The sequence below is a fragment of the Vibrio sp. AND4 genome (assembly GCF_000171815.1).
Taxonomy (GTDB): Bacteria; Pseudomonadota; Gammaproteobacteria; order Enterobacterales; family Vibrionaceae; genus Vibrio.
Genome location: NZ_ABGR01000001.1, coordinates 573,340 through 628,893, shown reverse-complemented (window position 1 = coordinate 628,893; position 55,554 = coordinate 573,340). Strand labels below are relative to the sequence as shown.

55 protein-coding genes (1 of these 55 only partly in view) are annotated in these 55,554 nt (G+C 45.1%); 21 read left to right on the top strand and 34 right to left on the bottom strand.

Annotation, left to right across the window (positions count from 1 at the left end; genetic code table 11):
- Positions 1–284 precede the first annotated feature (284 nt).
- The 9 genes from AND4_RS02780 to AND4_RS02740 all read right to left on the bottom strand — a co-directional run bounded on the left by AND4_RS02780 (position 285) and on the right by AND4_RS02740 (position 6,203).
- Positions 285–533 (bottom strand): hypothetical protein, encoded by a 249-nt coding sequence (locus tag AND4_RS02780; protein ID WP_043991397.1) that lies wholly within the window; start codon positions 531–533, stop codon positions 285–287.
- 100 nt (positions 534–633) lie between these two features.
- Positions 634–2,019, bottom strand: a complete 1,386-nt coding sequence (locus AND4_RS02775; protein ID WP_009841376.1) for a zonular occludens toxin domain-containing protein — start codon at positions 2,017–2,019, stop codon at positions 634–636.
- Positions 2,020–2,023: 4 nt separating this feature from the next.
- Positions 2,024–2,368, bottom strand: coding sequence for a DUF2523 family protein (locus AND4_RS02770; RefSeq protein WP_009841375.1), 345 nt, complete (start codon positions 2,366–2,368; stop codon positions 2,024–2,026).
- A 1-nt stretch (position 2,369) separates the two neighbouring features.
- Complete coding sequence (locus AND4_RS02765; protein WP_009841374.1) at positions 2,370–3,833, bottom strand: hypothetical protein; 1,464 nt, start codon at positions 3,831–3,833, stop codon at positions 2,370–2,372.
- 170 nt (positions 3,834–4,003) lie between these two features.
- A complete protein-coding gene (locus AND4_RS02760; protein ID WP_009841372.1) occupies positions 4,004–4,252 on the bottom strand; it encodes a hypothetical protein in 249 nt (82 codons plus the stop codon).
- Between the two features lie 5 nt (positions 4,253–4,257).
- Complete coding sequence (locus tag AND4_RS02755) at positions 4,258–4,488, bottom strand: hypothetical protein (protein WP_009841371.1); 231 nt, start codon at positions 4,486–4,488, stop codon at positions 4,258–4,260.
- A 7-nt stretch (positions 4,489–4,495) separates the two neighbouring features.
- The gene (locus AND4_RS02750; protein WP_009841370.1) at positions 4,496–4,855 is read right to left on the bottom strand and encodes a DUF1293 family protein; all 360 of its coding nucleotides are present in this window, start codon (positions 4,853–4,855) and stop codon (positions 4,496–4,498) included.
- Between the two features lie 3 nt (positions 4,856–4,858).
- On the bottom strand, positions 4,859–6,004 hold the full coding sequence (locus AND4_RS02745; protein WP_009841369.1) for a replication initiation factor domain-containing protein: 1,146 nt from the start codon (positions 6,002–6,004) through the stop codon (positions 4,859–4,861).
- Positions 5,988–6,203 carry a hypothetical protein gene (locus AND4_RS02740; protein ID WP_009841368.1) on the bottom strand — a complete coding sequence of 72 codons (216 nt, stop codon included), beginning with the start codon at positions 6,201–6,203 and terminating at the stop codon, positions 5,988–5,990. The genes AND4_RS02745 and AND4_RS02740 overlap by 17 nt, the downstream gene beginning before the upstream one ends.
- A 284-nt stretch (positions 6,204–6,487) precedes the next feature.
- Here AND4_RS02740 and AND4_RS02735 point away from each other — a divergent pair, with 284 nt between their 5' ends.
- The gene (locus AND4_RS02735) at positions 6,488–6,856 is read left to right on the top strand and encodes a DUF3693 domain-containing protein (protein ID WP_009841367.1); all 369 of its coding nucleotides are present in this window, start codon (positions 6,488–6,490) and stop codon (positions 6,854–6,856) included.
- 305 nt (positions 6,857–7,161) lie between these two features.
- Here the strand turns inward: AND4_RS02735 and yciH are convergent, their stop codons facing one another.
- The 4 genes from yciH to AND4_RS02715 form a co-directional block, all read right to left on the bottom strand.
- A complete protein-coding gene (yciH, locus tag AND4_RS02730) occupies positions 7,162–7,473 on the bottom strand; it encodes a stress response translation initiation inhibitor YciH (RefSeq protein ID WP_009841366.1) in 312 nt (103 codons plus the stop codon).
- Positions 7,474–7,477: 4 nt separating this feature from the next.
- A complete protein-coding gene (locus AND4_RS02725; RefSeq protein WP_009841365.1) occupies positions 7,478–7,861 on the bottom strand; it encodes a DUF3319 domain-containing protein in 384 nt (127 codons plus the stop codon).
- Positions 7,862–7,991: 130 nt separating this feature from the next.
- Positions 7,992–8,981: a D-alanine--D-alanine ligase gene (locus AND4_RS02720; RefSeq protein ID WP_009841364.1), complete on the bottom strand. Its 990-nt coding sequence runs from the start codon at positions 8,979–8,981 to the stop codon at positions 7,992–7,994.
- A gap of 149 nt (positions 8,982–9,130) precedes the next feature.
- Positions 9,131–9,676 carry an SPOR domain-containing protein gene (locus AND4_RS02715; protein ID WP_009841363.1) on the bottom strand — a complete coding sequence of 182 codons (546 nt, stop codon included), beginning with the start codon at positions 9,674–9,676 and terminating at the stop codon, positions 9,131–9,133.
- A 236-nt stretch (positions 9,677–9,912) separates the two neighbouring features.
- Between AND4_RS02715 and AND4_RS02710 the strand changes: the two genes are divergently transcribed.
- Entirely contained in the window at positions 9,913–12,546 is a 2,634-nt protein-coding gene (locus AND4_RS02710; protein WP_009841362.1) for a bifunctional acetate--CoA ligase family protein/GNAT family N-acetyltransferase, read from the top strand.
- 139 nt (positions 12,547–12,685) lie between these two features.
- On the opposite strand, the gene AND4_RS02705 is transcribed toward AND4_RS02710, so the two are convergent.
- On the bottom strand, positions 12,686–13,573 hold the full coding sequence (locus AND4_RS02705; RefSeq protein ID WP_009841361.1) for a LysR family transcriptional regulator: 888 nt from the start codon (positions 13,571–13,573) through the stop codon (positions 12,686–12,688).
- Between the two features lie 233 nt (positions 13,574–13,806).
- Here AND4_RS02705 and AND4_RS02700 point away from each other — a divergent pair, with 233 nt between their 5' ends.
- Positions 13,807–15,978, top strand: coding sequence for a TonB-dependent hemoglobin/transferrin/lactoferrin family receptor (locus AND4_RS02700; RefSeq protein ID WP_009841360.1), 2,172 nt, complete (start codon positions 13,807–13,809; stop codon positions 15,976–15,978).
- Between the two features lie 501 nt (positions 15,979–16,479).
- On the opposite strand, the gene galE is transcribed toward AND4_RS02700, so the two are convergent.
- A complete protein-coding gene (gene galE / locus AND4_RS02695; RefSeq protein ID WP_009841358.1) occupies positions 16,480–17,496 on the bottom strand; it encodes a UDP-glucose 4-epimerase GalE in 1,017 nt (338 codons plus the stop codon).
- 54 nt (positions 17,497–17,550) lie between these two features.
- Positions 17,551–19,512 carry a diguanylate cyclase gene (locus AND4_RS02690; protein WP_009841357.1) on the bottom strand — a complete coding sequence of 654 codons (1,962 nt, stop codon included), beginning with the start codon at positions 19,510–19,512 and terminating at the stop codon, positions 17,551–17,553.
- Positions 19,513–19,799: 287 nt separating this feature from the next.
- Here AND4_RS02690 and AND4_RS02685 point away from each other — a divergent pair, with 287 nt between their 5' ends.
- From AND4_RS02685 to AND4_RS02675, 3 genes are read left to right on the top strand one after another with little or no spacing between them, the layout of a single operon-like run.
- Positions 19,800–20,555 carry a 5-oxoprolinase subunit PxpA gene (locus AND4_RS02685; RefSeq protein WP_009841356.1) on the top strand — a complete coding sequence of 252 codons (756 nt, stop codon included), beginning with the start codon at positions 19,800–19,802 and terminating at the stop codon, positions 20,553–20,555.
- The gene (locus AND4_RS02680) at positions 20,555–21,238 is read left to right on the top strand and encodes a carboxyltransferase domain-containing protein (RefSeq protein WP_009841355.1); all 684 of its coding nucleotides are present in this window, start codon (positions 20,555–20,557) and stop codon (positions 21,236–21,238) included. Before AND4_RS02685 ends, AND4_RS02680 begins: the two co-directional genes overlap by 1 nt.
- Positions 21,235–22,170 carry a biotin-dependent carboxyltransferase family protein gene (locus AND4_RS02675; RefSeq protein WP_009841354.1) on the top strand — a complete coding sequence of 312 codons (936 nt, stop codon included), beginning with the start codon at positions 21,235–21,237 and terminating at the stop codon, positions 22,168–22,170. Before AND4_RS02680 ends, AND4_RS02675 begins: the two co-directional genes overlap by 4 nt.
- A 94-nt stretch (positions 22,171–22,264) precedes the next feature.
- On the opposite strand, the gene AND4_RS02670 is transcribed toward AND4_RS02675, so the two are convergent.
- The 3 genes from AND4_RS02670 to AND4_RS02660 form a co-directional block, all read right to left on the bottom strand.
- Entirely contained in the window at positions 22,265–23,698 is a 1,434-nt protein-coding gene (locus AND4_RS02670; RefSeq protein ID WP_009841353.1) for an FAD-dependent oxidoreductase, read from the bottom strand.
- A 339-nt stretch (positions 23,699–24,037) separates the two neighbouring features.
- On the bottom strand, positions 24,038–26,494 hold the full coding sequence (locus AND4_RS02665) for an FtsX-like permease family protein (RefSeq protein ID WP_009841352.1): 2,457 nt from the start codon (positions 26,492–26,494) through the stop codon (positions 24,038–24,040).
- The gene (locus AND4_RS02660; protein WP_009841351.1) at positions 26,485–27,186 is read right to left on the bottom strand and encodes an ABC transporter ATP-binding protein; all 702 of its coding nucleotides are present in this window, start codon (positions 27,184–27,186) and stop codon (positions 26,485–26,487) included. Before AND4_RS02660 ends, AND4_RS02665 begins: the two co-directional genes overlap by 10 nt.
- On the opposite strand from AND4_RS02660, the gene tesA reads away from it, so the two are divergent.
- From tesA to AND4_RS02640, 4 genes are all read left to right on the top strand, one after another.
- The gene (gene tesA, locus AND4_RS02655) at positions 27,185–27,793 is read left to right on the top strand and encodes a multifunctional acyl-CoA thioesterase I/protease I/lysophospholipase L1 (RefSeq protein ID WP_009841350.1); all 609 of its coding nucleotides are present in this window, start codon (positions 27,185–27,187) and stop codon (positions 27,791–27,793) included. The genes AND4_RS02660 and tesA overlap by 2 nt on opposite strands.
- Positions 27,794–27,865: 72 nt before the next feature.
- Positions 27,866–29,065 (top strand): enoyl-ACP reductase FabV, encoded by a 1,200-nt coding sequence (gene fabV / locus AND4_RS02650; RefSeq protein WP_009841349.1) that lies wholly within the window; start codon positions 27,866–27,868, stop codon positions 29,063–29,065.
- 203 nt (positions 29,066–29,268) lie between these two features.
- Positions 29,269–31,179: an EAL domain-containing protein gene (locus AND4_RS02645; RefSeq protein WP_009841348.1), complete on the top strand. Its 1,911-nt coding sequence runs from the start codon at positions 29,269–29,271 to the stop codon at positions 31,177–31,179.
- A gap of 72 nt (positions 31,180–31,251) precedes the next feature.
- Positions 31,252–32,907 carry an ABC-ATPase domain-containing protein gene (locus AND4_RS02640; RefSeq protein ID WP_009841347.1) on the top strand — a complete coding sequence of 552 codons (1,656 nt, stop codon included), beginning with the start codon at positions 31,252–31,254 and terminating at the stop codon, positions 32,905–32,907.
- 188 nt (positions 32,908–33,095) lie between these two features.
- Here AND4_RS02640 and AND4_RS02635 read toward each other — a convergent pair whose 3' ends face one another.
- Positions 33,096–33,716, bottom strand: coding sequence for a DNA-J related domain-containing protein (locus AND4_RS02635; protein WP_009841346.1), 621 nt, complete (start codon positions 33,714–33,716; stop codon positions 33,096–33,098).
- Between the two features lie 208 nt (positions 33,717–33,924).
- A complete protein-coding gene (locus tag AND4_RS02630) occupies positions 33,925–34,764 on the bottom strand; it encodes a 2OG-Fe(II) oxygenase family protein (protein WP_009841345.1) in 840 nt (279 codons plus the stop codon).
- A 222-nt stretch (positions 34,765–34,986) separates the two neighbouring features.
- Here AND4_RS02630 and AND4_RS02625 point away from each other — a divergent pair, with 222 nt between their 5' ends.
- Positions 34,987–35,583, top strand: a complete 597-nt coding sequence (locus tag AND4_RS02625; RefSeq protein ID WP_009841344.1) for a DUF2238 domain-containing protein — start codon at positions 34,987–34,989, stop codon at positions 35,581–35,583.
- On the opposite strand, the gene cutA is transcribed toward AND4_RS02625, so the two are convergent.
- From cutA to AND4_RS02600, 5 genes are all read right to left on the bottom strand, one after another.
- A complete protein-coding gene (gene cutA / locus AND4_RS02620) occupies positions 35,545–35,877 on the bottom strand; it encodes a divalent-cation tolerance protein CutA (protein WP_043991396.1) in 333 nt (110 codons plus the stop codon). The two genes, AND4_RS02625 and cutA, sit on opposite strands and share 39 nt — an antisense overlap.
- A 9-nt stretch (positions 35,878–35,886) precedes the next feature.
- Positions 35,887–36,138, bottom strand: coding sequence for a hypothetical protein (locus AND4_RS02615; protein WP_009841342.1), 252 nt, complete (start codon positions 36,136–36,138; stop codon positions 35,887–35,889).
- A complete protein-coding gene (locus AND4_RS02610) occupies positions 36,122–37,828 on the bottom strand; it encodes an SgrR family transcriptional regulator (protein ID WP_009841341.1) in 1,707 nt (568 codons plus the stop codon). The genes AND4_RS02615 and AND4_RS02610 overlap by 17 nt, the downstream gene beginning before the upstream one ends.
- A 93-nt stretch (positions 37,829–37,921) precedes the next feature.
- Positions 37,922–38,155, bottom strand: a complete 234-nt coding sequence (locus tag AND4_RS02605; RefSeq protein WP_009841340.1) for a DUF3389 domain-containing protein — start codon at positions 38,153–38,155, stop codon at positions 37,922–37,924.
- Position 38,156: 1 nt separating this feature from the next.
- The gene (locus AND4_RS02600) at positions 38,157–38,606 is read right to left on the bottom strand and encodes a hotdog fold thioesterase (RefSeq protein WP_009841339.1); all 450 of its coding nucleotides are present in this window, start codon (positions 38,604–38,606) and stop codon (positions 38,157–38,159) included.
- 191 nt (positions 38,607–38,797) lie between these two features.
- Between AND4_RS02600 and AND4_RS02595 the strand changes: the two genes are divergently transcribed.
- Positions 38,798–39,583 (top strand): M48 family metallopeptidase, encoded by a 786-nt coding sequence (locus tag AND4_RS02595; RefSeq protein WP_086026773.1) that lies wholly within the window; start codon positions 38,798–38,800, stop codon positions 39,581–39,583.
- A 71-nt stretch (positions 39,584–39,654) separates the two neighbouring features.
- Here AND4_RS02595 and AND4_RS02590 read toward each other — a convergent pair whose 3' ends face one another.
- Positions 39,655–40,683: a site-2 protease family protein gene (locus AND4_RS02590; RefSeq protein WP_009841336.1), complete on the bottom strand. Its 1,029-nt coding sequence runs from the start codon at positions 40,681–40,683 to the stop codon at positions 39,655–39,657.
- A gap of 410 nt (positions 40,684–41,093) precedes the next feature.
- Here AND4_RS02590 and AND4_RS02585 point away from each other — a divergent pair, with 410 nt between their 5' ends.
- The 9 genes from AND4_RS02585 (at position 41,094) to AND4_RS02545 (ending at position 48,821) form a co-directional block, all read left to right on the top strand.
- On the top strand, positions 41,094–42,347 hold the full coding sequence (locus AND4_RS02585) for an outer membrane protein transport protein (protein WP_009841335.1): 1,254 nt from the start codon (positions 41,094–41,096) through the stop codon (positions 42,345–42,347).
- A 22-nt stretch (positions 42,348–42,369) separates the two neighbouring features.
- On the top strand, positions 42,370–44,778 hold the full coding sequence (locus AND4_RS02580; protein WP_009841334.1) for a VolA/Pla-1 family phospholipase: 2,409 nt from the start codon (positions 42,370–42,372) through the stop codon (positions 44,776–44,778).
- Positions 44,779–44,911: 133 nt separating this feature from the next.
- Positions 44,912–45,121, top strand: a complete 210-nt coding sequence (locus AND4_RS02575; RefSeq protein WP_009841333.1) for a YgdI/YgdR family lipoprotein — start codon at positions 44,912–44,914, stop codon at positions 45,119–45,121.
- Positions 45,122–45,398: 277 nt separating this feature from the next.
- The gene (locus AND4_RS02570) at positions 45,399–45,956 is read left to right on the top strand and encodes an alkylphosphonate utilization protein (RefSeq protein WP_009841332.1); all 558 of its coding nucleotides are present in this window, start codon (positions 45,399–45,401) and stop codon (positions 45,954–45,956) included.
- 542 nt (positions 45,957–46,498) lie between these two features.
- Positions 46,499–46,825, top strand: coding sequence for a hypothetical protein (locus AND4_RS02565; RefSeq protein WP_009841331.1), 327 nt, complete (start codon positions 46,499–46,501; stop codon positions 46,823–46,825).
- Between the two features lie 131 nt (positions 46,826–46,956).
- The gene (locus tag AND4_RS02560; RefSeq protein ID WP_009841330.1) at positions 46,957–47,430 is read left to right on the top strand and encodes a hypothetical protein; all 474 of its coding nucleotides are present in this window, start codon (positions 46,957–46,959) and stop codon (positions 47,428–47,430) included.
- Between the two features lie 79 nt (positions 47,431–47,509).
- Complete coding sequence (locus AND4_RS02555) at positions 47,510–47,854, top strand: hypothetical protein (protein WP_009841329.1); 345 nt, start codon at positions 47,510–47,512, stop codon at positions 47,852–47,854.
- 148 nt (positions 47,855–48,002) lie between these two features.
- Positions 48,003–48,320, top strand: coding sequence for a hypothetical protein (locus AND4_RS02550; RefSeq protein ID WP_009841328.1), 318 nt, complete (start codon positions 48,003–48,005; stop codon positions 48,318–48,320).
- Positions 48,321–48,494: 174 nt separating this feature from the next.
- Positions 48,495–48,821, top strand: a complete 327-nt coding sequence (locus tag AND4_RS02545; RefSeq protein ID WP_009841327.1) for a hypothetical protein — start codon at positions 48,495–48,497, stop codon at positions 48,819–48,821.
- Positions 48,822–49,108: 287 nt separating this feature from the next.
- Here the strand turns inward: AND4_RS02545 and AND4_RS02535 are convergent, their stop codons facing one another.
- The 7 genes from AND4_RS02535 to AND4_RS02505 form a co-directional block, all read right to left on the bottom strand.
- Positions 49,109–49,432 carry a winged helix-turn-helix transcriptional regulator gene (locus tag AND4_RS02535; protein WP_009841326.1) on the bottom strand — a complete coding sequence of 108 codons (324 nt, stop codon included), beginning with the start codon at positions 49,430–49,432 and terminating at the stop codon, positions 49,109–49,111.
- Positions 49,433–49,512: 80 nt separating this feature from the next.
- Complete coding sequence (locus AND4_RS02530; RefSeq protein ID WP_009841325.1) at positions 49,513–50,745, bottom strand: tyrosine-type recombinase/integrase; 1,233 nt, start codon at positions 50,743–50,745, stop codon at positions 49,513–49,515.
- Between the two features lies 1 nt (position 50,746).
- Positions 50,747–51,721, bottom strand: coding sequence for a hypothetical protein (locus AND4_RS02525; protein ID WP_009841324.1), 975 nt, complete (start codon positions 51,719–51,721; stop codon positions 50,747–50,749).
- Entirely contained in the window at positions 51,721–51,924 is a 204-nt protein-coding gene (locus AND4_RS02520; RefSeq protein ID WP_009841323.1) for a hypothetical protein, read from the bottom strand. The genes AND4_RS02525 and AND4_RS02520 overlap by 1 nt, the downstream gene beginning before the upstream one ends.
- Positions 51,921–52,262 (bottom strand): phage tail protein, encoded by a 342-nt coding sequence (locus tag AND4_RS02515; protein ID WP_241210231.1) that lies wholly within the window; start codon positions 52,260–52,262, stop codon positions 51,921–51,923. Before AND4_RS02515 ends, AND4_RS02520 begins: the two co-directional genes overlap by 4 nt.
- Before the next feature lie 29 nt (positions 52,263–52,291).
- Complete coding sequence (locus tag AND4_RS02510) at positions 52,292–55,000, bottom strand: phage tail tape measure protein (RefSeq protein ID WP_009841321.1); 2,709 nt, start codon at positions 54,998–55,000, stop codon at positions 52,292–52,294.
- 111 nt (positions 55,001–55,111) lie between these two features.
- Positions 55,112–55,554, bottom strand: partial view of a hypothetical protein gene (locus tag AND4_RS02505; protein ID WP_009841320.1) — the 3' portion only. 121 nt of this gene lie beyond the right edge of the window; the window shows 443 of its 564 coding nt (coding positions 122–564); its start codon lies off the right edge, out of view; its stop codon occupies positions 55,112–55,114.

The following is a 55,554-nucleotide window of genomic DNA, read 5'->3' as shown; positions in this document are numbered from 1 at the left end:
AAAACAATAGACATAGGAAAGCCTTGCTCGGCTCTCGCAAAGCTTTGTTGTTGAACGTTCTGGTGCGTTCCAGTTGGTTTACGTGCCTTTGGTGTGGTGATGCTCTGCGAGGCTTATTCTGGCAGGAAGAGGGGTGTTTATTTCCAATTTGGGCTTGGGCAGTTAGTGACACTCGCCAGTCTAGGCAAGTGCCACGGATAACCTATGATGGGTGGCTCGGTGCTTCGTCGTCGCTTCGCAACTCCTTATATCTCGGTGACTCCCTTCGGTCGGGGCGATGCCCATCACGATCGCTTTAGGTTTCTCAATCCATCTAGTGCATTAACGTAGTCGCTTATTGCTTCAGAATGGTTGTATAGCTCGTCTTGAAGCTTCTCGTTTTTCTCACACTCTGCTAGATACAGTTTTTTGTATCTCAGTGCATCATAACCACCTTTGAGCAAGGCTTTGCTCATTGTTGCCGTGCTTGTTTGCTCTTTGAGTTGTGAGAGCATTGTTTCATGTTCTTGAGTATCTCTGATTGTAATTGCCATCATTTTACCTTTTGCCGGTGTCTTTCCTGGTTGAGTTTTGATTGCAGAATTGAATAGTTAATCCTGGTACCGGTTCGTGTTTTGATTGCGTATTCATTCGTTAGCCCTCATCGTCGCCAAATAGGCCACCCATAGGTTTGAGTTCGATATCTTGCTCTTGCACCTGCGCGTATTGCTCATAAGGGGAGCAGGTCACGTAGAAATTAGAGTCCCCGCTAGACAGCTGCACTAGGCAATCGTCTAGATAGTTCATTTGAATACCAAGTTTCTTTAGAAACGAGTCATTGAGGTAGGTAACGCCTCTCGGTGTTACAACCTCAAAATGGACTCTCAAGCGAATTGAGTGTTGTCTATGCCAGCGTTCCACAGCAGATACATAGATGGTTTCGGAGTTGGCCAGAGGAAACCATTCGGGAACCGTGCCTATGTCATGATAAGCCCTAGACCCGCAATCAGTGCCCGAACAATCAAAACCACCAGAACCCACGCCAGAATGAGACGCAGAGCCTTGGTTATAGCGCGCTTGACTGTGTGAAGACGATACCGAATTTTGCTGCGTAGTTTGATTAGGCTGCGTTCCTGCCTCAGTTGACGCCTCAGAACCAGAAACCATATTAATAAGTGCATAGATGATGTACCCCAATGAAAGCACGACCAGTGCCATAGCTGCTAAGAATTTAGGATTAAGGAAGACGTTTTTCCCAAGGCCAGCCTTGGTGATTTGGCCCGTAACGGTGGAGGCGTAGAGCAAGTGAACATCAAGCGGCACCTTAAGGTTATAAACTACATCGTCTTTGCTGGGTTTGGTGACGGTTCGCGTTGGGTCATGTTCTAAGATTCGAGGCTTACGATTGGAGAAAAAGACCCCGTCTTTACCTTTGTGCTGTTTGGCCAACTCGGCAACACCTTTTAACTCTTTGGGAACTTGGGCGAAGTCGGGCGTTAATAAGACGATGTCCCAGTTGTAATGCCGGTGCTCCATAAATGCATTGTTGAAGTTCTCAGGGTAGATAATCCGCCCTTGCTCATCAAAGCGTGTGCGTTGGCAATCGTCTATTTCACCGTTATCAAGCGATGAAGTGTCCACGGTCAGCCAACGAGAATGAAACAGCTCAGAGAAGCCCTCCGGTAGATGGGATTCAAAGTCACTGAAAGGGCGCTTATGGATGTTGGCCATCTTAAACCCTGCATTGACAGAGAAGATTTGCTGACACTCATCAATCAGGATAAAGGCACCAATCGGAGCCCAGCAGAAGAAGTATTTCCAAAGCTCAAAGCCTTCAGGATTGCGCGAACTAATGCGAATGAGACGAGCACTATCAGGAAATTTTTCCCCTAATCGTTTCTCTATCACTTTTAACGGCTGCATGCCGTGAATATTAGTAATGCACACTCGGCCTTCACGAAGGGCGGGCAATAAGTCGAACCAAACTGCACACGCTGATTTGTAAGAGCCGCCGTGGCCATATCGAAATGAAGTAGCCATAAGATCACCAGTTCATGAAACGCATGACTAAGGACGTAGCAAACGCATCAAAGATAATGCGCAGTCCTGTCGTGAGGCTGTATTTCGTGAGGATGTAACGGACATCAGACGGAAGGGCGTTGAAATTAGATTCAATCAGCGTGTAAACACCATAATCAGATAACAATGTTTGCGCGATGCTGAGCGCCATTTGTATCGATGCAATTTTAAAATCAAGCCATAAAGACATGCACCAGATGACCCCGAACTCAAAACAATTTTTGATCCATTCCGGTATGGATTGGATAAAGTAGATCAAGGTTTCCGCAGCATTGGCAATAAAATCAAGTGCTGAATAGATGAATTCCATGTTATTTACTCCTATGGCCAAACAAGATGAATAGAGCGATGAGGGAACAGATAAAGAGAATGACAGGGCGAACGTAAGGCGTGACGTCATCAAAACGTTGGAGGCCAGATTCCACTTTGGACCCTTTGATGGTGAATGACCTATCGGTTAGCGAGCCGTTACTAAAATTGGTCCCGATAGACACAAGGCCTTTGATGTCGTTCACGTAGCCTTCAATCGTGCGCTTTTTTTCTGCGATGCCTTCATTGACTCTGATGAAGTCAGAAGAGGCGAAGATGAGATGGTTAACATCATCACCGCCAGGCGAAATAAAACCGGACCGACTAAGCAAACGTTCGATACCATCAAGACTGTCACCGAACCCTTCTAACTCTTCGGCTAAGCCTTGGGTGTCACCGTTGCCATTGCCGTTGTTGTTGTTTATCGCTTTAGTGATATCGTCAGCGGCTTGTTGGATAAGCGCTTTTGTGTTGTTGTAAATCTTGTTGTCATTGATTTGCTGCTCTTGAACCGCTTGCGTGTTGTCAACGATGGAGCCTTTAACGTTGATGATCTCAGCGGCTATGGAGGCTTGAGACTCATTGATATCAACGTTCAGGTCATGAAGTGCCGAGTTAATGTCCTTATTGAGATTGGTGACTGCGCTAACCACTGCCGAGTCTGTTGAATCATCTGTGACAGGTTTTTCAACCTCGGCTTCTGGGTCAACCTCGTTAGGCATAGGTGTGTTGGTTGAATCATCGGGCAGGACGCTTGGATCTTCAATGTCACTGATTGGGGTGTCGGGCTTATCTGTTGGTTTATCCGTCGGTGGCGGAATGATAGGAACATCCGGCCCCTGAGCGCCCCAAAACTCAGTGCCACCGCCGCACTGTTTACCCGTATACTCAAATTTACCGTGACAAAGGGTGTTTTGCGTAAACTCACCAGAATTAACATCGGTGCAAAGAGTGCTATCGTGTGGAATGCGGGATAGTTCGCATCGAGTGGCACCATAGGAGCCATAACAAGCGCCTGTCACTTGCTCACCGTAAATATAGCCACTCCACTGAAGATATTTTTGATCGTCTATGGATTTCTTGAACTGGCAAACGTCCATACAGGTGCCGTCATCATTGAAGCCATACTCACATTCGGAGCTGCACTGAAGCGTATTAGGGTCGAACAGGCTGTTTGTGGGGCAACGAACTTGGGAATAACTGAGCACACTGGTGCCAGATGAACCATAGTGACAACTCGTTCTATATGGATACATAGGTTTTGCGCCACGTGATTTCTTGAAGCTACAGTGTGTGTAATACCCCTGTTCAATAAAACACTCGTTCATCTTGTAAGGATCAACCCATTGACCCTTATAGGCGCAGCCTTGCCATGAAATATCACCCACACGAGCTTCTAGGGAATAGGCATCATTACTGATGAGAAGAATAATGAATAGCGTAATAAAACGCAGATAATGAATCATGTTATTCAACCAATAAAAAAGGGAGCCGAAGCCCCCTTATCTAATGATTAGTGAGTATTGATGCCACTCACAAAGCCGTGGAGAAATGCCCCCGCAAAGGAAATACCAAGTCCAATAGCAAGAACATCACCAAGTAGATTACCAGATAGAGGAGGCATTAAGACTTACCGTTAACGACGTAAGAAGCCAACAACCATGGTCACACCAAAGCCAAGTGCAGCCATACCAATCAGACCTGCGACCACAAGTGACACATTACTTTGACCACCACTCACTGCGGCAGTGATAGCGCCTGTGATGTCCGGTGCAGCAGCAAAGGCCGGAGAGGTTGAGCCAAGCATAAGAGCAGTACCGACCGCTGTTTTTTTATTTACAAGTGCGTGTTTTGTGTTTTTTACAACAAGTTCTAGTTTTTCCATTTGAATTACCTTTTATTCATAAGGCGAACAACACGACCTACCCAATGACCAACAAGCATGTTAATCAAGAGCACGCCACTGACATACAGGAACAAGTCACTATTGAATAGGACAGGTTCCTTATATTGCTGATACTCCGCCGCTGAAATAAGCACATAACCATCGCAATTATCGATATGAGATTGAGTTGCTTTTATAGTGCCGCGCTTACTGCCAACGGTGACGCATACAGACATATTCTTTTTAACCTTGAACCGCTTTCATTGAAGCTTCGAAGTGCTTCTTAATTTCTGGGTCGACAGGAATTAGCTCTGTCACGATGGCACCCGCTAATGGGTCCTCTGGATTGATTTCAAGTTGCAACTGGTACTCACGACGAGGAACCAGAGCACCAGTACGCTCAAGGAGCAGGGCATAACTGTGTTCAATCATCAACGGTTGGTCCCATTGTGGGTTCACATCACCAGATTCACCGATGGTGCGACGCTTAAATTTTTCCGAGTTAATGCTGCGTAGCGGGCGTGAGATATTGAGTTGAGCACTGTCACCACGCGCTGAGTTCCAAGTGATGTCCATGCCAAGAACAAAAACAGATTTAGCCATTTGTTAGGTCTCCAATATGTGAGTCACCAACTTGCCGTAGGTATCGGGGAAGGTGAATTTGGTTCCATCACGGACGAGTGAGCCGACAACGGTTTCAATGTCGCCCTTATGGAATTCGATTAAAGAGTTAAGGGTTTTCCCGTACTGGCGGCGCATCCAGTAAGCCGAGGCCAACAGGTCTAAGGCCGCGCGTTTAGTCGGGACAGGTTTGGTATTGAATTTTTTAGCAGTAGAAATCGATGCTGAGAAATCGTTGATGGCCGCGAACGCGCCAGCAGGATCTAACAAAACATCGATGTTCCATTTTTTGAGTTCGACTTCTGAGCGATACCAAACAAGGCCAGTGTTTGCGAGCTTTTGCTCAAGAGCCTTGTTGTAGATACGCCAGTAGACGCGAGAAGTACGAGAGCCGACAGAGTATTGCTCTTTGGTGTAGTTCGGTTTGCCATTGGTCATACTGGCAATGGTCATATCTTCATGCAGTACCGGACCACGGCCACGGTCAGCCGTTCGGAACGCATCATCATTCCAAGCTTTACGAGCATAGTCACAATCAAAGATACCGTCGTAATCATCGTAAGCGAGATCGACACGCGCGAGTGATTGAACACCAAGAACGTTAGTCAGCCAATCATGCAGCGACCAAGGCGCACGACGAGCAAACACATGCTTACAACCAGTGCCATTGATTTGAAAATGCACGGTGTCATTGTTACCGCCCAGACCCACAAAGCCGCAGAAGTCTTCACCATCTGGCGAGGTCAGTTTCATAGACTCGGTATAGAACTGAAAGCCAAGGCCACGAGGCGCAGAAAGCGACAGGCCAAGTACCTGATTCGTGAAGATGCGCAGACAGTCTTCTAAGTAGGTACGGTAGCAAATATCAAAGGCGTCATTGTAAGATTCAATCTCTTCAGCCGTCTTCGCAATGGTCGGATTGAACTCAGGTGGAGCAGGGAACTTAGGTGCTCTACTGTGACGTTGTAACAGTGATTTTGGCGCTAAGCCCTTGTATTCCTCATGCTTGTGTAAGCGTTGAATCGCCTTGTGACAGTGGCGTAAGTCCTTGACTGCAAATGTAAAACATAGGTAGTCAATATGAACGGACTGCTCATCGAATTTCTTAAGGATGTTAGTTGCAGTAGTCATCGAAGACCCCTAAATCAACGCGTTCTTGGTAAGTGGTATTGGTGATAGACACCAACTCGTAAGAGACAAATTCAGACGAAGCCCAGAACTCAAGATGAGACATAGACTTGAGCAAATCCCATTCTTCATAGCCTTTGACCAACACGGAAACCGTGTAATCTGGGAGCAAGTCGTAATAGATGATTTGAGCTTCGTTCATGGGTTAAGCCTCTAAAATAGACTTAGTGACGGTGTCACGTAATGCGTGTGATTTAAGAGAACAGACGATTAGATTGGACATAACAACACCTTGACTTGTTGAGAGTGACCACCAAGGCCAGACGAAAGCGTCAAGGGCAAACGCCCGTACCGAGGTGGTCTAAACTTGAGGACTCAAGCTGCCTGAGTCCTGATTTGCGTGGACTATAGGACACAAAAATCAGGACTGTAAAGCCCGCTTTTTGTGGACTGCGGGTATACAATAATCAGGACTGGAGGATTCCTATGTACACAAATGAACTGTTAGATGCCTACAAAAAGGCTAAAAACTATATCCAAGATAAGCAGGTCGCTCATGATTTGGGTTTAAGTCGCCAAAAGATTAGCGCGATAAGAAACGGTCAAAGGTATCTCACGGAAAATGAAGCACTTTTTCTGGCAAGAGAGATTGGAGCAGACACAGAATCCGTACTTGTTTATCTAGCAGCAGATAAAGCGAAAACGTTCGAAGCGCAGCAAGCCTGGGCGAACATCGCAAAAAAGTTTAGCGGGCTTGGATTGTCAGGCGTTTCAATGGCTTGTGCAGGATTAGCAGTGATGATCACGAGCCCATTAGACCCACTACAACAGTGCGTATTATGTATATTATGTTAAATTGTATGTCACTGTATGCCAAATCTGATGTGGATTGGTCTCCTATCCCGCTTAGATTTTAAAATACGGCGCTTTTTGCGAGCGCCATTAAACATAACCGCTATTTACCATAAAATACCTAATATGGAGCAATCAATCTGCGATTGCTGGCTCTGCTATTAGCTCGTGTTCTTTCTGGCACCCTAGCATCGTTTAAGTTTATAGAGATTTATTCAATGTCGGCTGTCAAAGCTTTGTCTTGTGTTTTGCAGATACAAAAAGAGCGTCACACTCGACGCTCTTTCTAATTGGCTTACTTAGCTTGATTAACCACCGGCTAATTTTACTGTCATGCCTTTCTTTTCAAGGTGTGCTTTGATCTTATCACGAACATCACCCTGAATTTCGATACTGCCATCTTTTACAGAACCGCCACAGCCGCAGACTTTCTTCAGTTCAGCAGCGAGTAGCTTGAGCGGTGCGTCATCCAAATCCAAACCAGTTACAACACAAACCCCTTTGCCTTTACGGCCTTTGGTTTGTCGTTGAATACGAACAATGCCGTCGCCTTTGGGACGTTCGATTTTTTCTTCTTCTGGTTTGATGCGACCAGTTTCTGTTGAATATACAAGTGTCATATTCTTATTTCTTTTGTTGTTGGGCTTGTAGCGCTTTTTGCCTTGCAACCAAATACGCCTCTATATGGCGTTGAATGGCAGGCTTAGCACCTTTAATCAATTTGCCATTGAACATACAGTACCAAGCATTAGGCTCGCCTGTGTCGTTCTTTATTGTAAAGCCGTTAAATACTTCAGATTGTGGACCGCTGGTGCTTTGTGCTTTGGCACCAAGAGTCGCGAACTCTTTAGGATCAATAATAGACGCCGTATCACACCACCAATCAATGCTCTTTTTTACCGCCGTTAAACTGCCTTGTAAAACGTGGTTCTTGATCTGTACTTTCCAAACGCCACCGTCTGTTCCGCCCGATTGCAGGTTAAAACCTCTGTAATTTGAAATTGCCATACCACTGAGCCATATCTGTTTAGTACTTTGAGAAAATCATATATCTAACTGAGTAATATTCAAGATTAGCTCTGGAAATTTAACTCAGTTATGCCAAGTTCCACCACAAAATGAACGACGGTAACGCTAGTTACATTGTAGTTTCAATACAATCTGCTAGAAACTGATGAAACTTATGACCGTTGTTTTGTAGCATTTTGGGGAACATCGAGATTGGCGTCATACCCGGGAAGGTGTTTACTTCGTTCAGGTAGATCTCACCGTCTTCTGTTAAGAAGAAATCGATACGCGATAAATGACGTAAATTCATTTGCCTAAAGACGGTTTCTGAAGCCTGTCGAATTACTTCCACCTGCTCTTCTGTCAAGTTTTTCGCTTCTACTTCCGTCAATGAATGGCTGGAATTACTGTACTTTTCGTCATATGAGTAAAATGCACCATCAGGGGCAATTACTTCACCTGGCGGTGTAATATGTAGCTGGCCATTCATCTCATAAGCCGCCACTTCTAATTCGCGAGGTCTAACGGATTTTTCCACCAAAACTTGCTCTGAGTAACCAAATGCATCGTTGACCGCTTGGGAAAGTGCTTGTCTTTCAGTGACACTGTAACACCCTACGGAAGAGCCCTGTCGTGCGGCTTTGACAAAGACTTTCCCCCATTTATCAAATGCTTGTAACGCTTGCTGATGAGCATGCTCGTCATTGCGAGTCAGGAATAAGTAAGGTGTATTTGGGATGCCAATTGCATCGTACCAAAGCTTAGATGTGATTTTATTGAAGCTATTGCTGCTTGCTTCTGGGCCACAGCCAAGGTAAGGAATGCCTGCGATCTCAAACATCGACTGAATGTCGCCAGTTTCACCGGGAAAACCATGGATACAAGGGACGATGAAATCGATCTCTAAATTTAACTTGTCAGAGCACAACTTTTTAGTATTGAGATCCAAGTAAACCAACTCGCCTTGGTTTGTAATCCAACCTTCACTTTTGATTTCTACACGTGTTACGGACACGTTTTCAAGCAGATTTAACTGCTGCTCGACAAAGTTTGCAGAAAGTAGTGAAATCTCGTGCTCTGCTGAGCCACCACCGCATAGTAAGAGAATATTTTTAGTCATGTATCAATCTTTCCGTGATAGCCAAAAGACACTATTGAATATGATAAACCTTTGGGGGGTAACGTACAGTAATTTTAATGTGAGGATTACTGTTCGTTTAGGTTTTGACCAAAGAAAAAGGAAGCGAAACGCTCCCTTCTCTTGTTCTATTAATTTAGCTTGTTGAGTGTCGGATATGCCGAGTTCTTAATGGCATCGATGCTTTTCACGAACGGCTTGAGCTGTTGGAAGTGTGCAGGCAATGTTGAGATCGCTTGCTTTGCCTCTGCACTTGTTGCGTAGTCACCGTATAGCACTGAGAACCACTTAGTGCCATTAACCACTTTGTAGTTTTCCCAAATTGGTTGGCTGTTTTGTGGTAACTGACGTGAGAATTGATCCACTTTCGCTTGACTGCCCACGGCCACAACTTGGATGGTGTAACCAAAGCGTTGGATACCCGCTTGTTTTTTGCTAGGTGAAGTGATCTGAACCGGTTTCACCTGAGTTTTAGGGGCAGGCTTCGCAGTCATGTTTACAACTGTTGGTTTTACATCTTTCTCTACCACTGCGTTTTTAGACGACATGATTGGTTTCGAAATAGATGGAGATTGATAGTCTTCTTGGTAACTTTCTGAGGTTACGTCGGTGATGTAAGTTTGCGATGCACAAGCAGAAAGCAGTACTGACAAGCCGATGATTGCGATTTTTTTCATGAAGTAACAAACGCTCTGTATAAATAATTCAATAAATCATGCCGATAGCAGACTATTTTATCAAGCTCCAAACGCAAGAAACTGTAACTTTGGTGTGATGAGCGACACAAACTCCATATACATCGTTTGTTTTTGCATCAATGGCTGGCTTGTTCATATTTAAAGAGCTGTGCTTTCGTTTATGATTGTATGAGGATTGACCGTTCGTTCTCGGCGCCAATGGCCAAGGAGTCACAATGAATAAGTTACATAAGCTCTTCAAACCAAATTCTGTTGCAGTGATTGGTGCTTCTCCAAAAGAGTTACGAGCGGGCCAAGTCGTGATGCGTAATTTGCTTCAAAGCGGTTTTGACGGCGCAATTATGCCTGTTACTCCAAAATATAAATCCGTGTCTGGAGTGATTGCTTATCCAAACGTTGCTTCCCTGCCCTATACACCGGATATTGCGATTCTCTGTACAAATGTTGCGCGCAATAAACCGCTATTGAAAGACCTCGATGAACGAGGAACCGAGTTTGCAATCGTGATTTCTGATGATGCCGAAAATATTGATGTCACTGAGTTAAATATCCGCGTTATTGGCCCCAATAGTCTCGGCGTTATTTTGCCTTGGCATCACTTTAATTGTTCGTTTTCTCCTGTTGCAGCCTTACCTGGTAAGATTGCTTTTATATCTCAATCTGCTGCTGTATGTACAACCGTATTGGATTGGGCGAATGACAAAAATATCGGCTTTTCTGCTTTTATTTCTATTGGTCAAGGTCGAGACGTCGACTTTGCTCAATTGCTCGATTATTTAAGTATGGATGTGAAGACAGAAGCGATTCTTCTTTATGTGGATACTATCAAAGACGCGCGGCGTTTCATGTCTGCAGCTCGTGCGGCGTCACGTAACAGACGTATCTTAGTATTGAAAGCTGGGAAATCGACGCAAGCCAGAACGCTTGGTGATCAAGACGTCGATTCGTTAGACGTCATCTATGACTCCGCCATTCGCCGAACCGGTATGTTGCGTGTAGGCAATACCCATGAACTGTTCGCTGCCGTAGAGACACTGACACACTCGGTACCACTGCGAGGTGAGCGCCTGGCCATTATTACTAATGGTGGCGGCCCGGCAATTATGGCAGTGGATACCTTGTTAGAGCGAGGTGGCAAGCTTGCTTCGCTTAATGAAGCTTCTGTAACACAGTTAAGTGCGGTATTACCAAGTTGTTGGCGTGAGGTAAATCCCATTGATTTGGCTGGCGATGCCACGAAGAAACGTTATGTCGAAACGATAAAGACACTCATGAATAACGACTGTGCTGATGCTATTTTGATCATGCACAGCCCCTCTGCTGTGTCTGATTCTTTAGAGACAGCAAACGCGATCATAGAAGCTATACAAGCGCATCCTAGACAGAAACACTTCAATATTCTGACTAATTGGTCCGGTGAACAAACATCAAGAGAAGCTCGCCTTGTATTTACCCGAGCTGGCATTCCTACCTATCGAACGCCAGAAAGTGCGGTTGTTGCTTACATGCATCTGGTTGAGTACAGGCGTAATCAAAAGCAGCTGATGGAAACACCAACAACGGCGGAACCACTGCATTCTGGAAGTGTAAGTTCTGCTCGTCAATGGATAAAAGAACAGTTGCTGGATAAAAACACAGTGTCTTTGGATACTCACCAATCCAGCCCATTATTTGAGCAGTTTGGTTTTCATATCCTCCCGACTTGGATTGCTTCAGATGTGACAGAGGCTGTTCATATGGCTGAGAATATTGGCTACCCGGTTGCGGTAAAGCTGCGATCTCCAGATATCCCTCATAAATCAGATGTACACGGTGTTGCGCTCAACTTGCGTAATAGCCAAGAAGTTTCAAGTGCAGCGCATGCCATTTTGGATACTGCCAAGCTCAGTTACCCTGCTGCAAACCTGCAAGGCCTTTTGGTGCAAGGGATGGCGAAGCTTGGCAGCGCAGAAGAGTTACGTGTCAGTATTGCGGTGGATAAGGTGTTCGGGCCCGTCATTTTACTTGGACAAGGCGGCTCGGACTGGAATATTACGCAAGATGCTGTTGCAGCGCTGCCTCCGCTTAATATGAACCTCGCGCGCTATTTAATCGTGATTGCTCTTAAGTCAGGTAAGGTGCGATTACAGAAACATAAAGATGCGCTCGACATTACCGAGCTCTCGAAGTTCTTGGTGCGCATCTCTCAGATGGTTGTTGAGTTACCAGAAATAGAAGGTCTGGATATACATCCAGTACTTGTGTCTGGTAGCGACTTAACCATTATTGACGCTGATTTGTCTTTAAAGCGATACGACGGTGATGCGCAAGAACGGTTAGCAATTCGCCCTTTTCCCGCAGAGTTTGTAGAAACCGTAACATTGAAAGATGGGCAGCCTATTCTACTTCGCCCTATTTTGCCGGAGGACGAGCCTATGCACGCTCAGTTTATTGATAGCGTGTCTAAAGAGGATCTCTACAAGCGATTCTTTTCGAATGTGGGTGAATTTAACCACGAGGCATTAGCGAACCTCACTCAAATCGATTTTGATCGTGAAATGGCGTTCGTTGCGGTAGCGTTTGATGAAGATGGGCCTTTAATTATTGGTGTCGCGCGTGCGTTGATTACCCCTGACAACAGCGATGCTGAGTTTGCTATTTTGGTTCGATCAGATTTAAAAGGAAAAGGATTAGGCAAGGTGTTGATGCAAAAGATCATTGCTTATTGCCAAGCGAAAGGCACAAAACAAATGTCTGGGATGACGATGCCAACCAATCGAGGCATGTTGTCTCTTGCTCAAAGTTTAGGTTTTGAACTCGATATACAGTTTGCTGACGGCATCGCCGATATGACACTTGTCCTTAATTGATTCGATAGTTCTTGATTGCACCGATCGCTCTAGACGGACAAGGCAAAGGAAATAGAGCTAACTAAAGGGACGAATAACAACGTCCCCACGTATAGCCTAATTTTATTCGTATTAACGAACTCTCATTTTCGTGACATTGTCACTTAAGTTGCCAATTTTTCTTTAAATATTGAACACACCATGATTTCGCTTCCCCCATCGCGTTTCGTCGCCACGCTAGAATAATATCAACGGGTTGATCTTCTGAGCCTTCAATTCGTTTTAAGATGCCATTCTTAATTAAAGGTTGCGCAATTTGACTTGGCAGTGTGCCTATCCCTAGTCCAGAAGTCAGTGCTTCAACTTTTGCCGGAAAGTTAGTTACTGTCAGTCTTGGCTGTTTTTGCATAACGTTAATAGACATTGCAGGTTGCTCCCTAGCGGTGTCTGCAATGGCAATGACTCGGTATTTTTCTCTCGCAGCATCATCGAAGTCACCCTTTCGCTTGTGCACATAGTGGTCGGCTGCCGCAACCCATATCATACGCATTTTCCCAATATTCTCCGCTTTTACGTCCTGCGGTAAAGTTTCCAGTGGCGGGCAAACAAGCAGGTCAGCACGGCTTGTATTGAGTGACTCCCAGCCTCCCGCCAGTATCTCTTCTTGCAGTCTTACGCGAGTCGTGCTGATGTTAGCCAACGCGTTGACCATTGGGAAAAAGTTGGCAATAGGAATGATGCCATCAAACGCGACGGTGATATCGAGCTCCCACCCGTTAGCCAATAAGGTAGCATCATTAACCAGTTTCTCGCTTGCCTGAAGAATCGTCTTGCCACGCTCTAATATCAATCTTCCTGCTTCAGTGAAATGTGCTTTGTGGCCTGAGCGGTCAAAAATATTGATATCAAGATCTTGCTCAAGTTTTTGTATTTGATAACTGAGTGATGATGGCGCGCGATCTAACTCATTTGCAGCGGCAGCAAAGCTTCCTCTTCTATCAATTGCATCGAGGATATGAAGTGCTTCTAAAGTGATTGGGCTCTGCACATTGGCTCCTTTAGTGTGATCTTAATCACATTGATGGCGTTTAGGAAAAGATTGGAAATATAACTTAACACAATATAACAGATTGATTATTAAAGACTACCTCTCAAGTATTATAAAATTTGACTGATAAAATTGACACTAAACAATAACCTGAATGATAGTAATTACCATTTAGATCTAATAACATGCTGCACGTTGTTATTGCCTCTTATGGATTTAAGGTATTGAAGCCAATGTATAAAAAATCAATTTTGTCAGCCTCTATTGTTATCGCCCTTTCACAAGGCGCATATGCAGAAGAAAGCTCAACATTTAACGAAGTCGTTGTTTCAGCGACGCGTACAGAACAGAATGTAAACGATGTTTCAGCCTCAGTAGAGTCGGTATCGTCGAAAGATATTGAACGTACACTTTCAAAAAACCTTTATGATGCCGTTCAATACACTCCGGGGGTAGAAGCCACAACATCTGGTCGTTTTGGTATTTCCGGTTTTAACATTCGCGGTATGGAAGGCGATCGAGTTAAAGTCGTGATTGATGGTGTTGAGCAAGCGACTCCTTTCAACCCTGGCGGTGGTGCGGTTCAGGCTATTTACCCGAACGCAATTGAGCTTGACACCTTGACAAGTATTGAAATCAACAAGGGCCCATCGTCAACTCTCTATGGTTCAGATGCAATGGCAGGCGTTGTTGTTCTTAAAACAAAAGATCCATCTGATGTACTCAAAACGGACGGTGATGAAACTCGTTTTGGTATTAAATCGAGCTACTTTTCTGTCGATGAGCAGTTCAAAAACACCTTAACTTGGGCAATGCGGAGTGGCAAGCTCGAAACTTTATTGATGGGCACCTACTCTACAGGTAGTGAACTTGAAACCTACGGTGATGGGGCCGACATTGATGGCTCTGATCGAGGCCTAGAGAATCCAGCGGATAAAGATCTGAGTAACATTCTCGCAAAAGCCTATTACAACGTTAGTGATGAATTCAAACTTGGTTTTGTATTTGAGCGCTATGACTACAACTACGACGAAAACAACCGTCGTGGCAATTACACACTTAATTTCGGCCCCAGCCCTGGCGTTACATATGCTGATTCGAAAAGTAGCGATGAAATGACGCGTACACGTTATGGTGTCAACTATGAGTTAACTAAAGCAAACGTAGTTTTTGATTCGATGAAGTTAGACCTTAACTATCAGGTCACAGATAGCAAAAACTCAAACTTCTCGAACGTCACTGATCATACAGGTCGAATTGGCTACAGCGGTAATCGTACACGCCTTCGTCAAGCGGAAGAGGAATCACGTCAATTAGATGTTCAGTTCGACAAGGTAGTCACATCTGAAAGCGCTATTCATGAACTGACTTATGGCCTAAACTCTTCGATGACAGACTTTAGTCTTACAAATGTAGATATTTTCCACGACAATGGCACTAGCGCGCCTGGTGCGACGACAGTACCTGATGCAGACGTCAGAGAATGGGGTATCTTCCTTCAAGACAACGCGTTTTTACTTAACGATACTCTCGTGCTAAATGCAGGCATTCGTTACGACTCTTTTGAGGCGGATCCCTCATCAGATGAAGGTTTCACAACTAAGCATGTTAAAAATAGTAATGATGCATTCACGGGCAAGCTCGGTGCGGTTTATCACCTTAACGACAAACTCAGTACTTTTGCGCAAATCAGCCAAGGCTTTAAAGCACCGACCGTTGAACAGCTTTACTATGAGTACGACAAGGGTGCCGAGTTTGTCCCTAACCCAGATTTAGAAGCTGAAAAAAGTCTCTCATATGAAATTGGCCTCCGTGGTCAAAATGATTCTGCCCAGTTCGAACTGACAGGTTTCATCACCCAGTACAAAGACTTTATTGATACCGAAAAATTGGAAAGCATCGACCCAAACAAAGACAGATTTACTATCGTAAACCGCTCTGAGGTCAGGATTTCCGGTGTTGAATTCAGTTCAACCCTGTTACTTGACGATACTTTCTCTGCCCCAGAAGGTATGTACACAAAAGTTTCTGTTACCTACCTAGACGGCAAAGATGAAACGACAGGCAAAGCTTTAGATAGTGTTGCACCATTATCATCTGTTTTGGGCTTGGGTTATGACAATGTCGAGCATCATTTTGGCGGTTTAGCGTCTCTCAAGCTTGCCGCTAAGAAAGACGACTGGTTTACTAAAGATCAAATTGATTCTGGGGGCTATGGTGTAATGGATTTAACGGCATACTACATGCCAGTTAAAGACTTAACTTTGACGGCAGGCTTGTTCAATGCGTTTGATAAAAAGTACCTGACGTATCAAGATGTTCGCGGTCTCGATAGCAAGGACAATGAAGACTTCCATAGCTTACCAGGCCGTAACTGGGCACTCTCTGTAGATTACCAGTTCTAAGTCACAACGATTAAGAACATTGATTATTAAGCACCTGCTCAGTCAGGTGCTTTTTTGTTTTATCAACCGAGTTTAACTTTTCTGACAGGATTGCAAATTATCAAGAAATACGCGTTAGCACGGTATTTAGGTTACAAACACAAAAAAGCCAGCGCAATGCTGGCTTTTAGTTCGCTTTCATTTCAAAAGTGTTAAGAAAAGAATGAAAAATGAAAACCCCTACTGCTTCGCCATCTCTTTCTTAACCATAACTGCTGATGCAACGATGAAAGCGATGATTAAACCAAGTTCCATGACCTACCCCGATAATCTGTGAATATTTATGACCTAAATTAATAGTCGCGCGCATTTTATCATTTCTATTTATCGAAGCTACCTTTTAACCAGTAATTTACTAATTTTTCGGATTTAGATCAAAAAAAGCGCAGAAACGCGCTTTTTTGTTACTAAAGTGCCATCTATCACTAATTTGTGAGGCTGGAAAGTGTAAAGCCTGGAAGTTTAAGCGTCTGGATAACCTTGAGGGTTATTTGACTGCCAACGCCAAGTGTCACTCGTCATTTCTTCTAGCGTACGTTCGGCTTTCCAACCAAGTTCATTGGCAGCCTTTGAAGGGTCGGCCCAACATTCAGCAATATCTCCTGGACGACGATCCACCAGCTTGAACGGAACTTCTCTACCGCAAGCAGCTTCAAACGCCTTCACCATTTCCAGTACGCTGTAGCCGTTTCCTGTACCTAGGTTGTAAATATGAAGTCCAGCCTTATTGCCTACTTTGTCAAGTGCTGCGACATGACCATCCGAAAGATCCATAACGTGGATATAGTCACGCACGCCAGTGCCATCCTTGGTTGAGTAGTCACTGCCAAACACTGATAGGAATTCGCGACGGCCTACTGCAACTTGAGAGACAAAAGGCATTAAATTATTTGGGATACCTTGCGGATCTTCACCAAGTTCTCCGGTTGGATGCGAACCGACGGGGTTGAAGTAACGAAGAAGCGTGATGCTCCAATCAGGGTTGGCTTTCTGGAAGTCAGTCAGACACTCTTCTACCATCAATTTGCTGCGACCGTATGGGTTCGTCGCACTCGTTGGGAAATTTTCCATAATTGGCACAGAAGCAGGATCGCCATAAACCGTTGCAGAGGAGCTAAATACAATAGATTTAACGCCTGCTTCACGCATTGCATCAACCAAAACCAGCGTGCCGTTAACGTTGTTGTCGTAATATTCTAGCGGTTTTTCTACTGACTCACCGACAGCCTTAAGACCTGCGAAGTGGATGACGGCTTCAATGTTATGCGCATGCATTGCATCAACGAGCGCAGCCTTGTCACGAATGTCCGCTTCAATAAATGCTGGTTTCACGCCACTGACTTTTTCAATACGTTCAAGGACGGTTGGTTTACTGTTGTAAAGATTATCTAGGATAACTGGGGTCATTCCAGCTTCGATCATTTGAATACAAGTGTGGCTGCCAATGTAGCCCATACCACCCGTAACAAGTACTTTCATTATCTGATTCCTTCTGACGTGATTCGGTCTAGTTTAAAGGTTTCTGAGCTGTTTTTAAACTGTATCTGGGGATTCGCAATCCATTAAAATTGCTTGGCCTTTGCCTGCTTTCTTTGCCTGATACATAGCAGTGTCTGCATTCTTTAAAATCTTAGTCGGATCTCTCTCGTTTACTCCAACCATTTTTACACCAATACTCACGCCAACATTGAATAGCGAGCCCCGATATTCAATGGTTGAACAAATCGAGTCGAGCAAATGTTCGACGATACGTGTGACGATTTCTTGATTGGCTGGGTTGATCAGAATCGCGAACTCATCCCCAGATAAACGGGCGATCAGGTCATCGTGTCTGGTTGCTGCGGTCATACGCTTAGCGACGATCTTGAGTACTTCATCACCTGCGTCATGGCCATAAGTGTCGTTGATACCTTTAAAGCCGTCTAAGTCAAGGTACAGTACCGCAAACTGTTCTCGTAGGTAGCCTGATCTTTGTACTAATTCTTCAAGTTCTGAGTGGAACTTGGAACGGTTCGCTAGATCGGTCAATTCATCGTGATGGGCTAAATATTCCAAGCGTTCCATTTCTTTTGCACTTGATAGGTCGGACAAAATGATCACCATGTCATACGTACTTTGATTTTCGCTTTTAATGATACGGTTCACTCTTGCGAACATCGGTATGAGTTGACCAATATGGTTTTTTTCAATCACCTCCCCTTGCCACATGCCATAGTTGTGTATCGATTCTAGGATGGTTGGCAGCATGGCTTGCAGTTTTCGCCAGCGAATTGATTTAATAAATCGTTTACCAACCAATTGCTCTGACCCTAACCCCATGAGCTTATTTACCGCAGGGTTTACCATGGTAATGATGCCTTGATGGTTCAGGACAATGAGGCCATCTTGGCTGTTTTCAAACAGACGTCCGGCGACACGCTGACGATTCATGACTTCTTCCATTTTGGTGATGTCTTGTATCATAAATAAAAGATAACCATGACCCTTAAGGCGTCGAGTCGTTAGGCTGAGCTGCTGTTCCTCTTGTCCGCTCTCAAGGCGGATATCATCAAACTCTAGGCCGCGGTTCAGGATCTGTCTGAGATCATTTGGCTTTTTTGTATGAATTAAGTCACAAATGTTGGTGACTTCTATGCGACGGTAGGTCTTCTCAAATATTCTGTGTGTCGCTGTATTGCAATAGATAACTTGACCTAAATTGTCAGTCACGAGTAGTGCATCTTGAATCGACTCCATGACTTCTTCAGCGAACGATATGCGCTGTTCTTGGAGCTCTGCGATTTGTTTGTGTTGTTTTTCTAATCTTTGTTGACGATCTAACATCGAGTTGAAAGAAGAAACCAACTTCCCTACCTCATTTTTTGACCCATGCTCAATTTCGTCACCAATAAGAGGTTCCACATTTGCAACATCTTGAAGTGCACGGCTAACTTCTGCCACTGGACGCAACACTTGGTGCTCTAAACCTTTGTAGAGTACAACACCGCCAACCATAAGAATCACCATGAACACCTCTGCGTCTTGAATAAAGGCATCTCGTATTTTTGTTAACGGCAATTGAGAGCTGGTTACACGTATTGTTCCGATTCGCTGATCATCATGAAAAATAGGCTCTAGTACATCAAGAAAGTGAACCGATAATGCTTCTCCTACTCCATGCAGCAAGCCTTGTTGTTTTGCCTCTTGTGCAGGAACCACCGTGTCGTTTAATGTCAGTGTGGCAAAGAACTGATTATCTTCGTCGAAAAGCGTTACTCGTGCTACGTTTGGCTCCTGCAACAGATCGGCAAAAATCAATTGCGCTTGCTGCTTGTTCTTTGTGGCAAACACACCTTTAATTGAATGGGATGTTTCCTTGATGAGAGCCTTGGTTTGAACTGTCAGTGCTTGTCTGGCGGATTGATAATTAATGTATGACACGCAACTTTGTGATGTAACAAACACGACCAAGATAAAAGCGAGAATCGGCCATATTAGTTTTGCTTGTAATGACATATATAAGTACCTGCCCTAGAAAGCAATCAAAAGACCAGATGATTTATGTGTAACTAATAGCATATAAGAGATAAGAAGATAAACACGACTTCAAAAGAAAGAAACCTTGAATTCTCATTTATTAGACTGATTAATCATGAGTTTCTTAAAACTTTGGATTGTCTCAAAGAATTCAGTGATATTTTCATCGCTTCGATCGAATACTATTTGCTCGAATGATGAGCTTACCTACTGAAATTAAAAGTAATTACCTGTATTTTAAGAACACTTTGGACCGTTAATAACGTATGACATTAAATAATCAGCAACTGACACTCAATGGCGACATGGGAGAGAGCTTTGGTGCATGGAAAATGGGCGCAGACGAGCGTGTCATGCCGTATGTTGATATGGCAAATATCGCTTGTGGCTTCCACGCATCTGACCCAAATGTTATGCACGAGACGATTTCTCTCGCCAACCAACATGATGTAGAAATTGGCGCCCATCCAGGATACCCAGATAGGCAAGGCTTTGGTCGTCGTAGCATAACAATGACCAGTGATGAAATTACCAATATGGTGATATACCAAGTTGGTGCTCTTCAGGCTTTATGCAAAGCGCAATACACAGACATTGGTTATATCAAGCCACACGGTGCGTTGTACAACGATATGATGCAAAATGACGGTGTCTTTCTTGCCGTCGTTAAAGCCACCGCGCTGTTTAAAGTACCGCTGATGATCTTAGCCTCTCAAGAGAATGAAAAATACCTCGAATTTGCTGACGACTTCGATGTCCCACTATTATTTGAAGCTTTTGCCGACCGCCTTTATCAAGATGACGGAATGCTTACACCAAGAACTCATTCTAATGCTGTATTAAACAGTGAACACGCCATATTAGAACAGGTAAAAATGCTTGCGGAATCTGGACGTGTAAAAACCGCATCAGGTCAATTTATTCATCTTGAGGCCGACACCATTTGTGTCCATGGAGATAACGACGAGTCCATCGAATTGGTCCAGAAAATCCGTCAAAGCCTCTACATTGGAGGTAATTAATGCATCAAGGGCAGTTTTCTATCTCTCTCGTCTCTGAGTGCAGCATCTTGATCCGTTTTGACAACATCATTACGGTTGAGAGTATTGGCCGTTTAGCGCTTCACATTGCCGATAAGCTTGAACTTATTGTTATGAACGTGATTCCCTCTTATCGAACCATATTGATCGATTATTTGCCCTTTCGAATTCAAGAATCCGCTATTCTCCAAGAGCTTAATCATATCGTCAGTCAATTTGATATTCAGGTGACCGGCAATAAGCCAGCTGAAACAATGTCTATTCCCGTTTATTATTCGCAAGAAACTGCGCTTGATTTGGTGCGCTTCGAAAAAAAGGGACTATCAGTAGAGCAACTTATTGAGCTTCACACCAAGTCTGTTTATACCGTCTCAGCGATTGGGTTTGCCCCTGGGTTTGCGTTTCTCTCTGATGTAGCTCAAGAACTTCAAATGCCAAGGCATCAGACACCTCGAACCTATGTTCCCGCAGGCAGTGTCGCCATTGCTGACAGTAAAACGGCGGTTTATCCATCCCACAGCCCTGGCGGATGGAATATCATCGGACGCACACCCGTTTCACTGTTTACTGACACCCCACCTTTTATTCCTTATCAAGTTGGTGACAAGGTCGAATTTACTTCAATATCAAAGCGAGAGTTCATCCATTTGGGCGGTGTTTTATGAGTGCGGTCGGATTGTTTGTAGAGAAACCAGGCTCCCTATCCTTGATTCAAGATTTTGGTCGCTTTGGCTTGGCGCATATTGGTATTACGCAAAGTGGTCCAGTCGATGACTATGCTTACAGTTGGGCAAACCACCTCCTTGGCAACCCAGTCAATTGCTCAGCCATTGAAGTGACACTCGGTAACGCGAGATTTATTGCGTTGGCGGATTGTCATGTGGCACTTTGTGGTGGAGATCTTAATGCGACAATAAATGGCAAACCGATTGGCAACTGGACTGACTTTTGTTTGTACAAAGGCCAAACACTGGCGTTTGGTGTGGCGAAAAACGGTTTACGCGCATACTTGGCTGTTAAAGGCGGCTTGAATGTATCCGTTCACTTAGGAAGTACATCTACCGCTGTAAGAGAATCGTTGGGTGGGCTAGCACAACAAGGTGAGCCGTTAAAAGCTGGGGATGTGATTGGGTTTGAACCACACACTCTCCCTTCATCAAAGCCCAAGCAGATGACGTTCCGATTCAAGCCTGATTACAGCTTGCCGCTTGTACTCAGGGTTATCGAAGGCTATCAGTACCAAGATTTTTGTCCACAATCGATTAACGATTTCTACTCAGCAAGTTTTACCATCTCTCCCAATTCAAACCGCATGGGTTATCGTCTTGAGGGGGAAGCAATACAACCCCCTTATGATAGTGTGCTTTCAGAAGGTATTGCTCTGGGAGCGATTCAGATCCCAAGCGACGGAAACCCGATTATTTTATTAAACGATCACCAAACCATTGGTGGGTATCCCAAGTTTGGCTGTGTTGCACGGATTGACTTGCCGCGATTGGCACAAGCAAAGCCGGGGCAAAACGTGCGTTTTGTTAGGGGGGACAGGCAAGGCCTACAAGAAGTCTGGTGCCAATGGGCCAAATTCTTTGGTTATTGATATCGAGGATGTAGTTGGTTGGCTTGGACGTCAGTGAATTTAATTCTTTAGTTGATTTAAAAGACGCTTGAAGTGATGCGAGTTCAGGTGAGCGTCACATACCGTAACGCTCTGCTAATGCTTTAGGATAGCCGCGCTCTCGCGTCAGTGTAATCGCAAACTGCTCTACCTCTTCTTCACTCCAATGTACTGTGACAGGATGCTGCGTTTCAATGCAAGAGTCAGGGTTGATGTCAAACCAGTGTTTCACTATTTTCTGAGCCGCCATTAAGGTTGAAGAAGCTTTAACGACTTCGATCCGGGCGTAATGATTGTCTTCGAATGTCACATCGGCTGCACGCAGTACAGGATCGGTCCCAGGGATTTGCTGAGCGCCAAACAGTGCTTTGCCACCCTCAAGTGCACTGTGATAGGTAGGAATGAATTGCGCCATATGTTTTATCGCGTTATTTGTGCGCTTATCAAGGGTCGCTTGTGGCCAGCCATTTCGGATTTTGGATATCAACTGATTGGGAAGCACAGGTTGCGCGGAAGTGGCAGAACTCTTCACCAAACCATCATCAAATAAAGTGATGGATTTCGTCATTCCATGTAATTGAAAGTAGCCATCTGCATAAGGGGTTAACTGAGCCATGCCTTTGTTGGTGCCGCGAGGCCCATGGAAAATGACCTCAGGCCATTGTTGCGAGCATTCATTCCAACGCGTCATGTAGGCGGCTTTAAACTCAACGAGTCGTTCGCGTTTGACGCCGATGGCATCATCGACCGTGCCAGTTTCGAACCCACATGCATTGATGAGGTAGCCACAGTGTAAAACCTGTTGCTGGTTATCTTTAAGGTAAGTGAGCGTCCAATCTACTCCATTCCAATCTGTCTGTGTGAGTTCCGCTTGGGTGATGACATTCACATTTGGCAGTTTGCTCAGGGTCATATTGGCGACGGCGGCAAGTCTAAAGACACTCCAACCGTACTCTTGTACAGCGACGACCGGGAATTTAAGCGCTTCTAGATCTGCGTGCTGAGCAAAAGGGATACACCAGTCATCGATACTTTTTGGGTTTTGTGGTTGCGTTCGCTCGGCCAATTCAAGGAGCTCGGCTTTAGAATAGAGCTTGTAGTACTCGTCTGGCTCCCCGAGTACTTTATTGTTTGGTTCTTGCTGAACGAGCCGTTTGTAAGCCGACCTAATGGTTTCTAACCGCGGCAACAAGGCTTCAGGCTCACCATCATCAGAGTGCGGAACGGCAATTAACGTTGGCCGAACATTCAATGAGTGTGGGTACAAGCGGATCGTATCAATAGACTGTGTAAGAAGATCCAAGCACTGTTGCTCGGGAATTTCGCGATAAAGGTTTCCACCAGCGTGTAAATGACAAATGGGCGGGCCGTCGACTAAAGAGGTGCTTTTTTCGATTACGGACACTTTAAAACCTAACTCGGCAAAGTGAATGGCTGCAGTTGAGCCCGCAACTCCTCCGCCTATGATGGCGATGTGTTTATTTTGACGATTTGAAAACTCAGGCTTCATTGCTTCACTGAAAAAATTTATAAGGAGAATTCTTTACTTAGTGTGATTCTACTCGGGTTTGCGTTTGATTAAAATCACAAAACGTTCACTGGCTTGTATTTATTGTCTGCGTACGTAATAAGCGACCTTTGAGCGCAAAAAAATCGCAAAAAAATACTTGACGACCTTGTGGGAAAACCTTTTTTTGTGCGCGTGATTACGCCAACACCCACAGGATAAAGCTTGCGGAAACAACCTACTTTCTTGACACTCAGTTATCCCAAAAGTTATCCACCGATTTTGTGGATAACTAGAATAAAAGTGTGATGATGTGCTCCCACGAACTGCAAATGACACAATTTAAGTATTTATGGGTGTTAATAATCTTTTTATCAAACTCATGACTACCAGTGCGAGCACAGAGATAGTGGCGGTTGGTAATGCTATCCACAACTCGGGGTGGATCTGTGGACTAAGTTGGAAACCGTACTTAATTACCGCAGCAACACACACCTCAGCGGCAAAGAGCGCGACACCACTTGCAATAAGCGCCATGATTCCGTACTCGGCCCACAATGTCGTGTTGATACGCTTTTTACTTGAGCCAAGCGTTCGATAGAGTCTTATCTCTTCCTGACGCTGAGACAGGCTCAAACGAAGCAATGTAAATATCAACAATAAACCCGCGATGACCCCGAGTAATGCAAGAATCGTAATCGCAGAGACAATCTGTTGTATCAGCCCTTGGATTTTGTCGCCCATGGTCCGAATATCAAGCACTGACACTGTAGGGTGAGCACGAGACATTGAGGTTAATAACGCCCCGTTGCCCTCGTTAAGGCGATAACTGATCAAATAGGAGGATGTGAGACTTGCCATTACGTCTGATGAGAAAATGAAATAGAAATTTGGTTTCATATCTCGCCACTCTACCTGACGGATACTGTCGACAGTGGCATCGAAATTTTGGCTGTTAATCACAAATCGTAACTTGTCCCCCAGCCCTATGCCAAGTTCGTCTGCTACTTGCGCTTCTACAGAAACGCTTGCTTTGTTCGTCCAAGAACCAGAGAGTACCTTGTTGTAGTCTGGCAACGTATCACCCCATGTGAGGTTTAACTCTCGGCTTATCGCATCTGAACCTTGTCCTTCTGACTTTATTTTTTTGACGCTTACGTCGTTAATCTCAGCCAGTCTTCCCCGAATAATTGGAAAAGCTTGCGATCTTGTTACACCATTTTTATCCAGCGTCTCCACATAGCTATTGAGCTCGTAGTCGGCAATATTCAATGCAAAAATATTAGGAGCATCCGCGGGTAGTGTTCTTGCCCAATCGGCGAGGATATCGCTTCGTACCAGCCAAATAATCGACAGCAGCATTAACGACAGCGCCAAAGCGCCAAATTGTAACCCGCTGGTCAAGGGGGTCCGGTTAATACGGCTTAGGGCGAGTTTCATCGCGGGTTTGGTTGAAATGCGCGCAAACAAGGTGGTGAGCATCACACTCACAGTCGCAAGTACAAAAAACAACGCCGCAATCCCCGCAAGTACAATCCACACCAGCGTATTGTTCGCATATAGGACCAACAATGGCACCACAGGGACCAGTATTAACCACAGTCGTTTCCAAGAACGCTTGCTAGAGCCCTGTTGTAGGACTTCCAGCGCTGGTGTTTTTATTAAACCAAGTAAAGGAATACCGAGAGCGGGCACAGTGATCAAAACAGCGGATAACACAGCGACCAATAGTGGTGTGACGCCGTAACTTGGAAGTGGGTTCGGTAGTAAGTCTTTTAATGGGATCCGCAACAAGTATTCCAAGCCGCTGCCCAAAAGCAAACCGACGACACTTGCACTGATAAGTAGAATAGCGACTTGTATCAACAACCACTTTTCAATCCAACGACGACTTGCGCCTAAACTTTTAAGCATTGCGATGGTTTGCGTTCGGCTATTTGCATAACTTTGGCAAGTCAGCACCAAGGTTGTTGCTGCCATGATGATGACAATTGCCACCGTTAGAGAAAGATATTGTGTCGTACGTTCGAAGATGTCATTGCTGCGACTTGCGGTATCTTGTGTGCGCCAGCGGTCACTTGGAGAAAGTTCAGTATCGTCTTGCAACTGTTTCAGTGTTGCGTCATCCCCTTTGAGGAACAAACGGTATTGAACTCGACTGCCTACCTGAATCGCCCCTGTCTTGTCGATGTCGCTTTGGTGAATATAGGCTGAGGGCATTTGTTGGAAAGGGTTAAAGTTTAATCCTGGCTCCATCAACACGGCTCCGGATACGGTAAAATCGGCATCACCTATAGTGACAACGTCACCCTTACTAACAGCGAGCTGTGTCATAATGCGTTCATCTAGCCATAGTTGGTTTGCTTTCACTTGGCCAGACGAAGCGCTATCGAGAACCAGATCACCCATTAAGGGATAGTTTTCATCAACGGCTCTCACCGAAATAAGCTGCATCCCGGTATCGCTAAATGCCATCGTTGCAAAGCGCGTCATGGTTGATCGTTCGAGTTTCTCTGTGTTAGCAAGAAGTTCCTCTGGTATTGGATTCGCTGACACATACACAGCGTCCGCCGTTAATGCGTCTTTGCCTTGCTTTACAATAACCTGCTCCATTCGTTCAGCCAGTGCCGATAATGCGAAGATGCTTGCTATAACCAAAATCAACGCAATGCTTATTGGCCAAAGGTTACCTTGACGTATTTCCCCTAAACTCCATCGTACCAAGCTTTTGTTTGGAGATTGTTTCGTTTTTTGACGCCTTGGTGCCGCGTCTTGTCGACGAGATGAGATCACGGACATGCCACCTCCTCTGTAAGTGCACCTGCTTCCATTCGATATACTCGATCGCAACGACTGGCGAGATGGCTATCGTGTGTCACAAGGATCAAGGTCGTACCATGTTGCTCGTTTAAATCAAACAGCAACTCAATCACTTTTTCTGCGGTTTGATGGTCAAGATTGCCAGTTGGTTCGTCTGCAAACAAAAGCTCTGGCTGAGTCATAAATGCGCGCGCAAGAGCAACGCGTTGTTGTTCACCACCCGAAAGTTGACTAGGCAAATGACCCAAACGCTTTTCCAGGCCGACCGCAGTTAGCAATTTTGTTGCTCTTGCATCATCTTCTGCCTCACCTCGTAAGAGACAAGGTAGCGTGACATTACGCAGCGCTGTCAAACTGGGAATAAGAAGGAAACTTTGAAAAACAAACCCCAATGAGTCTGCACGGATTTTAGCGCGAGCCTCATCATCCAATGCAGATAGCTCATGGCCAAGCAATCTGATTTCACCGGATGTCGGTATGTCTAGCCCTGCGAGAAGCGTCATCAGTGTAGATTTGCCTGCACCAGATGTCCCTACAATGGCGATCTTTTCACCTTTTCTAATATCAACGGTTACATTTTTAAGTATTGTTAATTGTTCGTTATTAGTGGAGACTTGTTTAGAAACTAAACTAGCTTGAACAATGGGTGCGTTAGGTACAGGTGTTTGCATGATTCGTATACTTTCCTTAGTTCTTTTTTTCTGCCTTTCCGCTACTGCACACGCGAGCGAAAAGCTGCTTGTTTTGGGTGATAGCCTAAGTGCCGGTTATCAAATGCCGATAGAGGAGAGTTGGCCTAGCTTACTCCCTGATGCATTTTTAGAACATGGCCAAGATGTAAAAGTTGTAAACGGCAGCATATCGGGTGATACGACGGGTAACGGCCTTGCTCGTTTGCCCTCTCTCCTCAAACAACACACGCCGGATTTGGTTCTTATCGAACTCGGTGCTAACGATGGTCTGCGTGGGTTCCCACCTAAACTTATTACGTCAAACTTATCGAAAATGATTACCATGATCAAAGAATCTGGTGCGGATGTCGTCATGATGCAAATTCGCGTGCCGCCAAATTATGGTAAGCGATACAGTGATATGTTCTATGGCATTTACCCAAAACTGGCAGAGCATCAACAAGTCAATCTCATCCCGTTTTTTTTAGAGCAGGTCATCGTTAAGCCCGAATGGATGATGCAGGATGGGTTACACCCCAAACCAGAAGCTCAACCCTACATTGCAAAGTTTGTCGCTCAAGAATTGATAAAACTTCGCGAATTTTAATGGTCTAGCGCAAGAATTTTTACCTAACTTTACGTTAACCTAGTGACATATTCACTAGGTTGGGTAATAACTATGAAAATAGAGCCGTTAGTACAAGGCGTTGTCGCTCGTTCGGCACACCCTTATGGGTGCCGCGCTTCCATTAAAGAACAAATTGAATACGTAAAACAATCACCGCAGATCAAAGATGGCCCCAAACGCGTCTTGATCATTGGTGCATCTTCAGGTTTCGGCTTAGCGGCTCGTATTGCGCTTACATTCGGTGGTGCAGAGGCGGACACGATCGGCGTATCTTTTGAGCGAGGCCCGTCAGACACCAGTGTTGGCAGTGCTGGCTGGTACAACAACATCTATTTTAAACAGCAAGCGACTCATCATGGCCGTGCTGCAGTAAACATTGTCGGGGATGCCTTTTCTGACACCGTTCGACACCAAGTTATAGAGGCCATTGAAACCTATTTTGAGGGTGAGGTTGATTTGGTGATTTACAGTTTGGCAACAGGCGTTCGCCCTAAGACTGAATCTGGTGAGTTATGGCGCAGCGTCATTAAACCTATTGGTAAATCCATCACTGGTGCTTCTGTTATGCTGGAAAATGATCAGTGGGTAGAATCCACTCTTACTCCTGCATCAGAAGAAGAAGCGGAAGCAACGATCAAAGTCATGGGCGGCGAGGATTGGGAAAGCTGGATCGATACACTGATCAACACTGAATCGATAGCAAAAGGCTGTCAGACCGTTGCGTTCTCTTATGTAGGGCCAGAGGTAACGTACCCTATTTATTTAGACGGCACCTTAGGCCGAGCAAAAGTCGATCTACACCAAACAAGTCATTCATTAAATATCAAGATGGCCAACTTTGGTGGCGGGGCCTACGCAACAGTGTGTAAGGCTTTGGTAACGAAAGCGAGTGTTTTCATCCCTACCCTAAGCCCTTACCTACTGGCACTGTATCGAGTCATGAAAGAAAAAGGTACGCACGAAGGTTGTATCGAACAAATGCAGCGCCTTTTCACCACCAAACTTTATGGTCAAGCTAATGTCCCTGTCGACGGCGAACGTTTAGTTCGTATTGACGATTTTGAATTGGATCCTGGGGTTCAAGCAGAAGTGTCGGCGTTATTGAAGCAAATGAACGCAGAAAACTTTGCAGAAATCGGTGATTATAAAGGTTTTAAAGATGAATTTATGAAGCTAAATGGCTTCAATTTTGAAGATGTTGACTACTCGCAAGACATCTCGATGAAGACACTTAACGCTTTGAAGCCGTAAGTTGATATCTTGATACTGGCGTCTCACAACTGAGATGACGTCAAGTATTTCAAAGTCCCGAGCGGTTTTCGGGGCTTTTTTTCGTCTGAAATTCTCGCCCCTCTATACTTTATTGCAACGCATGTTTAAATAAAGAGCTTGGTTAACAAAATAGAAAAACAACGTCTTCATAGGTTGTTGTATCACGGGAAAGGGCTGCATTTATGGGTACATTACCAACTTTAGATTACGATATACCCGAGTCAATGCAAAAAAGTTGGCAAAACATCGTCAACCTCCTCGCTCGCATCGCCGATGTGCCGACAACACTGATTATGCGACTGCACCCCGATTATATTGAGGTAAACTCCGCGAGTGAAACCGAAGACAATCCTTATCGAGTTGGCGACAAAGAGATACTCGGGTACGGCTTATATTGCGAATCCGTGATCGAAAAAAAAGACGAGCTCGTTGTGCCAAATGCCCTGATCGACAAAGACTGGCAAAATAACCCAGACATTAAAGCGGGTATTGTGTCTTATTGTGGACTACCGCTGCATTGGCCGAATGGCGAAACGTTTGGCACGATCTGTATGTTAGACGCGAAGGAAAACCACTTCCACGATACTTACCGGGAATTACTCGCGTCATTTAAAGAATCGATAGAAGCCCAACTTGCCGTCGTTTTTCAGCAAAACAAGCTTATTCGATTGAATAAAGAGCTTAAAAATCGTGTTGATACTCGCACCGTTGATCTTGCCCAGCTGAGTTATTCATTAACAAAAGAGATCGATCGTCGTAAAGCCGCAGAAAAGCAAGTCAGTTATCAGCAGACTCACGATCAAGGGACAGGGTTTTTAAATCGCTCGGCATTGGAAGAACATCTTGACGAAGCACTGGCATCGATTACTGACACGCAACAAGATTTGTCAGTGCTCAATATTGGTTTCAGTAATGCTCGCAGTATTCAAACTAAATTCGGCTTTGAGGCGTTTGATGAAGTGTTGAAAGAATTTCGCTTGCGTCTAGGCCACTCAGAATCTAGCTATTTTGTCACAGGAAGGCCCAGCTCCAATGACGTGGTGATCCTTGTGATCGGTGAAGACATAGAAGCGCAGGTACAGCACCTTCTTGATGATATTAATCATGTTGGTTTGGGTAACTTTTACATAGAGAATAACGAAGTTCACCTTCACACTTACGTCGGTGTCGTTCAAGCGCACAAAGCGAGTTACGCTAAGCAATTACTGCAAAACGCCTGTCATGCGATGTTGCTTTGCAAGGAGTCTGGTGAATCTTATCGTTATTTTTGTGAAAGTCACACTCAAAAACTTAACCATCACAACCAACTTGAAAGCTATTTATTACAAGCAGTTCGTAACGATGACTTGATGTTGTACTTCCAGCCAAAGGTGCTTCCGCATACGCACAAATGGATTGGTGCTGAAGCCCTATTACGCTGGCGCCACCCGGTACTGGGGGATGTTTCCAACGAAGCATTAATCCATATGGCTGAGCAAAATGGTTTAATCTTTGAGGTTGGAGCGTTCGTCCTTCGTACGGCGATCGATAAAGCCAAACAGTGGTCCGAGCTAGTGGATAACTTTAAGATCGCGGTAAATGTTTCTCCTATCCAGCTACAAAATGTCAATTTCGCTGAGCAAATTGAACATCTATTGCATACCTTTCATCTGCCGCCTCATTTCCTCGAGTTGGAAGTGACTGAAAGTGCGTTAATTGCTGATGAAGTTGTTGCACGAAATACCTTAAATAAAATCCACAACCTTGGTGTGACATTGTCACTTGATGACTTCGGGACGGGCTATGCCTCATTCAGTTATTTGAAAAAATACCCTTTTGATGCCATCAAAATCGACAAAAGCTTTGTCCAACACATGGATAAATCGGAAGACGACAAAGCCATTATTTGTTCCATTATGCATATCGCTAAGAAGCTCGATCTTCAAATTGTGGTCGAAGGTATCGAATCGGTTCAACAAGAACAATTCTTGATTGGCGAGGGCTGCGATATTGGCCAAGGCTTTTTATATGGCAAGCCTATGCCCTGCAATGAATTTGAGCAAAGTTTGTTTAATCAGAATCTACTCGGTGGCCAATACAACTATTCTTCGTAAGCATTTGCTTTACTCTGCTGGCAGTGGTTTCTATAATCGCCGCCCGCTCCCAATAAAAAGGCCATTATCTTCATGGATCAGTTGACTGCCACGCTAAAGAAAATCGAAAAGCAGAACTACCGCGCATACCAACAAATCAAAGGTCAATACGACTTCGGTGATTTCGACTTATACATCGATTATGTACAAGGTGACCCGTATGCATCTGCTTCTCGTCTACGTGCTACACGTGCGTGGTCTTTAACCGGCCTTGAATGGCTTAAAGATGAGTCGCCTGCATTTCAACGTGCAGCTCGTGACTTCCTTGCGCGTAGCTTTGATGAGTTTGCGAAACAAGAGAACGCCGTTTCTATCTCACTGAACGGTCAAACCGTACTCGACAACACGGCGGTACTTTTCACAGAAGAAGGGATTGAGCTTCGTTTTCGTGTGAACTTACCTGCTGAAGGTCGTTCAGTTCTTGGTAAGAAAGCGAACAATATTTTGACGTTCTATTTGCCGAAGTTTATTCGTCGTGCAACGCTAGAGCGCGAACTGAACAAAGACGCACTGATTGAGCATTGTAAAGTGGTTGAAGACCAAGTCGCATTGCGTGAACAATTAGCGGCGAATGATTTGGTTGCATTCGTTGCGAATGGCAGCGTGCTTCCGCGTATTGCTGGTAACTGTGATTTGCCAATGAAAGACGCGGTTGAGTTCAAAGCGCCAGAATCTTTACAAGTTACTTTGCACGCACCAAACAGAGGCTATGTTACGGGTTTAGGTATTCCAAAAGGGATTACACTGATTGTTGGTGGCGGTTTCCATGGTAAATCGACACTGTTGAATGCGGTTGAGCGCTCGATCTACGATCACATTCCTGGTGATGGTCGTGACTACATTGTTACTGATGCCAACGCGATGAAGATCCGTGCTGAAGAAGGTCGTTGTGTTCATCACTTGAACCTATCGAATTACATTAACCACTTACCAATGGGTAAAGATACTGCGGATTTCTCTACGCAGGACGCCTCCGGTTCTACTTCTCAAGCGGCATGGTTACAAGAGTCTATCGAAGCGGGCGCAAACTCACTGCTTATCGATGAAGATACCTCAGCGACTAACTTTATGATTCGTGACGAGCGTATGCAAGCCTTGGTCGCAAAAGGCGATGAACCGATTACCCCGCTAGTTGATCGAATTGGTCAGCTACGCAATGAACTTGAGATTTCAACGATCATCGTGATGGGCGGATCTGGTGACTACCTAGACGTGGCAGATACGGTCATCCAAATGCACGACTATCAAGCGGTGGACGTGACAGCGAAAGCCAAAGAGGTTATTGCTCAGCACCCTACTCAACGTCATAACGAGTCAGAAGAGAGTCTACAAACATTCCGCCCTCGTGCTTTAAACCGTATTGCGCTGATGAACATTCTGACAGACGGTAAATTCCGTGTGACAGCAAAAGGCAAAGAGTCCCTGCGTTTTGGGAAGGAATTCGCTGATTTAAGCGCGCTTGAGCAGCTGGAATCCCCAGACGAAGTAAACACGATTGGTTGGTTGTGGTTCCAAATCGCGCAACTTCCGGGTTGGTGTAACCACCCAGCAAAAGAAATTGAAGAGATGCTTTTGGGTGAATGGCATGCCACGTTACCAAAACAAGGTGACTTGGCCAAACCTCGTGTGTTGGACGTGATGGCTGCCCTTAACCGTATGCGTAAGTCTCAGTTCAAACCCTCTCGTTAGTTCAAAGCTTCTCGTTAACACCGATAGCTAGAAATAGCACAAAGCAGCGTTCAAACGCTGCTTTTTTGTTTACACAATAACATGTGGGACTTTACGTTGTAGCGTAAATGCTTTTTGCTTTTTTATTTCTGTTATTTCTGTTATTTCTGTTGCTTTTCTACTTTTCAAATACCCTAGCTAGCAGACTATCACCCGTTACGCAGGACATTCCACGCATCACATAAAACTCGAAACCGCTCTGAATTACCATTGTCTCTGTCTGGGTGCCAGCGTAATGCCAGTTTACGCCACTGCTTTCGAATTTCGGCTTTGGTGGACTTTGCACTTAAGCCAAATAAACTCAACGCTTTAGCACGATCTAAATCAGAAGATGCGTTACCCCCCATATAACGTTGGTATCGGCTCCAGAATTCATTGAGCAGCCTGCGAACCTCTCCTTCATCAGCTTCATAGTTTTTCCAATCTAGATAGTACTCTCTGAGCGGATCATTGACATCAATACTATGACGAGAGGCTTCAATCGCTGACATTAAAATGATGTTCATCGCTTCAACTTGCAGCCAACTGTCTGGATGGAGAGTCTCTTGCAGTTGATACAAAGCATTCATTAGCAAAAAGTTGCGTTTGAAGAGGTCTTTATTTGGTGCTAAATCTAATTGAGGAATGTAACCTTGATCGCTGAGCGCTTGTGCAAGCGTGTGTACCTTCCAATTTGACGGTTGCTTTCGGAGAATGTCCAGAATCGGCCACAATAATGGATTTTCCGCGTATTGCGAGCCGCTGTGGCAAACATCGAGTTGTTCGTCCATGGATCCCCTAGCCGTTTTAAGTACGTGTTGTTAAACCTAGTTAATTTGTACCATAAACACAAAAAGGCCGACAGTCATAAACGGTCAGCCTTTTGAATGAAGATCTCGTTAACTGAAAATCTAATAGCTTAATTTCCGATTAACTTATTCTCTCTTTAACTTATTTTCTCTTTAACTAAAGCACTTGCTAACTTAAGTCCTCGTTGGCTTAAATGACGCCCAGCTCTCTTAATCGTTCCATTAGGTAACTGTGGGCTGTGTGGCGCTCAGACAGTACTGTTTCTGGTTTCGGGTGTAAAAATAGCGGCAGAGAAATACGAGAGTTTTCTTGGCGACCGCCTGTTGGGTTAATCACACGGTGAGTCGTCGATGGAAAATAACCGTTCGATGCTTCTTGCAGCATGTCACCAATGTTAATGATCAGGTTACCGAAGTCACATGGCACATCCAACCAATCGCCTTCTTTGCTCTTTACCTGAAGTCCCGGCTCGTTTGCTGCTGGTAACACGGTTAGAAGGTTGATGTCTTCATGTGCAGCTGCTCGAATTGCCCCCGGTTCTTCTTCACCAGTCATTGGCGGGTAATGCAACACGCGCAGAAGTGTTTTATCACTATTATTGATCATCTCGGACAAGGCGATAGAGAACTTCTCTTGTACCTCTTTGGGGGCGTACTCTTCTACCCAACCAAGTAATTCTTGAGCAAATGCATTAGCGCGGTCATAGTATTCCATGATTTCCGCTTTCAGTTGCTCTGGCATCTGTCCCCAAGGGTAGACATGAAAGTACTCTTTAATGTCTTTTACAGTGTGGCCTTTCGCGACTTCAGAAACGGATGGCGGGAAATAACCATCTTGCGTTTCAACATTAAATTGAAAATCATTCTTTTGCTCAGAGCAGAAAAACGCATACCAATTTTTGTAAATAGATTCGACCAGTTCTTGCGGGATCGGGTGATTCTTAAGCACACCAAAGCCAGTTTCGCGCAGTGAGGTGACGAATTGTTGAGCAGCATCGTCAGCAAGATAATCGACAGTTTCCAGTTTCATGACATGACTTCTTTTATAGTAGACTTAGCGATGAATTCTATGGATGGGTATGCTGTAAATCAAATCCTAATGGAATGTTTGTGCGCAAACGTTTTATTGTTGAGCAGTTTCGCAATATATCAACATAAAAAGTAAGCATTAGATCAGCAAAAGAAGAATTGCACGCCGTACAATTAAGTGTAATCATAAATACAGTTATTAATTGAAGGACCAGTTTTTCCCATGCAGAACACTTCTACTTTATTAGGCCTTACAGCCTTCTACTCGGTCGTTTTTTTGTTCTCTGCGTTAGAACCAAACTCTCATGCTGTATGGTTTGCAGAGATCGTTCCTGCTGTGGCGATTCTTGTGGCTATTTGGGCTCTTTCTATTCGCTATCAGTTTAGTAAAACCGCTTATGTGCTGATGTTTATTTGGCTATGTCTTCATACTGTCGGTGCCAAATATACGTTTGCAGAAGTCCCTTTTGATTGGTTCAATAACTTGATCGGTTCTGAGCGCAATAATTTTGACCGTGTTGCTCACTTTTCTATCGGTCTCTACGCATTTCCAATTGCGGAGTACTTGATTAACAAGAAAAAAGTGAGCACGACATTGGCTTGTTGGTTTGCCCTGTTTGCCATTATGTCACTGGCGGCAAGTTACGAAATCATTGAATGGTGGTATGCAGAAATTGCTGGTGGCGATGAAGGTATCGCCTTTTTGGGATCGCAAGGCGATATCTGGGACGCCCAAAAAGACATGTTATGCGATACTCTGGGGGCGATATTATCTTTGATTTTACTGACAACTCAGCGTCGACTGGCGAAGCCACTCTAAATAGGGATTAAAACCTCCAATAATTGGGACTTGCACGATTTGAGCAACTTCATACTCGTGCAAGTCTTTTATTTTGTCTTCAACCAAAGCGTAAAGATCCTTGCGAGTTTTAATGATCAATAGCCATTCACTGTCACTGCACACCTCGCCCTTCCATACATAGTGGCTTTCAATCGGCATAGTTTGAATGCAAGCCGCAAGCTCTCCTTCTAGTAAGCCTTTGATGATTTCGTCTCGGTTCTTTTCTGTACCTGCGGTGCTTAATACCATGCAGTATTCGTTTTGCTCACTCATAGCTGACTCTCATTTCATCGTCACCTTGCCACCAATCATCTTGTAGGCAGGTGTTCCTCGTACCAAGGTATCTCTTGCAAACTCTTGTTCACAACCCGGGCAAACGCAAGGCTTCGTAGTGAAGTCTTCCACAATACGCTCTTTGAAACATTTCACCAACGCCCCTTTGCCCCCCTTTCGATATTTGAACAATTGTGTCTTACATTTCGCGCAATATATTTCGACCGTCTTGGTCGGTTGTTTCTTATTTGGTTTGGCCATCTTGTTCTATTTTTGGTTTTACCCACACGTTACTGAAATCAAACCAACCAAGCGCATTACACTTGGCATTTTGTAGTGCGCCACTGTGGTCTTTGTTCACACCTAACCAGCAGTGGAACATTGGGATCACTTGGCAGCTTTTTACCAGTTGCCGCCCTAACTCTCGAGCGGGAAAATCAGGATGTTGCCCTGCTCGCCATTGATCCACAAGACCCGCCCAAGCGGTAAAGTCATAATCGACACTAAACTTGTCGATGTCGCTGTAATCCAACAACCAACCTGCTAATGCATCGTTACGGTTAGTGGCAATACCCATGGCTTTTACCCAGATATCGACTTCTTCTGGGGATGGCGGTTGAGTGTCGTAACGAATGAACTCGACGTCAACGCTATGTGGCTTTAATAACGCCCTAATGGCTTTGGCGATGACAGGAAACATAGGATGCTTTTTTTGGTAGGCAACGCGAATGGTTTTGTCTTGTTGAGGGACTTTCCCTATGTTGCTTGGCCTGAGATCAATCCAGCCGGGTTTTAGGCCAAAGGCTTGAAGCACGCCAAGTTCTATCACCTTCTCTTGGGGAACATGAGCATAAACTTGGCTGCTGTTCAGTGTTTGGCTCAAAAATTCGGCCCAACGAGGGTCTTTTGCAATGCCGGTATTTTTATTCAACAGTAAGAAAGTACAGCCCGGATCAAGCTCAACTTCGTCTGTTGATGCACTTGTGTCTACCTGCGGCTTAGTCAGGCTAGGGTACACCATTGACGAGTACGCTTCATCGATGACCCACACTTCGACTTGGTCCAACAAGGGACGAAGTCCAAAATACCCATCGAATGCTGTTAGAATTAGACGTTTATCGTCGTTTACTTTGACTTGAAAAGGCCCTGTTCCGACAGGATTTTGATCATAGTTCTCTGAGCGTATGTTGTTTGGTAGCAGTACTTTGGCTTGGGATTCACTTAGCGCGAGCGGCAGATATTTATCAGCGCGATTAAGATGAATATCGACGGTCCAAGGCTCGGGTGAAACGACATCTTTGATGTGTGAGAACAGGTTTAACTCACTCAATATACTGATACTTTCAATCACGCAGTTTGTTGTGAGGTGTTCCCCATTATGGAAGCGGACGCCACGGCGTAAATAGAAGCGCCAGTGGGTGTCTGAGAGTGCCTCCCAGTGGTGAGCAAGATCAGGTTGAAGCTGTTCGCTGTCATCCAGTTTAGTTAAACCACTGAATACCTGTCGAACAATATGTTGTTCAGAACGACGCATGGGTTTTTGCGGGTTCAACATGGCAAGTGGACGATAATACGGCAAACGCACGACCTGCTCACCTTGACGATGTTGCAAACCAAGGTAGCCCTGGATGACTTGGGTGAGTTTTGCTGCGTTATTATCTAACGCTTCTAATGCCTGTCCGATTTTGCCTTCGTCTAGGTAGCGTCGTGCGAGGTTCTCACTAACATCACTGCGGTTGCGTTTAAAAACCAGTTTAGAAAGTTTTCCGCGACCAGCCGCTGGATGCCATTCGATCCACCCCTCTTCTTCTAACTTGTTAAGAACGATTCGAGCATTACGGCGGGTACAAAATAGGGCTTCGGTAATGTCTTCGAGCTGCGCTTCCGCATCATTACCGGAGAATTTTTCAAAAAGCGTTTCGAACTGAACGCGTAAACGAGGGCTGCTCATAAAGAGGAAATTTTAGTTTTCATAATGTTATAGCTTTCATAATAGCAATGAGTTCCCTCGTTTTTATGGAAAGAGCAAACTCAGGTCTGCTCATTATTGAACCTTGATACCAATTTCTTGCGCCAGTTGGCATAATTGATCTTCATCGTCGAGCTTGATCGACCATTTGGTTTCTGCGCCATTGGCCAAGACGACGTTTGCGCCACGACCAAGTAGCTGAACGGCATCGATTTGAGCTTGTAATGTGACCATAGCACTTCCGGTTAGCTTAATCACGATTTCATGCTGTGTTGCGATGAGTTTTCCTAGGGAGAATTCAATCACCATGTTATTTCCCCTCTTGTTGGCTCAATGTTTCTTTAGGATGCTTTACCGCCATGGTCAGCCGGCTTGTACACACTAAGCGCTCCCGTTCGTCAGTAATTTCAATTTGCCACACTTGGGTTGATACCCCCAAATGGACGGGCTTTGTCGTGCCAATCACATGTCCACTGCGCATGGCTCGAATGTGGTTCGCATTGATGTCTAGCCCAACACAGTAGCTTCCCTCACCAACACAGAAATTTGCGGCAAGGGAACCGAGAGTCTCTGCGAGCACAACTGAAGCGCCACCATGAAGCATACCGAGTGGTTGGTGAGTAAAACTGCAAACAGGCATGGTTGCAGTAAGGGAGTCATCCGTAAAATCGGTATAAACAATTTGTAGGTGCTCCATCAAGGTGTTTTTTGACGTCGCGTTAAGGATCTCTAAATCGATTGGCTTTTTCCAAATAGTCATTTTTGCTGTTATCTCATCCCGTATCGAAATGGGTAATGTATCAATGCAATTTGAGCCTAGCATAGTCCTGAACGTCATTTAACTTCAAGGACAAACGTAATTCTCAATGTTATCAACATAATGACTGAAGGTTTCTTTACGAGGAGTTATACTACGGGTACAAAATAGAAAATATTGATATGGACCCTATCATGAGAACATGGATTAAAGCCTCTGTGCTTTTCACAATTGTTGGCTTAACGGCATGCAGCTCTTCGCCGACTGGTCGAAATCAGATTCTTATGTTTTCGGATCAAGAGATGTCGTCTCTTGGCGCTCAGTCTTTTGATCAAATGAAGCAAGAGATACCGATAAACAAAGATAAAAAGGTTAACGCCTACGTTCAATGCGTTGCGAAGCAAATTACTAATACGATTCCACCTCAAGCTGGGTTCCAGAATTGGGAGGTTGTGGTATTTGATAGCGACCAAGTTAACGCTTTTGCCCTACCCGGCGGTAAAATCGGTGTTTACACTGGCTTACTGAAAGTCGCGAAAAACCAGGACCAGCTTGCGACCGTTATCGGTCACGAAGTCGCCCACGTTTTAGCGGACCACAGCAACGAGCGATTGTCTCAAGGCCAACTTGCTAATGCTGGTTTAACCTTGGCAAACGTGGCGCTCGGTGCATCTGAATACAAAGAATATCAACAGATGACTATGGCTGCACTTGGCGTTGGTGTGCAGTATGGTGTCATTCTTCCCTATGGGCGAAGTCAAGAATCAGAAGCAGATATAGTCGGCTTGGGCTACATGGCGGAAGCGGGCTTTAACCCAAGTGAAAGTGTCGATCTTTGGAGGAACATGGCCGCTGCAGGAGGTGGCCAGCCACCTGAATTCTTCTCAACTCACCCATCACACAGTACTCGTATCAAAGATTTGCAGGCCACCATAAAAACCTTACCTGCGGCGAAGGTGAAAGCACCAAGGTGTGGTTAGCTGGTTTGTTAATCGGCATGGGTAAAGAAAATAAAAGCGCTGTTATGGCGCTTTATTTTTATGAGTCGGCATTAAGTGCCTAGGATCTGCAACGGCAAACTTAATAAGCTATCGCCAAGCCCAGCGAAATACCAAATAATGGCGACAAAGCCACCGACAGAAAGCAGATACCAAGCAAACGAGAAGAGCTGGCCATAGCGTGTGAGCGGCAATAAATGGCTGTGGTGACGAGTTCGCCATTCTATGACCACCTCAAGCATCCCCATCATCAACAGAAAGCCAAGTAACGTTAAGCCAAAGGTATAGCTTATATAAATCCCCAATAATGCGGTAATAATACTGCCAGCCAAGCCTATCCATGTGTTCATTGAAAAAGTGATACTTTTAAGCACATGTCCGCCGTCTAATGGCAAAATTGGCAGTAGATTAAACAGGTTTAGCAAGGCGTTAAACACTGCCAAACCAGCAAAGATCATCTCCCCCGTCATCCAATACAGGACGGTGAATACTATGCTTAGCACCAAGCCAAAGAATGGCCCCATTATAGAGATAAACACATCTTGCCAACGTGTGTTTATCTTCTCATCGCTGAGTGCCAAACCACCAAAGAATGGAATTAAGTAAATGCCTTTGGTCTTCATCCCAAAATACTTCATCGCACGGATATGACCGTATTCGTGGAACACCAGACACGCAAGCAAAGCCAATGCAAACTCAATCGAAAACAACCAGCTATAAGCTGCCAAACTTGCTGATGCCAAAACAACTTTAATCACTTTGGCACTTTTAAGCGCTTTCATGCCAAGTGAAGCAAGGCCAATTAAGCTAAAACGTTTTTCTGTTGGTGGTGCTTCAACGGGTACTTGGCGTTCAATGTCTTTCTCGTCCCGAGAGCCTTTCGTTACCATAACCTCATTGATGCTTGCTTGGTATTTAAAATTAAACGGTTGCCAACTTAATTCACAGTGCAATTTGCAATGTAAAACTTCCTTTCCGGATGAAAGTTGAAATTCGTGCAACGATTTTCCCGTTTCATCATCACTGGCTGCGATTTGTGAAACCAGAGTATTATCCCAGAATAGTTGTTGCCAGCCCGCCATTGAGCCTTCCAGCCTCAATGGTTTTCCTAAAAACGCAATGTGTAGTAATTCCAATTAGATTTCCAATGCGACAAACACAAAGTGCGAATTATGCCTGTAATAATGGATAACGGAAAGCATGTAAACTACATGCAGTTGCTTATCTTTTAATCATACAGGCGGCAAAACAATACTGGTCATACCATTCACCAAAAAAATATCACGATAATACATAGGTTTGTTGAATGTGGTTTGACCTAGGCATCAAATTTATAACCTAATACAGGTGTACCTTTGACAATTCAACAAACATGCAATTAACATTATCTTTACATCTGGCTGATAATCCAATTAATAGTGGCCATGTGTGAATATTTATATCAAAAACAAAGACTTCGGTCTCTCATAATGACACCCTAGGAGGGTCAAGGATGAACAAGAAGCACTGCTCTCTGCTGACAATGTCAATATTGTTCGCGTGTAATGTCCATGCTGCAGGTTTTCAGGTAGCAGAACATTCGGCATCTGGCCTTGGTAGAGCATTTTCAGGTGAAGGTGCGGTGGCTGATAACGCCAGCGTTCTGGCACGAAACCCAGCTGCGATGACACTTTTTAAACAAGCTCAATTTTCAGGCGCACTGTCGATCGTCGATCCTGAAGTGAACGTCTACGATACTTATCACAAAGAAGATGCAAAAGACGTTGCCCCACTGCAAATCGTGCCTGCGGGTTACTACATCAGCCCAATCAATGACCAATGGTCTTGGGGTATTGGTATGTTCACAACCTATGGTGTCGCAACCGATTATCCAAATGATATTTCTGCCGGTGATATGGCAGGCGATACTTCCCTACTGTCCGTTAATATTAACCCTAACCTAGCTTACCGCATCAATGAACAGTTTAGTGTTGGTGGTGGTATTAACCTAGTTTACGCCCATGCAGAGCTTACTCGTCACAAGGGTGAATTAGCCCCCCTATTTGGTGCTGGTGGTAAAAAGTCTGACAACCTAATTGGTATGGAAGGTGACACAATCGCTTGGGGCTGGAACATTGGAGCACTCTACGAGTTAGATGAAAACAATCGTTTTGGATTCGGCTACCGTTCTAAAGTTGACCTCGATTTTGATGACGGCGAATTCAGCAGTTACGATTCAGGCAGAGCGACCGCTCCTAAAGTGGATGGCCGCTTACAAATTTCATTGCCTTCTATCATCGAGCTTTCAGCCTTCCACCAACTTAACGATCAGTGGGCTATTCACTATGGTTGGCAACAAACGGATTGGAGTACTTTCAAAGAGCTGAAAGCAACCAGCCCTCAATGTAATGATAATGGAGTCGCTGGCCAATGTTTCTACAAACCAGAGAAATACGAAGACAATAACCGTTACTCCTTCGGTGGTACCTATACGCTAAACAGCGAATGGACGCTTCGCGCGGGTATTGCCTATGACGAGCAAGCAGGTAAAGCGACACTTAGTATCCCTGACAGCGACCGTTTCTGGTACAGCGCAGGTGTGACATACGCAATGAAAGAAAACTTAACATTAGATGCAGGATTTGCATTTGTTAAGAGTAAATCAGGCTCGTTTACTGAAACCAACGCAGGTAACCGTGATATCACGTTCGATTCAGAAGGCACTGCATACATCAGCGCTGTACAGATGAATTACACCTTCAAGTAATCAGGATTAACGGAGTAAACCAATGAAACATAAATTTAAATTATCAGTGTTGTGTTCATCGATCCTACTTGCAGGTTGTTTCGATGATACATCAAGTTCTGGCACATCAGATACCGTAACATTTGAGCCAGCCGTGCAAGCGTTGCTGGATCGAAACACGTCGATTAGCTTTACCTTGCAAGGCGCGGATTCAGACGTTCCCCCCCCATCGTACTTGTTGATGGATAGCTCAGACGGAACACTTGGCCTACCGACAGGTGGCGATGGTACGCTCACAAACCCTCTTGCCGCGATGAACACAATGGATGGTTGGTCAACATCAATGCCAATCGTACTTAACTTTAACGGCGACGGTTTCACAGATGGTCTTGTTACGTCTGGCATCAGCGTGATCAAAATTAACCAGCGTCTTACGGATTGGAATGGCATATCAAACCCAATCGAAAAAGTAATGACTCTTGGAACTGACTTCGTTGTTCAAGCGAGTGGCAATTCGTTGTACATCCAATTCATGGACTCACTCGATCAATCTGGTGAGTATATCTTTGCTGTGACACAAGCCATTGAGGATGCCAACGGTAACCCAATTGGTACATCAGGAAGCTATGCGATAGGTAAATCAAAAGAAGTCGTATACGAATCTGGCGATCTTGCTTCGGTACAAGCTGCAACCACGGCAGTTGAAGGCATCTTCGGTATTGCAGGTATTAACTCTGCCGATATCGTTTACTCGTCATGGTTTAGCACTCAGTCTGTAGGTGAAACGCTTGCTGCCGTTAAGGGTGTGACTGCAACTGGTTTTGCTACTGGTGCAAACACGCTAAACACGGTTTACAAGAACGATGCCAACGAAGGCGCTGTCGATCTCGCAACTGCGTACACAATGACATTGGGTACGACTCAGGGTTTTGTAGCAGCATTGGATGCAGATCAAGACTTCAATAAGTACATTAGCGATCTCGATGCCGCTAAAACGGCTATTAAAGGCTTGTATCAAGGTGCTGGGGTAAATGTCAATGTTACTCAAGGTGTGGTACGACTGCCGTACTACCTAGAAAAAGGGGCAGATTGGAACATGCAGCCTATGGTTTCTGCAATGCCTAGTCTAGCGAAGGTAAGCGCAGCTTTGGCCGATCCCGCAGAGCAGTCAAACATGGTTCAACAACTATCGAGCGGTGTTTTTGCTGATGATCCTGTTGATGTAACTAAGCTTGAGACGGATACAACAGAGCAGTTAAAACTGGTTGGCTCTAAACTGTCTCTATCAGACGGTACACAGCTGGATAGCGACCGTATTATCACTCGCTACTCACCAGTACCTGCCGTCAAGTCTTTAGAAGATGTAGAGTTCCTGCTATTCACACCAGAAACAAAGATACCAACTGATGTCGTGATCTATCAACATGGCATCACATCAGCAAAAGAAAACGCGTATTCTTTTGCATTCAACATGGTGAAAGCTGGCGTTGCTGTAATTGCAATCGACTTACCTATTCACGGTACTCGTAGTTTAGACGAGCAGCGCTCAGCAAATGCAAATGTACTCGCTTATTTGAACCTGTCTAACCTAGCGGTAGCGCGTGATAACCTTCGTCAAAGCGTGCTCGATGTTCTGGGTCTTCGTGCAAGTCTAGCGGTATCAGCGCAAGCAGGCCTTCTGGCAAGCGGCCCTCTTAAAGGCTTCAACCCAAGCACAGGCTCAAAAGTGAAGATGCTTGGCCACTCACTCGGCGGTATTGTTGGTACATCAGCGGTTGCTTCGGCGAACAACACATTGGGTAGCCCTAAGGCAGACGCGTTGTACACATTTAGTAGTGCTTCAATCCAAAATGCAGGTGGCCAAATTGGTAACTTACTCCTTGGGTCATCTAACTTTGGTCCTCAGATCAAACACAACCTTGCTTACGCAGCATCACTAGGCTATGCGAGCTACGCGGATGCATCATGTGCAGAGCTGTCCGATAAAGCGTGTTATGAGGCATTTGAACAAGTCGCTACTGAGCAGCAGCTTAATGACCTGAACTCAGGTTTCACGAGCTTTATTTATGCTGCGCAAACCACGTTAGACACCGTTGATCCATTCACTAACGCGAGCGACTTAATGTCTACTGGTTCACTATCAACACCGTTCTTTATGACAGAAGTAGACGGTGACGAGACGGTTCCGAATAACGTTGTTAACGCACCGTTTGCCGGCACTGAGCCCCTTGCGAAGAAGCTAGGTTTGAAAACGGTAAACAGCGCTGACACGGCGGTGAATGCGACCGCAAGCTTTGTTCAATTCAACGCAACGGCGTCACACAGCACGTTTGCTTCTCCATCAGGAACGCTGGCTGATTTTGATCATTACGTAGAAATGCAATCAGAGAATGCTGACTTCCTAATGAATGACAGCCTGACAGGTGTCAGCAACCCTTCAGTGCTCAAGTAATCACTCAATCGCAAACCAAGCCCAGTTTTGACTGGGCTTTTTCGTTTCTGCGCATTCAAAAACCGCTTATGCATCCTCTGCTATAGTTAAAACGTTGTATTTATCTAACTCACTTGTTTGAAAGGAAAATACTATGCGCGTATTGACCGTGATTCTCACTGCACTATTTCTTGTCGCCTGCGGTAGCAGCCAATATCTTATGTCGACGAACGAAGGGAAAGTCATTACTTCTCATGGCAAACCGGATTTAAATGAAGATACTGGTATGTACGAATATAAAGACGCTGATGGCAAAGAAATGAGCATCTCGAAAGACCAAATAGTACAAATTATCGAACGATAAACCGCTTTGCCCCCTTAACTTCGGGGGCATTTTTCACTCATTTTGAATCACTTTTCCTGTAACCAATAGCATAAAGCAATGTAACTGATTCATCGCACTAAGCGCTCAATAGGCCTATCTACATTCTCGTTATTATTTGTTAAGCCAATAATTTACATCCCCATTCTTTTCAGGTTGGAATATTGTAAAATCTCGCCTTTAATTCTCTAACACCCTTTTATTTCTCAGGATAAAGTGGATAATACCGCCACTAAAAACATTACATAGGTGAGTCCTTATGTCTATCGAAGCTACTCTGCTTGCTCGCTGCGAGTCTAAATGTGAACTGTGTTCTTCTGAATCCCCACTAACGGCTTACGCTGTGCCACCACACGGTAACGTAACGGTCGATACAGCTATTATGGTTTGTAACAACTGTCATGGTGAGATCGAAGATCCGAAAGACATTAACCACTGGCGCTGCTTGAACGACAGCATGTGGAGTCAGGTTCCTGCTGTGCAAGTAACAGCATGGCGCCAACTTACTCGCCTAAATACAGAAAGCTGGGCTCAAGATGCTCTTGACATGATGTACATGGAAGAAGAGACAATGACTTGGGCGATGAAAGGCATGTCTGCTGACGATAAAACGGTTGACTGTAACGGCACTGAATTGAAGAAAGGTGACGACGTAACGGTGATTAAAGACCTACCAGTTAGAGGTACAAACCAAGTGATTAAACAAGGCACGGTGATACGTGGCATAAGCCTTGGCGACGATCCGAAGCTTGTTTCTGGTAAGGCAAATGGTGGTCAGTCAATGTACGTGATCGCCGAATACTGCCGTAAAAAGTAGTGGCTGTTTTCCAGTGAAAATTTAAGAGAGGCGCTCGCATTTTTAGAGCGCCTTTTTTGTTTCGGCGGAATATATTGCCCCATTCTACCCCCAAAATAGCCCCAATTCTGCCCCAAAGCCTTTGTTGGGTTTTGCTTTCTGCCCCAAAGATTTGTGACACCTTTTTTATCGTGAAAATTCATTACTAACTCATTGATAGTATTCAACTGTTCAAGGCAAGAAACTATGACAAGACGCCGCTTAGACGCACATATATTTGTCTTGAATTCCAGTTCTGTGCCCCAGTAGAGTTGGTAAATTCAACTCAAATTGCCCCAATCTGCCCCAGAGAACCACCCTGTCTTACCCTTTGACAATCCATCGACCTATCATGCGGAGGCATCAAGGTTATGAGCAGTAAAGCAATCTCATACCCCTTATATATCATTAAGCCATTGATCTATTGTTGAAATAGATGGCAAAAGGCGGCATTATTCGCCCTCAAATGCGCAGGATTGCCTAAAAGAGTTGCTAGGTTTATCGAGTATTTTCGGAGGAATAATATGAAAAAGATGATGTTTATACTTTGTGGGTTACTTTCTACTGGTGTTCAAGCGGTAGCCTGGAGTCCACCACTTGAAATAAAAGATATTAATGCTGGTTATAGGGATGGATTTATCATACTTACTACCAAATCCTCTTTTTTTAATCCAGAAAGCTGCACGAATGGGGCATACGCTATTCATCCTGACGATGCAAATGTTGATCACAGTTTGAGTCTACTTTTATCCGCGCAGGCAAGGAATAAGAAAGTAAGAGTTGCCGTGAGTGGTTGTGCGACTAAGGTGACCAAGTATCCTAATGTAACAAGGATTAGGTTGAGTGATTGATTAAATAAACATAACAAAGTTTTCAAACCGACACACAATGCGTTGATTTTTGTTTTTAAGGTGGTATGCGGATGCTTCGGTATTGCGTGCCTCACACCTTAATACGGCGTTATATTTTACTGGAATCCCCCATGCTAAACATAATCGAAGAATGGATTGATTTAACGAACGAAAGGTTTTCTAGCCAACGAAAAAGTTGTTCGTTGCTTGCGCGTCAGTTCGCCGGCTTTTACTCCGATGAATTTCTAGCTGACTCATATTTTGTGATCGTTGATAGTCTCCCAAAGCCAGATTTCCCAGAATTACGCGAAGCGGGCTTAGGTGCCTTTCTTGATGAGGAATTTCAAGGTATTACATACAAGAACACTTATTATATTCTATCGACAGTCGCTGAGGACCTAGGACTGCACTTTCACGAGTTAGTTCATGTTGCTCAATGGAAAACTCTTGGCGCTCCCGGCTTTTTGCAACGCTACATAGCCGAGGTTCAAAGTGTTGGCTATAAAAATGCACCGCTAGAGAAATTAGCTTATGAACTTGAGTATCACTTTTCTCAAGGTGGGGAAAAAGTTGATGTCCCGAGCTATGTAGAAAATAAAATATAACAATCTGCTCAAGACTGATTCACAACGTGTGGCATTTTTGCCACGGTTTTTTTAAATACGTACAAAGGTAATTTATAGTATGAAAACATTAATAGGTGCCGCCGCATTGCTATTTTCCATTAGCGCTAATGCAGCCTGGCTTAACACCACAGGTACGATAACAAATTTAACTACATATTCGAATACAGAAACTGTGCTAGTTGCTTTATCTAATGTTGGTAGTGATATATCTGCATGTTCAGATAAAACAACATTTGCAATTAGTAAAAGTATCTCTCCTGAAGCTAGAGCTAGAATGTATTCAATGTTACTAGCTGCGCAGGCCTCAGGTCGTCCAGTTGTGGTGTCCTATTCTGATACCGGTGGTTGTGAGCCATGGGGCACAAATCAAAACGTTTTCCGTCAGATTGTAAGGCTAAGGTAGGCAAACTACTTACAAACGCTTCAAGCCGGATTCATAACGCATGGCATTTTTACTATGCGTTGATATTAGTGTTTAAGGTGGTATGCAACGGCTTCGACATTGCGTTGCTCACAGATTAACAGAACGTTATATTTTTTAGGAGTTAAGAATGAGATTCTCTATTGCTGCAGTTATTTATTTAATGAGTTTTAATGTGTTTGCTTGGTCTAATTATTGTGGGAACGTAGACAAAATGTTCACATGGGTTGGAGGCGGCGATACTTATGGTGTGTGGGTACTGCTTGACAACAATCCTTCTGCTTGTCCAGGTGGGTTCTATTTATCCCAGCAAGGTAACAATAGGGAGCTTGTTTATAGCTTTTTACTCTCTGCAAAAATGGCCAAAACCCCTATTTGTATACAAACCAACCCTGAAGTATCAAAAATTTCCGATCGCTGCAAAATTAACTATGTTGTAGATAAGTAGTCCAAGTAAAAGATATAACAAAAGCTTCAAGCCGGATTCACCACGCATGGCATTTTACTATGCGTTGGTTTTGGTTTTTAAGGTGGCACACGGGTGCCTCGGTATTATGCTGCTCGCCCCTTCACAAAGCGTTAGATTTTATTAATAAAAAGAAAGCTAAATAAAGGAGTTAATATGCGTTTGTTTTTATGTTTTTTAATGGTGTTTTCATCAACAGCTTGGGCCGGATATGATAAAAATACTGAAGGTAATATTACCCATATATATACATACCCAAGTGGTTTAGTTTTATTTAAGTTGGCGAACCAACCAACATCACACCCATCATGTAACCCTGAATATTTCGCTATTGGTTCGGACTTAAAAGAGGCCGCTGCAAACAGAATGTTTTCGAGGCTACTTACACTTCATACCTCTAAAACTCCGGCTTACATTGGTTATGATAGTCAAGGAGACTGTGCGAATAGATATATCAGAGTGCACAATGTGGGTGGAAAATAAACCTAACAGTCTTTTAAGATTGATTCGCAACGCGTGGCATTTGTACCACGCGTTTTTTTTGCAAACAAGGAGTTTCCTCCCCTGCGTTACGCATCACGCTCAGCAGTTAAGCTCAGTTTTCACCATTAAGCGCCTTGCCAGTGGTGGTGGCCATATGACCCGAAAAATTTTCATTTCGCGAGCTGTAGCCGCGTTTGAATTCCTGCAGCGCCCAGAAGAACCTATGTGATTGATTTGTAGATATAAATCCCCCACCCCGTTTCGCCCTCATCACGGCGTCAGCACGCTTAAACGCTCGTCTCTTTGAATGTGGAGCGGCAAGAAATCAAACGACGATACCTAAATTCTATTCCTCCAAAATCCAATCCAACATTTGTTCTTGCCAGATAACATCTCTGATATAAATTTCGTAAATTAGAACTTGCCCAACTCGGTGACAAATTACATCGTTCAGAAATTTGTTGCGCTGTCACTTCTTCCCCCTGTTTTATCGAATCCAATACCTTTAATTGTGTCTTGCTTAACTTCACCCATTTCACCTGGTGCGGAGCAAGTTGCGCAGCGGCCACTAAAATGTGATTCAGCTCACCTTTTTGCTCAAAATTACCCATGCTAATACTGTCCTCTGCAATTAAATTTTAAATGGCGTTTAGTTGTTGATTTTAATGATGAATTTGAAGATGAAGATTTTTTAAAAATCAGGTATATAACAGCTTCGCCAGCAATTTTTTAGCCACAAATGATAGGTTTTAAGGGCTTCTGACTTCTGCAGTTCGATGTGAGTGTGAATGTACGCTTGCTCGAGTTTTCCCTTGGCGTGATTCAATAGTGTCTCTGCAACCAGGTAATCAATACCAATGTCGGCCCATACAGTCCGTGCGAGCTTTCTTAAGTCGTGAGCGGTCCAATTCCCCTTCGCTACCGTCTTTACCATCTGAGTTGCCGTGGCACTGGATAGTGGGCTTCGATCGCGCTTGCAGGAAGGAAAGAGGTTGTTCCCTTTATAACCGTTGGCCAGTTGCCATGCTTTGTAGGCTTGCAGCAGAGTGACCCATTCATCGGTCAGTGGGTATATGATCTCTTTCCTTGTCTTTGTGTCACGCACCGGTATTCGCCACCGCTTGGTAACAAAACAAACGTTGCACCACTTCGCCTTACGGGTTTCTCCAATCCGCGTTCCGTGGCTAAGCATCATCAAACACAACATTCGGGTTAAAGGCTCGGCATCACCAAATTGCTGCAGTAAGTCGGGAGTGTGGCCAACGAGTAATTTACATCCTTTCGGCTGGATTTTGGCCTTTAGGAAGTCTGTAAACACCATGTCGTTAAGTGGATTGTGTCCAATCTTGTTCATCTTTTTTGCCCGGTTAAAGGCCACTTTTAATGCCTGGAAGATGGAGCGAATATAACTGATTGAGTACATCCCCTCACGCAAGGGCTTCATCAGCTGCTTTTCAACTTCACGATGGGAAAGCCCGGCAATCTCCACACCGTGAAGACAAGAGATAAGGTGATTTTCAATCATGGCCTTGAGTGAAGTAAGGCGGCCTTTTGATATGAGTCCGCTGCGAGCTTCCATATCTAAATACCAGACCAAAAGCTCATCGACGGTAATAAACTCATTAGAGCGAGCTCGAACACCGGTGGAGAGTTCTTTTACGATGTGCTCCACCACTTCAGGGATGAACTTGGCGCTTAAGTTTGGGTACTTGCCAAAAACATGGGCAGTTTGCTTACCGCCGCTGTACTCATAAAAGACCCAAGAGCCGTGCTCTCTGTTTTTCTTGTAACGCAAATACACCGAGTATCGTTCGTCCTTCAGCTGTCTCACATGACGGCGTTTTGAATGTCTTTTGATCTGCGCATCAGAGATCTTACAGCGGACCGTCGATGTGTAATGAACGCCAGAATTCAACGTGATCATTCTATTCCCCCGTTAACGTGGCTTTGATGCTCATTCGCCTTGGCTGTAGACCTTGGCCAGAAAACGAAACACTGTCGATTGAGCAGGTTCCTTGAAATACGCCAGGGAAAGAAGTGTCGAGAACCAGCAAACCCTCGGCAAACACAGCGGGATTGGGCGGCGCTTCTATGCTGAGTTTTCGCCCCTCTCGCTGCAGTTTTCTTAGTTCGCTCGCACACGCTTGCTCTGCCTCCTGCTTACTATTTCTGTCTTTGCCAATGGTTCGAAACGGCGCTTTCCCTTTTCTCACTTCTTGGCGCGTGCCATCTTCAGTTGAAAGATAAAAGGCCTTAACACCAGTGACATCCGTACGACCATCAAGGTCGATGCTGACATTAATGAAGTTCGGTAGCTGGGGATTGTTCCCGTTTGGCTGTGACAACGTCACTGCCTCGATGTCTTTGCCACTGGCACTTTTCGCCTCGCCTTTGGGCGCAAATATAAAGCGGCCATCGATGGGCTTGGCCACCGCATCGTATTGTTTGGCAAGCCGGTACAAAAACGACGGCGTGCTTTCATCGGTTCGATCGAGATGCGCGATTTCAATTTTTTGTAATCTCGGATGCACAAAAGCTTGAAAGCCATGAGGAGCAACATTGTCTGCCACGACTTGAGCCAGGGTTGTGTTATCCCAACTCATCGATTTACGCTCTCGATATCCGGTTTCGTCTTTGATGCTAAACGGAGCAACAGACAGCACCAACACCACCTCACGGGGATGCAAGCTAATAGAACGCTTTGATATTTGAAATTCATCACGCAGCACGTCACCCAAATAGACCGAGTACTGCTCACCCTTTGGTGGAATGCCTTCGATATCATCAGAATTGATCGTCAATGAGAGGCTGTCCCCCTCAATGCCGTTGCCATCTGACAAGCGCCAAGATTTCAGGCGAGCCAATAACAGCTCGCTATTTTTACCGATAAGTTTGAACATCAGTCCCAAGACCTCGTAACGGATTGAGTGGGTTTTACTGTCGATATTTCTGGAATAGAAACGTAGGTATCTGCAGTGAAGATTTCGCCTCGAACGTGCGGATTGAGGCGATAAAACTCGACTTCTAATTGATCACTGTCTTGGCCTGTTTGTTTGAAAAGTAAGTCGGTGATCAACTCGCCTTTGTTGGCTAATCGTTTCATCCTCGATACTCCAATAATTGTAAGGACACGTCTGTCACCATGGCGCGGCCATCATGGATAAGTTCGCTTCGCCCTTCTTTGATCTGCTTAATAGTCCAACGGCCAAGGTTAAAGCCCTGACCATCACTGACCTGTTGAGGCTCATCAATCAAAGCTCGCATGGCATCCACTGACTTCGCCGAATGGTATTGCAGCCACTTTGCGGTGATGTCGATGGTTTCAAGTGGTCTGCCGGTTCGTTCAGAGCGCGCATTATCAATCAGGCCAATCTCGGAATAAGCGCCCACCGTCGTCCTATCAAACTTGGTAATGGGCGTTTTATCTCCAACCGAAAACACGAATTCCCCGATCACTAAATGATGCATAGTTACCCCCTATCAATCGCTGATACGCTGATGGAATCATCGATGGTAAGCCCAGTGAAAACCTCGTATTGGGCCTTCATTTGTTGTTCGATTTGAGCACTGACCTGGGCCGCAATTTGTTGTTCGTCCATGCCTGGTGCGGCTTGAATGGCCACATCCGTTTTGAACGTGACGTTGGGTGTTACGCGGGCGTCACTTCTCTCTTTCTCGACCAACTTTTCAGAGACGGTTTCTGATGCCATGAGTTTGTCATCTGGAGCATCTAACTTGTCGCCAAACCATCCCCCAAGCATTTCGCCGCCGAGATCGCCAATCAGCGAACCCGCAAGGCCACCAATCACAGTACCCACACCAGGGAAGATCATGGTGCCAATGCTTGCGCCAAGTGCCGCGCCGCCCATGCTGCCAAGCAAACCACCACCTTCGGTCATCGCTGTTTTGGTGTCACCCTCAGTCACGGCAGTCGCAATGTTGCCGGCACTGATTGCCATATCTAATGGCCTAAGCAACTTACCAACCCCTAACTTACCCGCGCCTTGGGCGATATCGCCAGCCAATCCGATGCCGTCTTGCGCCATGGCGATTGCAGGTGTCATGGCCAACGCACCTCCTCCTAGTGCCAAGGGCAATGCCCCGTTGTTGGCAGTCATCATGGTGCCAGCTACGTTGTAGGCTCGCGCTAATGGATTTCGTGATCGCAATCTGGCCGGAGGCATTGTTCTTCTTGACCGTCGACCACTGGTACCGCGACCAGAACCCATGTTCATCATGGTTTGATTCAATCGACTCAGTTGCTTGGTTGCGTACGCCGCTGCTCGACCGCTTTGTTGTGTCTCGCGGTTTAAGCCCTTTCGAAACAAGCGCCCTTTATCCAGCGTGTTACCAAAGATAAGCGAAGCGGCTTTGCCGGCTAACATCGCGCCTTTTAATGCGATCAAGCCAGCAACGCCAATGCCCACTGCAGCAGTCACGCCCTGGTTCGCTTCAGCAAAGTCCGCTAATAAAGTGATGCCATCACCCAGAGGCTCGAGCACCCAATTAAGCGCCGGTAAAAGCGCGCTGCCAATGACCACGCTTAGCCGGTTCACTTTATTGATGAATTGAGAGATGCCGTTTTGACTGGTGTTTACCCTCGCCTCATATTCGTCTTGTAATGACTGAATATGAATATCTTGCCCTTGCTTGGCCAACGTGAGTGTTTTGCGAAACAGATCCGTGTTTCCCGCCAATGACGCCACCGCCCCTTTGGCTTCCTCACCAAAGATTTGAGTGATGAGTGCGCTTTGCTCTTCTAATGGCGCATCTTTTATCGCTTCAAGCACTTGCAGTAAGGTACCCGAAGCATCGTCTTGCATGGATGAAGCGAGACTGACGGAGTCAAAGCCGATGGTGGATAACGCGGTTTTCTGCGCTCTGGTTGCTGCGCCGCCAAGCGTTAAGCGACCGGAAATATTCTTAAGTGCGGTTGCCGAGCGCTCTTCGCCCATACCTGCAGAAAGCATCGACGCCGAAAGTGCAGCGGCCTCTTGAACGGAGAACCCCGCCATTTTGGCTGACGCGCCTTGGCGAGCAATTACACCGGCAATATCTTTGCCTTTTGCATTCGAGTTGTTCGATAGGTGGTTGGCGAGACCAGCAAGGCCCATCGCCCCGTTTTGATCTAATCCTAACGCCGCTTTAAACACCGCGAGCGTCTCACCGGCTTGTTCAGCTTCCATATCAAAAGCGACGCCCATTTTCGCCGAGTCCAACACAAACTGTTTAAGCTCGGATTGGTCCTTAATGCCACTTTGGCCACCCGCTGCCAACATCGCATTGATGTCATTCGCGCTCATCGGGGTTTGCGTTGACGTTTTCAAAGCCCAGCTGCGCATCGAGCTGGCTTCTTCTGGTGTCATATCCACGACTTTCTTCACGTCAGCGAACGAGCTTTCGTTCTTCACCGCTGACCACACCGACGCTGCAATAGGCGCAGCCGCCATTGTCAGTGACGCCGCTTGCCCACCAATCTCACCCAATTTGGCATCGCGGCTATCAATTCGTGACTGAATTGATTTCATCTCTTTCAAATGACGATTCTGTCTCGCTATTGCCGTGGTGGCTTTATCGGCCTGCGCTTCCAGTTTTCGTTGCTCATCACTTAAACGCTCGGTCTGTATACCCGAAGCCTTTAATGCCGAGCCTAAACGTTTGAGCTTGTCGCTTTGCTTAGATTGCTTGTCCGTCAGTTGGGTGACGCGCTTACTCGCCGATTTATAAGCCAGGTTAAGCTCATTGGTCCTGACCTTGCCCTGATGAATTTCATCATTGAAAGAGTCGAGCCGCTTTTGCGCTTCATTAAGACGGTTTTTTAATTCAACCGCGCCCTCACCCGAGGCCTTTTTCATCTGAGAATTTAGCTTCTTGATCTCAGATTGGGTTTTGCTGTATTCGACCCTAAGACCCGATGTGCGCTGCTTATTTTCCTCGAGTTCTCGCCCCAGTTTCTCAACATTGGCTTTCGCCGTATTAAGTTGCCCAGCCAGTTTCCCTGCGCTTCTCTTCGCCGCCTCAAACCCGTTTATCTGTTTGAGCTTAGTGTTGAGCGATATCACCTCACCGCGCTGCTGCTCTAATGCCGAGGTAAGACGCTCAGTGGCGGTTGTGGTTGAAACAATCTGCTCTAAACCGTGTACCGCCGTATTGAGAACGAGGTTGATTTTCTCAGACATTATTTACCCCAAGTTTGGACAAAATGAGCTCATATCGACGCACCGCAACATCTTGTGGCCATCGCCTTAATTCAGATTCAGAGGTATTTCGATGCATGGGAATAAGGTCAATTAGGTTTTCGACGTCATTGGGCGAAAGTACGCCGCCGATTGCTGAAAAAAAGCGCCCACCTGCGGCTTTAACGCCAGGTAGTCGTTAATGGAAAGGAAGTTAAGATCGGACGTTTGCAGACCTGTGATCACCTCAAACATGAAGTTTTCGCGCTCTTTATCTTCTGTCAGTTCGGCTAAGGCTTCAGAGTGCGCTACCTTTGGAATAGTGAACGTGATGCGCGTGATTTTTTCACCGACCTCATTTTCAAAAGGATGCAGTAAATCAAAGCCGCCAGACTTGCCATCCAGGACATCGCCTTGGAGCTCGTCGGATGGCTTTAAGATCAAATCACAAATGTCTTCATACAATTGATTAAAGTCCGGTACGGCTAAGGTCTCAAATTCTTCTGGCTTTAAATCACTGCAGGCCATGATCACCGCTTTGCGTTGCACAAAGAGCT

What these genes read in the sequence shown, in the direction of transcription:
- AND4_RS02665 (WP_009841352.1), bottom strand. Translation starts at nt 26,494, where the DNA reads ATGTCCGTGATCTCATCTCGTCGACAAGACGCGGCACCAAGGCGTCAA.
- AND4_RS02770 (WP_009841375.1), bottom strand. Translation starts at nt 2,368, where the DNA reads ATGGAATTCATCTATTCAGCACTTGATTTTATTGCCAATGCTGCGGAA.
- AND4_RS02570 (WP_009841332.1), top strand. Translation starts at nt 45,399, where the DNA reads ATGTCTATCGAAGCTACTCTGCTTGCTCGCTGCGAGTCTAAATGTGAA.
- AND4_RS02580 (WP_009841334.1), top strand. Translation starts at nt 42,370, where the DNA reads ATGAAACATAAATTTAAATTATCAGTGTTGTGTTCATCGATCCTACTT.
- AND4_RS02725 (WP_009841365.1), bottom strand. Translation starts at nt 7,861, where the DNA reads ATGGCAATTTCAAATTACAGAGGTTTTAACCTGCAATCGGGCGGAACA.
- AND4_RS02555 (WP_009841329.1), top strand. Translation starts at nt 47,510, where the DNA reads ATGAAAACATTAATAGGTGCCGCCGCATTGCTATTTTCCATTAGCGCT.
- AND4_RS02670 (WP_009841353.1), bottom strand. Translation starts at nt 23,698, where the DNA reads ATGAAGCCTGAGTTTTCAAATCGTCAAAATAAACACATCGCCATCATA.
- AND4_RS02590 (WP_009841336.1), bottom strand. Translation starts at nt 40,683, where the DNA reads ATGGCGGGCTGGCAACAACTATTCTGGGATAATACTCTGGTTTCACAA.
- AND4_RS02715 (WP_009841363.1), bottom strand. Translation starts at nt 9,676, where the DNA reads ATGAAAAAAATCGCAATCATCGGCTTGTCAGTACTGCTTTCTGCTTGT.
- cutA (WP_043991396.1), bottom strand. Translation starts at nt 35,877, where the DNA reads ATGAGTGAGCAAAACGAATACTGCATGGTATTAAGCACCGCAGGTACA.
- AND4_RS02740 (WP_009841368.1), bottom strand. Translation starts at nt 6,203, where the DNA reads ATGAACGAAGCTCAAATCATCTATTACGACTTGCTCCCAGATTACACG.
- AND4_RS02720 (WP_009841364.1), bottom strand. Translation starts at nt 8,981, where the DNA reads ATGACTAAAAATATTCTCTTACTATGCGGTGGTGGCTCAGCAGAGCAC.
- AND4_RS02510 (WP_009841321.1), bottom strand. Translation starts at nt 55,000, where the DNA reads ATGTCTGAGAAAATCAACCTCGTTCTCAATACGGCGGTACACGGTTTA.
- AND4_RS02635 (WP_009841346.1), bottom strand. Translation starts at nt 33,716, where the DNA reads ATGGACGAACAACTCGATGTTTGCCACAGCGGCTCGCAATACGCGGAA.
- AND4_RS02530 (WP_009841325.1), bottom strand. Translation starts at nt 50,745, where the DNA reads ATGATCACGTTGAATTCTGGCGTTCATTACACATCGACGGTCCGCTGT.
- AND4_RS02560 (WP_009841330.1), top strand. Translation starts at nt 46,957, where the DNA reads ATGCTAAACATAATCGAAGAATGGATTGATTTAACGAACGAAAGGTTT.
- AND4_RS02760 (WP_009841372.1), bottom strand. Translation starts at nt 4,252, where the DNA reads ATGGAAAAACTAGAACTTGTTGTAAAAAACACAAAACACGCACTTGTA.
- AND4_RS02735 (WP_009841367.1), top strand. Translation starts at nt 6,488, where the DNA reads ATGTACACAAATGAACTGTTAGATGCCTACAAAAAGGCTAAAAACTAT.
- AND4_RS02710 (WP_009841362.1), top strand. Translation starts at nt 9,913, where the DNA reads ATGAATAAGTTACATAAGCTCTTCAAACCAAATTCTGTTGCAGTGATT.
- AND4_RS02535 (WP_009841326.1), bottom strand. Translation starts at nt 49,432, where the DNA reads ATGGGTAATTTTGAGCAAAAAGGTGAGCTGAATCACATTTTAGTGGCC.
- AND4_RS02745 (WP_009841369.1), bottom strand. Translation starts at nt 6,004, where the DNA reads ATGACTACTGCAACTAACATCCTTAAGAAATTCGATGAGCAGTCCGTT.
- AND4_RS02660 (WP_009841351.1), bottom strand. Translation starts at nt 27,186, where the DNA reads ATGCAAACACCTGTACCTAACGCACCCATTGTTCAAGCTAGTTTAGTT.
- AND4_RS02575 (WP_009841333.1), top strand. Translation starts at nt 44,912, where the DNA reads ATGCGCGTATTGACCGTGATTCTCACTGCACTATTTCTTGTCGCCTGC.
- galE (WP_009841358.1), bottom strand. Translation starts at nt 17,496, where the DNA reads ATGAAAGTACTTGTTACGGGTGGTATGGGCTACATTGGCAGCCACACT.
- AND4_RS02545 (WP_009841327.1), top strand. Translation starts at nt 48,495, where the DNA reads ATGCGTTTGTTTTTATGTTTTTTAATGGTGTTTTCATCAACAGCTTGG.
- yciH (WP_009841366.1), bottom strand. Translation starts at nt 7,473, where the DNA reads ATGACACTTGTATATTCAACAGAAACTGGTCGCATCAAACCAGAAGAA.
- AND4_RS02565 (WP_009841331.1), top strand. Translation starts at nt 46,499, where the DNA reads ATGAAAAAGATGATGTTTATACTTTGTGGGTTACTTTCTACTGGTGTT.
- AND4_RS02645 (WP_009841348.1), top strand. Translation starts at nt 29,269, where the DNA reads ATGGGTACATTACCAACTTTAGATTACGATATACCCGAGTCAATGCAA.
- AND4_RS02605 (WP_009841340.1), bottom strand. Translation starts at nt 38,155, where the DNA reads ATGGTGATTGAATTCTCCCTAGGAAAACTCATCGCAACACAGCATGAA.
- AND4_RS02600 (WP_009841339.1), bottom strand. Translation starts at nt 38,606, where the DNA reads ATGACTATTTGGAAAAAGCCAATCGATTTAGAGATCCTTAACGCGACG.
- AND4_RS02630 (WP_009841345.1), bottom strand. Translation starts at nt 34,764, where the DNA reads ATGAAACTGGAAACTGTCGATTATCTTGCTGACGATGCTGCTCAACAA.
- AND4_RS02525 (WP_009841324.1), bottom strand. Translation starts at nt 51,721, where the DNA reads ATGTTCAAACTTATCGGTAAAAATAGCGAGCTGTTATTGGCTCGCCTG.
- AND4_RS02680 (WP_009841355.1), top strand. Translation starts at nt 20,555, where the DNA reads ATGCATCAAGGGCAGTTTTCTATCTCTCTCGTCTCTGAGTGCAGCATC.
- tesA (WP_009841350.1), top strand. Translation starts at nt 27,185, where the DNA reads ATGATTCGTATACTTTCCTTAGTTCTTTTTTTCTGCCTTTCCGCTACT.
- AND4_RS02550 (WP_009841328.1), top strand. Translation starts at nt 48,003, where the DNA reads ATGAGATTCTCTATTGCTGCAGTTATTTATTTAATGAGTTTTAATGTG.
- AND4_RS02520 (WP_009841323.1), bottom strand. Translation starts at nt 51,924, where the DNA reads ATGAAACGATTAGCCAACAAAGGCGAGTTGATCACCGACTTACTTTTC.
- AND4_RS02610 (WP_009841341.1), bottom strand. Translation starts at nt 37,828, where the DNA reads ATGAGCAGCCCTCGTTTACGCGTTCAGTTCGAAACGCTTTTTGAAAAA.
- AND4_RS02755 (WP_009841371.1), bottom strand. Translation starts at nt 4,488, where the DNA reads ATGTCTGTATGCGTCACCGTTGGCAGTAAGCGCGGCACTATAAAAGCA.
- fabV (WP_009841349.1), top strand. Translation starts at nt 27,866, where the DNA reads ATGAAAATAGAGCCGTTAGTACAAGGCGTTGTCGCTCGTTCGGCACAC.
- AND4_RS02775 (WP_009841376.1), bottom strand. Translation starts at nt 2,019, where the DNA reads ATGGCTACTTCATTTCGATATGGCCACGGCGGCTCTTACAAATCAGCG.
- AND4_RS02675 (WP_009841354.1), top strand. Translation starts at nt 21,235, where the DNA reads ATGAGTGCGGTCGGATTGTTTGTAGAGAAACCAGGCTCCCTATCCTTG.
- AND4_RS02700 (WP_009841360.1), top strand. Translation starts at nt 13,807, where the DNA reads ATGTATAAAAAATCAATTTTGTCAGCCTCTATTGTTATCGCCCTTTCA.
- AND4_RS02765 (WP_009841374.1), bottom strand. Translation starts at nt 3,833, where the DNA reads ATGATTCATTATCTGCGTTTTATTACGCTATTCATTATTCTTCTCATC.
- AND4_RS02595 (WP_086026773.1), top strand. Translation starts at nt 38,798, where the DNA reads ATGAGAACATGGATTAAAGCCTCTGTGCTTTTCACAATTGTTGGCTTA.
- AND4_RS02780 (WP_043991397.1), bottom strand. Translation starts at nt 533, where the DNA reads ATGGCAATTACAATCAGAGATACTCAAGAACATGAAACAATGCTCTCA.
- AND4_RS02615 (WP_009841342.1), bottom strand. Translation starts at nt 36,138, where the DNA reads ATGGCCAAACCAAATAAGAAACAACCGACCAAGACGGTCGAAATATAT.
- AND4_RS02690 (WP_009841357.1), bottom strand. Translation starts at nt 19,512, where the DNA reads ATGTCATTACAAGCAAAACTAATATGGCCGATTCTCGCTTTTATCTTG.
- AND4_RS02585 (WP_009841335.1), top strand. Translation starts at nt 41,094, where the DNA reads ATGAACAAGAAGCACTGCTCTCTGCTGACAATGTCAATATTGTTCGCG.
- AND4_RS02750 (WP_009841370.1), bottom strand. Translation starts at nt 4,855, where the DNA reads ATGGCTAAATCTGTTTTTGTTCTTGGCATGGACATCACTTGGAACTCA.
- AND4_RS02685 (WP_009841356.1), top strand. Translation starts at nt 19,800, where the DNA reads ATGACATTAAATAATCAGCAACTGACACTCAATGGCGACATGGGAGAG.
- AND4_RS02640 (WP_009841347.1), top strand. Translation starts at nt 31,252, where the DNA reads ATGGATCAGTTGACTGCCACGCTAAAGAAAATCGAAAAGCAGAACTAC.
- AND4_RS02625 (WP_009841344.1), top strand. Translation starts at nt 34,987, where the DNA reads ATGCAGAACACTTCTACTTTATTAGGCCTTACAGCCTTCTACTCGGTC.